Source organism: Gracilimonas sediminicola (assembly GCF_024320785.1).
GTDB lineage: Bacteria > Bacteroidota > Rhodothermia > Balneolales > Balneolaceae > Gracilimonas > Gracilimonas sediminicola.
On the sequence record NZ_JANDBC010000002.1, the window covers coordinates 569124 to 626794 of the forward strand.

A 57671-nucleotide genomic window follows, 5' to 3' on the forward strand; every position below is an offset into this window, starting at 1 on the left:
ACAACCACTTAACTCAATCAACTACAAAACCTTTACTGTTATGAAATCTGTTAAATCTCTTTTCGCCCTCATCGCTATCGTTTCTCTGTCTTTCGGATGTGCTTCGGTTACCGACGCTTCCCTCAACGACGAGCTGACCAGCCAGCCTACCATTGAAACCACTACTACCGACAACGGCGTGTTTTCCGGCGGCGCAGATGTGAAGCCTATCGTTGAAAAACCTTGGTAATAAAGTGGATTTCCTTACATTAAGACTTCAATAACATGATTAGTTGTGATCCTACTTTATTTAATACTTTTTTTAGCTCCCTTTCCTACTGACACTGCCTATGTCGAAAAAACCGAGACACAGATAGCTGCGTATGTTTCCAACATCGAGAAAGGTCAAAATGTTAGCTTAAACAGTTGGGCCATTCACGAGATTGCTTTACTTAATTGTGAAGGGCTTGATATAGTAAAATCATCTGTACAAAGCCTGGATGAAAAAGCTTCATTCTATAATGGAATTTCTTGTGATGAGTTGGATAAACACAGTCAATCTTTTTGGGATGAAGCAGAATCAAATCTCTATAACCAAATCATAGATAATGGTGATACTGTCTCCACGAACATCATCGATTATGATGAACATCCCTTAATTCATTTTCGAATATTGATGGAAAATGAATTCCATTATTATTATTCCACAAATTATTTAAAAAACGCATTAGATAACTGGCTTAGCTACATAAATTCAGAACAAACAAATGGCGGGCTGGAATATGCTATTGTTCTCTCAAATGTTATACGTACCGCTTATATACTCGATAGGTACGATGTGATTCAAGAAAATTATGAGAAATTTGTTAATCAGAATTGGTTACCAAATTCGATTCATAGATTAAGGTTGTTAGGTGCTTTTGACTACACTTTTTATATCTATGGAGAATATGATAAATCCCTTCAGCTTCAGCGGAATTATTCTTTACCGCTGGCCATGTTTATTGGAAATAAAACTGAAATAAATTCAATTAAAGTAAGGCAAGGAGCCTACTTATATTCTTTAGGGAAGTATCACGAGTCGAAAGCCATTTATGAAGAGCTGTATAATGAGTCAGAGACCTTAGAAGAACAATACTCTCTTTTCACCAACTTGGGAGCTACCTATTTAAAGCTTGGGCAATCCAATAAATATATTACTTTTCAATTGCGGGCTTTAGATCAAGAAATAGAGAAATATACAACCCGGTTAAATATCTATCGAAACTTGTTCATCTACTACAGTTCCATAAACGATGTAAATACGGCCCTGAATTACATTGAAAAGGCTCGCGAAGTAGCGATTGAAAGTCAGGATACAACCGAATTGGCATTAATCGATTTCTATTTAGGTTCTTTTTACTGGAACAATTATAAAGATGCTGAGAAGGCACTGGCTAATTTAAGTGCTGCTTCTCAAATATTTTCGGCGGAGAAGAATTACGAAACCTACATCGATTTGCTGGTTGAGAAAGGGACCATTTTGAGCAAAATTGACTCTCTTTCAGAAGCAAGACAAACATTTCAGAACGTAAAGCAACTAACCCTTTCCCGCTCAGATACTCCTGATTATTTAGATGCCGTAGTCAATCTTACAGCTATTGATTTAAAGCAGAATAAAATTACAGAAGCCGCCAAAAACCTGGAAGATGTCCAGCTCTATTCGCTTGAGAATATGGATTTTCAATTATCAGTTAAATATCAAACCGTCAAATCGAACTACTTCAGCTTATCCGGTAATGACAGAGCCGCGATAGATAATCTTTTACCCGTCATTGATCAGGTAATTGACCGTGCCAAGAATAATACCGACACACAGGAAGGGTACTGGTCGGTAGAGGATGAATACCTGGATGCTTTTGAGCTAATTGTCGAACTGCTTATTGATAATAACAGAAGCCCCGAAGCACTGGAAATTTTAGACCGGCTAAAAACCATAAACGACGCTACGCTCTATAACAGTCCTTTAGTTAAAGCAGCCAAGCTTACTGAAGAGGAATTAGCTGAAGAGAAAAAATTAAACCAGCGCATTCAGTCCCTCAGAAAAAAATATCTGAATGCGACTCAAGAAGAGCGGTTCCAAATAAACACTCAAATCGATCGTATTTCTGCTGCAAGGAATCAAATTTTGGCAGATGTAAACCTGGACAAAGAAGAGCCTTTGCCCCCAATTTGGTCGATCCAGCGTTCTTTAAATGATGATGAACTCTTGCTTCATTTCACCGAAGTGGGCACAAAACTGTATGTCAGTTACCTGACTTCCTCCCAAATCAGGATAAAATTTTTCACCTTTGATAAGCAGCGCCAGGCTTTATTCTCGCAAATTGGAGATAACCTGGCATCCGGAAACACAAACCTGCTTGAGCTTTACCGGCTTCACGAGATTCTGGACCTGAAGGACATCCCAAATCAAATAAAACAGATTTCAGTTGTACCGGATAATTACCTGTACCGAATTCCCCTTGAGGTTCTGCCTACCGAAAAACCTGATTCACCGATCAGTTTTGGCAGTACCCGATACTTAATTGAAGATTATCACTTCCGATATTTTACATCACTGAAAGAATTTGATAGCAACCGCCGTACTTTTTCTGCCTCTACGGAAACTGACTTTTCAGGCTTTGCCATTTCAGACTTTCAAAATTTTAAAGGCACAAATTTGCCATCTTTACCTTATGCTACGGTAGAAACAAACAACATCACGAATGTTCTTTCATCCTTCAATAACAAAAAAGTATTTACCGGTGATGCTGCCACTAAAGATATTTTTAAACAGAAAGTAGGCACTTCCCGGCTTGTTCATGTTGCCACGCATAGCGAAGTCTCTGAGAAAGACCCTCTTTTCTCCACCATTTACTTAAAGAATTCTTCTGACTCCGATACCTTACAGTCCGATCAGGCTCTGTATGCCTATGAGTTATTTGATACCCCGTTAAACAGTGAATTCATTATGCTGAATTCGTGCAGTTCCGGATCCGGAAGTTACATTCAGGGAAGTGGTATTATGGGGATTAGTCGTGCCCTCAGGTATGCCGGGGCCAAAAGCCTGGCTTTAAACCTGTGGTCGGTAAATGATAAAGTTGCTTCGGAGTTTGCAACCGATTTTTATGATTTACTTAATGAAGGTGAAACTAAAAGTGAGGCCATCAGACAGGCAAAACTCAACCAGTTAAAAAGAGCCAATGCCAATCCGCATTTCTGGGGAGCATATATGATGATCGGGAATCCTTCGCCGGTTACAAACAAATCAACAAATGCCGGCCTAATGTTTTCACTGTTAGCTCTTACAGGTCTGCTGGCTGGGTTTATCACTTACAGAAAAGAAGAGAGCGCTTAACCAAACCAAGAAGTCACCGCGCCCGCCCGCCTTACTTAGATAAAAAAAGAGCTTACACTAATTAAGTATAAGCTCTTTCTCATATTTCTTTCGCCGGTAAATTACGTGTGCAACACAGTCAGAATTCTATTCTATCTGCTCACGTTTTCCAGCGCATCCACATATGTTTTTGCGACTCGGCTGTAAGCACCATTGAGTTCATAGGCTTTTTGGAAAGCATCTCCCGCTTCTTCAAGACGATCCAATTGGAAATACGTGTTACCTAAAAACCAGTACCCTTTTTCAAGAGTAAGTACTTCTATGTTTTCTTGTGCAGTAACAATTTTGAAATTTTCGATAGAGGATGAATAGTTGCCGTTGTTATACTGAATTGAACCTAAGCTCAATGCAATCTCAGCTTTTAGTTGTGGCTCTGTGGCTTCTTCCAGCTCGGATTGGAGCAATGAAATCGCTTCCTGAACCTCCCCATCGGTAGCCAAACGAATAGCTCTTCGAATTACATCGCTGGTAACAGTAGCAGAAACCCCTTCAGCATCTCTAACAACATCTAATCCAATCTGTGCTATCGGGCTTACCGAGAAGTCACCGGAAGGATTCATATTTAACACCCCTACTACCGATGCTATCAAAATTACAGCAGCTGCCGCAGCATATTGGGCAACTTTTCGGAAAGAGTGTACTTTGGAAGATGGTTTTGCTGCTTGCTTACGGTCGATGACGGCCTTTAAATTGGCAACGCTTTTCATGTAGTCCATGTAATATTCATCCTGAATAAGTTCAGACCACAATTCATCAACCTGCTCAGCATCAAGCCGACCGTTTACATACAGATCAATCTTCCTCTCTAATTCTTTATTAATCTTACTTTCTATCATTTTCGTTATTATAATAGTTGTGATTACTAACTGTGATGTGATAATGAAACGTTCAACAACAAATAACTCGAAAATTTACCGCCTTTATACCTCATATAGCACGTAATTGCCGTCATTTGTACTACCCATATCAAATTATCTCTGACAAGAGTAAGCTGATCGTTCTTTGTTACACATTTTTTTCAATTTTTTTTAAAAAAGTTATTTCGCTCTTTACTTCTTTTATTTAGAAGAGTATCTCACACAATAATGTTACAGTATTTTCCTTAATCAGTAAGAATATTAAACGATTTTAATTATTGGACTTCCATGCCCGCTACTAACGCCTTCAAATATTTAACAATCTTCGCACTTGTCTTTGTCTCCTGCGGAAATAACCCGGCATCCCTACAGGGCAGCATCGATTACCTCGGAGATGCCAACCTCGTCATTCAGCAACAACCTGTTCATTACAAATACTCCCCGGTGCTAAGAGATACCCTGAACGTATCCGATCAAGGCTCTTTCTCTTTTACCACTCCTGTATCCTCCCGGCATATTCGCACTTTGCTGATAAACGATGAATCATATCCTTTTATCTTATCCCCCGGAGCTGATTTAGAAATCACCATACTGAGGGCTGCATTCCCTGAAAATGTAAGCGTGGAAGGTTATCCTGAATCTTGGGGTGAACGATATAATCGCTACCTGACTGAGATTGAAGAAATCGAGACACAGATTCCCATTGAGGAAGAAAAGATTAAGGTTGGGGAAGATAACAACTTGCTTGAGCTGAGTGAAAGAAAATACCAAATTGCTGAAAAGCACCTTTCCGGCACGCCACTACGTGATTATTATCTGAAAGCAATCGGCGAGCACCTTGTATTTGCTGTCCGATCTATTGAATACAATCAGCGGTTCAATAAAAATTTTGATGCTGATTCTGCCAGAGAGCACGTTTTTTCTTTGGCCGATTCCCTCAATTTTTTCACCATAAAATCACTGAAGGCCCAGCGAGCAGGAATACGTGACTTTGCCCACTATTACGCTCGCACTTTTGGCATTTACGACAGCGTTAAGTCTGCTTACGGGCAAGATTTGTCTGAATATGATATCAAACGATTGGCCTATGAGGAACTGAATGAGAAACGCCTTCAGGTGTTAGACCATATAGAAAGTCGTGATGCAATGGCTCACGCCCGAATGTACCTGGTGGCAGAACGAATTGGAGAGCAGGATTTGGAAACGGCAACTCCAAGTTATGAAGCCTACCTGGAAGACTTTTCTGATTATCCTGAGTACACCGAATTCCTAACTTACTTCTACAATGAAATCAAATCAGTTTCCCCGGGCCAGCCAGCTGTTCCGTTTTCCCTGCCCGATATAGATGGAAATATCCATACTATGAAAGATTACCGGGGTAAGTTTGTACTGCTCGATTTTTGGGCGGGATGGTGCCAGCCTTGCCTGGAAGAGTTTTCCTACATGAAAGATATCTACGCCAATTACTCACGTGATGAACTCGAAATCATCGGGATTTCCAATGAAGCCGACAGCCTGGTTTGGGTGCAGGATATTAAGCGACTGGAACTCCCATGGGTTCAGCTTTACGGAGGCAATGGGTTTGATGAAAAGACGTTCAAAGCCTATAAAGGCGGGGGAATTCCGTTCTATATTTTAGTTGATCCGAATGGGGAAATTGCCCGATATAACGATGTTCGTCCCTCCTTTAATTTCACACCTGTTTTAGACAGTTTACTATCCGAATATAAAAACCAACTAAACTGATGATTCGACTGTTACCCATTCTGATAATCTTGTCCACCTTCTATGGTTGCCAACAAAAGGTCCCTCAACAAGAAGAAGTCATCGATTCAAAAAGACTGGGACAAATGCTGGTTCTGGGTTTCCGTGGTACAGAAATTGACGACAACCACCCGATAGTAAAAGATCTGAAGGAATTAAATATCGGCGGGGTCGTTCTCTATGACTACGATTACGAACTTGAGAGTTTTGGAAGAAATATTGAGTCGCAAGACCAACTGCTCAAACTTTCCAGCGATCTGATTGCAAACGCTCCCATTTCACCAATAATCGCTGTTCATCAGGATGGCGGCTTTCAGTCACCGCTCCACAGTTTATATAATGACTCAGAGGAATTAAAAAAAGGTTTTCTTCAGGATTCAGCATCATCTGTTTCTTATTCCAGGAAATATGCACAGGAATTTACGGTTCTTAGTCTCAACACCAATTTCAATCCTCGTTTGGATTTACAAACCCCGTCAAATCAAGCTCCAAATCCGGAGATAATTTCTTCTGATCCCGATGTGGTAACGCAGCAAGCGGGCCACATTCTTGATGAATATGACAAGGAATTACTCTTCAGCGTACCCAAGTACTTTCCGGGTTACAGCAGCGACTATCACCCTTCGGATTCGATAAATGACGTAACTGGTATTTGGACGGATGATTTCCTGCAGCCTTATCGTGCCCTTCTTTCATCAGATCGGGACGTTTGGGGAATCATGACCGCACACAGCTTCAATGCCAATATTGATTCCGTATGGCCCGGAACCCTGTCCGAAAAAACGATCACAGGATTACTTCGTGATTCCCTCGGTTATGATGGTGTTATACTTTCTGATGATCTTCAAAAACCCATCATCACCAGCAAGTACAGCCTGGAAAATGCCCTTCAACAGGCCATTAATGCAGGGGTAGATATACTGGTTTTGGGCAATAATCACGCTTATGATGAACAAATAGCTAAACGGGCAATAGGCATCATCCAACAACTGCTGCGAGAGGGAAAAATAGAAAAGGAAAACGTGGAAGCTTCTCTTTCCCGAATCGACTCCCTCAAAATAAATGTAATTGAAGGACTTTGTTCATGCATGAATTTTTGACCATGGATTCAGAAATCATTGAAAAAACAGAAGAGTACGTAAGAAAGAAATTGCAGGGTGAAGGAACCGGTCACGATTGGTGGCACATACACCGGGTAAGAAACACGGCACTTCAGCTGGCAAAGATTGAAGATGCTGATCTTTTTATCGTGGAACTGGCAGCCTTACTGCATGACATTGCTGATCATAAGTTTCATGACGGGGATGAGGAAATCGGGCCGGCCACTGCCCGAAATTGGCTGGAAAATCTCGGTGTTGGTGAGTCCATCATCAACAGAGTATGCACCATCATCCGAGATGTATCATTTAAAGGCGCTGAAGTTGAAACGAAGATGGATTCCATTGAAGGAAAAGTAGTACAGGATGCTGACCGGCTGGATGCTTTAGGCGCCATCGGGATTGCGAGGGCTTTTGCTTATGGCGGACATAAAGGCCGCGAACTATACAACCCGGAAATTAAGCCTGAAAGCCATGCTACTTTTGAAGCCTACAAGAAAAGCACCGGACCAACCCTTAATCATTTTTATGAGAAGCTGTTTCTGCTCAAAGACCGGATGAACACCCAAGCCGGAAGAAAAGAAGCGGAAAAGCGACATCAGTTTATGAAAGAATTCGTTGATCAATTCTTTTCTGAATGGGGCGGAGATTTTGAATTATGAATGTTGAATCACTGTAATCCAACATTCATAATTTCAAATTTCTAATCTCCCATATATGCTTCTCCTTTTATAATCCATTCCGGTTCACCTTCCCCTTTCAGGTAATAGTCGAAATACTCTTTCATCCGAATAGCGTAATCCAGTTTATTGGAAAATTTTTGAGGATGATGCGGTTCATCGTGATACTGAAGAAATACCACATCCTTGTTGTAGCGTCGCATAGCCAGGTACATCTCAATACTTTGATACCACGGCACGGCTCCATCTGCATCTCCGTGCATGATGAGCATCGGAGTGGTGATTTTATCCGCAAAAAACACCGGTGAGTTTTCAATGTACTTTTCAGGAGCTTCTATCAGGCTTTGCCCAATGCGGCTTTGAGTTCTTTCGTATTGAAACTGCCGTGCAAGCCCTGATCCCCAGCGGATGCCACTGTACGCACTGGTCATATTACTTACCGGTGCACCGGAAACCGCAGCATCAAAAATATCGGTTTGGGTAACCATAAAGGCCGTTTGATAGCCACTCCAGGAATGGCCATGAAGACCAAGCTTATCTTCATCGGCGATACCCATCTCAATCAATTTCTGTATGCCGGGCACCAAGCTCTTGGTTGCCGCAAAGCCCGGACGACCAATTTCAAAGCGAATATCAGGAAGAAAAACGACGTATTCGTCACTCACATATTGAGCAAAAACCGGGCGGTGATTGGTCTTCGGCTCATTGAAATCATGCAAGCGATCGGTAAAAAACCGATAGTAATACGTCATAATCGGATACCGCTTATCAGGATCATAATTATCCGGTTTGATGACCACACCCTGAATATACTTTCCATCCAAGCTTAACCAGTCGATGAGCTCAGCTTTCCCCCAATTCCATTTTTTATGGAGGTCTTCATGAAGATTGGTCAGCTTATTTTTTCGTTTAAACTGCCGGTTGTTAGCCACCCAGATATTGGGAAATTCGTCGTAGGCTTCCCGCTTGTACAATATCGTATTCGCATCTTTCGCTTTATCCACAAAAGTAAATTTCTTGTCTTCTTCCAGCAGCCGACTGACACCTGTTTGATTTACTTTAGCTGAGTAAAATCCGAAATTCTTCTTCAGGTCGTGATAGGAAGTCAGTAATAACTCCTCATTATTGGCATACGGTTCCCCCCAATCCTTATCCATTCTTTCTATGCGGAAAATCCGTTTGGCTTCCCGGCCGGCCCCATCGGTAATAGAGACGGGCTCACTGAAATCGGTTGGAAATCTCCAGATGTCGTACTTATCATAAATCATTACAGCACGATCATCTTCAACCCAACCGGCGATACCGTAATCGGGCACCCGGGATGGGTAGTCATGATCTTCGTTATAGAATGGCACTTCCAGGTTTGCGGTAATATTCCGGGTTACCCCTTTTTCAATATCAAGCAGATTCCAGTGCTTGTTTACATAAAATGCAGCAAACGTACCACCGGGCGAAAGGCTAACCCCTTCCGAAAGTTTCTTCCCAATCAACGTACGCTTTCCGGTTTCCAGATTTACATAATACCAGTCGTTGAAGAATCCTTCCCAGGTCATTTCTTTCATATAAGGAACCTGAGAACTTCCCAATACCACATTCGGATTATGAGCAATATCAATTTCAGGCATTTCATGGTCGGCCAGCTGAACCCACTCATCGCTATCCAAATGATATACGGCGAGGTAAAGATGGTTTTTGGTTGAATTCCAGCTCTTCTTTTCATGCGTTTTGATTCGGGGATCATCTCCATGCCAAATATCCAGTCCCCGGTCTTCAATGATATCATCCACGTCGTAGATATCTATTTCATCGTCTTCAGCAGCATCTTTCCTGGCATCCAGCGCCGCCATTTCAGCATCCATGAAGCCAAAAAACAGTCGTTGCCCATCATTGGTAAAAGTGAGCTCGTTGTTAGATCGCAGCACATATCCCTCATTTCCGGCATCGGCATTTAACAGCGTTGACAACTCCTCATTTTGCGTATTCCAGATATGAACCGAAGCATTACTTTCAACATAAGAAGTATCATACGTAGCTTTGGTAAATGCCAGTTTTTGCAAATCATAGTCCCAGGTCAGGTTTCCGTATAATCCGTTTTCCACCAGGTCAATAGCCCGGGAATCCTGATCATTCAAATCAAAAACATACAGCCCGTTTTCAGCGCCAGAGGTATCCGCCACAGAATAGGCCAGGTAGTTGGAAAGGCTGTCGAACTCCATTTTCCGCACAAATGGCAAAGAGAAAACAGAGCCTGATTCGGTGTTCCAGAGCGTAACCTCTGTACCTAACTTCTTATTCCCTGATTTGAGGTCTTCCACTTCTTTAGACTGATGATGCTGAATGGCAAGCCAGCTTCCATCTTCTGAAAAAGCAAAAGAACGAACACTGTCAAACTCCGTGATCGAGCCATCGCTTGTGGAAAGTAAAGACAGTCCTTGTTTCGGTTTATTCTTGTCGGATTTAAGTTCTTCCGCCAGGGGTACCTTCCGGAAAGCAGCTACCCAGGTCCCGTTTTGTGTGATTTCGGGCGATGCACCTAAAGTGATAGAATAGGTATTCCGTCCGTTTATGCTTTTCACCTCCACCCGGCCATCACCACGATCGGGCCACACTTCATAAGCAACCCAATCGCCACTCGCTGACAGTTCTATGGAGCCGATGTCTTCAAATTTCATAACATCTTCGAAACTCAAAACTCCCTGAGCCGTAGCCCAAACCGGAAAAAGAAGAGCGGCAATTATAATGAGAAACAAACGATTTTTTTGTGAATGCATGATTCTATACTTTGATGAAATGGATGTTCCAAATAAAGTGGATTCCCGCATCAGATGAAATCCTAAATCTGTTTGTTTTGGAATCTTTTACCTCAATAACTTTTCTGATATGAAAAACTCAGCCTACACCTATGATTATTTTTTGGATGCTTTTGAGCAGGCTAAAATAACGGCCGAAGATCTTGTCCAAAGCGTAGATAATGATGTGTTTTTGCGAAAACCGAATGAAGACAAATGGTGTATGGGCGAAATATTGAACCATCTTTTACAGGCCGGGAATGAATATTTACCGCAAATCAAAAAAGGGCTCAACAGGCCGGATGAAGAATTAGCGAAAGGCGGTGAGCCCTTTACCCCCAACTTCCTCTTTCGGTGGTTTATACATATTGTAAGTCCTCAGTACAACCGTGCGGTTCCTACCGTTAAACCTTTTGAACCGAAAAATGTGGACGAGATTAATCGAGAAGAAGTACTTTCTGACTTCCTTTCCCTTCAGGACGAATTCATTCACTTAATCAAAAAAGCCAAGTTGGAACAGCTAAATCTGGACCGGATAAAAACCCGCAATCCTATTATCAAATTTGTACCCATGTCCTTGACAGCCTGCTTTGGTGTACAGGAAGCCCACCAACGCAGACATTTTGAGCAGATGAAAGCCTTGAAAGAGCAGTTTACTGAAGGTTAAAGCCGCGGCCGTAAACGGCGTACTTGTGATCCGGAATACTTGGATGCTTAATGCAATACTTCATTGTTATACTGATCTTTTCCGGTACTCAAGCATAGGATTCCTCCCTGCGGAATTCTAATGTTCATCACCGGTCAAATTTGCGCTTCCGCTCCGGGTATTCATCATAAGGAAAGAGAAACAGTCCATAAGGCTCATGCCCCTCTTTGTCCACATCCTGATGGTGTCTTTGGTGAGCCCGCCGGATCAGCTTCATAATTTTATTATCACTGCTGAAGGGCACAAATCTTTTATGAGCAAAGAGGTCGTGAATGATAAAATACAACACTCCGTAAACGGCAACGCCTGCCCCAATCCCAAATGCCGGCGATGTAAACATAGTGATGGCCCCCTCTACCATCAGCCAAATGGAAACACCGGCAAAAAACAGCGAGAAAATATCATTCAGTTCAAACAAACCATGGTTCGGTTTGTGATGAGACTCATGAATGTTCCAAAGAATCCCGTGAAATAACCACCGGTGCACACAATACGAAACAATTTCCATCCCCGCGAAGCCCACGCCCATAAATCCGATTAAGTAAAGCCAATCCATACTGCCCTTTTGATTTGCGCTAATATTGTATCCTGATTTCCGATTAGCAAACTAAATTTTTGAGATAATAGTTTACTCTTTCCGGTGATACACATATTTTACACATATAATATATGTAAGCAAAGAGGTACGTATGGAGGGACTAAAAATTTACCAGGGAGGGTCGGCCAAAAAACAGCGAAACGAGGTAAAACTTTCTCAAAAAGCGGAGACCGGATTTGTATCTCCGGCGGCCGATCATCTCCAAAAACCGCTGGACTTGGAAGAATTGATTGTACACCGCCCCGCTGCTACGTTTTATGTGCGGGCTGAAGGAAACGCGATGAAGGCATCGGGGGTGCAGGATGGAGATATCCTTGTGGTGGATCGATCCGTACATCCATCAGATGGAAATATTGTGATAGCCGCGATCGAGGAGGAACCCGTAATCAGAAGGCTGGTTAAGAGAGGGTCGCGGCTATTTTTAATTTCTGATGATTCCCGGTTTGAACCGATCACCATCCACCCCGATACCAATTGGCTCATTTGGGGAGTAATCACTCACGTCATTCACCGGTATGAAGTATGATCCTGAACCTCGAAAACTTCAATAACCGAAGCTCCATTGCTTATGCAATGATTGACTGTAATAACTTTTATGCCTCGTGCGAACGTGCATTCAACCCTTCCCTGGAAGGCAAGCCCATTGTAATTCTCTCCAATAATGACGGCTGCGTAATTGCCCGATCTGAGGAGGCTAAAGACCTCGATATCCCGATGGGGGCACCCGAATTTAAGTTTCGTACATTTTTCAGGGAAAAGAACGTGACCGTCCGGTCTTCGAACTATCCGCTGTATGGAGATATGTCGAACCGGGTCATGGAAACCTTGCGGCACCTTACTCACGATATTGAGGTGTACAGTATTGATGAAGCATTTGCGGAAGTTTCCACCAACACCTTTTCTGATTTAGAGGAGTATGGACGCCACATCAAAGAGACGGTTTATAAGTGGACGGGAATTCCGGTTTCTGTAGGTATTGCCCCGAGTAAAACACTGGCCAAAATCGCTAATGAAACAGCGAAGAGAAATCCCGTTTATAATGGTGTTTTGAGCTTGTGTGATAACCCCGTCGTAGATCAAATCCTGAAAAACATGCCGTTGCAAAAAGTATGGGGAATCGGGCATGGACTCACGGTCCGCTTAAACCGGTTTGACGTAAAGACCGCCTACGATCTTAAACAGAAAGTCGATTATAAACGATGGGTCCGAAAGCACCTGAATGTGACGGGACTACGAACGGTGCTGGAGCTCAACGGACTCCCTTGTATGAAACTAAGCGATGCCCTCGATTCCCGTAAAGGCATTCTTACCTCCCGCATGTTTGGGAAGCCCCTGTACAACCTGGAACCCATTCAGGAAGCGGTAGCCACGTACATAAGTCGTGCCGGAGAAAAGCTGCGTGCCCAGAAAAGCGTGGCATCCTGCATGCATGTTACACTGATTGGAGACCGCTACGACAACCTGAAGGGTAAGTATAAATATGGTGGCGGCCACTTTTTCCAGGTTCCTACGGCCCACACCCCAACTATGATTCAAGCCGGAATGGCCATTTCAAAATCGGTATTCCAGCCGGACACCAAGTTCAAAAAAGCAGCGGTAATGTTAACCGGGATTGTACCCCACAGCGAAGTACAAATGGACTTATTTGATCCCGAATTATATACGCAGAAGCAGTTTCACTTAATGAATTGCATAGATCAGATTAACACACGCCACGGCAGGAACACCGCTGCCTTCGCCGCCACTGGGCAACATCGAAAAAACAGCGAAGAGGCAAATTGGAAAATGAACCAAAATTATCTGAGTAAAAGATATACCACTGAATGGAAAGACATTATGACGGCTAAAACGAAGTGAATAGTGATGGGGTGATATAGTGATATAGTGATATTTTTTTGGTCACTTCATCACTTCTGCGGCTTCTTTGCCCAGCTGCATGCCTAACGCCACTCCCATTCCACTGAGGCCGGCTACCACCGATGTCTTATTATTGATGCGCTGCAACATCGGGCTTTTAGTGCTCGTGAAACCCATAATTCCCGACCATTCCGTGTCAATCTCCCAACCCTCGGGAAGCCTTAAAACATCATTTGCGAATGATGTAAGGCTTTTTTTGATTTTTTGGTTCGTCCCAAACTCAGTTGTTGTTTCAACATCAATGTCTAAACTTCGGGCTCCTCCGAGAAGAAATCGATCCCCTTCCACTCCCCGGAAATAATAGTAGCCACGATCAAAGTGATAGGTGCCTTTCCACTGCAGGTTAGGGATGGGTTTTGTCACAAACACGAATCCACGGCCGGGCTTTATATCAATATCATCGAGAAGGGTTGATGTGAATGAGTTGGTAGCTACAGCCAGTTGCTCGCCTTCAAGCTCAATACCGTTTTCAAGAATCAGTACTCCATTGTCCTGATCTATACTTTCTACCTGCGACTGCCACCGGAATTCCACGCCCGCTGCCAGATTCTTTTCATAAAGAGTCCGCATCATTTTACCGGGGTGCAGACAACCTTCCTGTTTTATACTAATTGCCGGAAATCCATTATGCTCGCACTTTTGATAGACCTCCTCTAACCCGGCCGCTTCCCTCAGCCACCGGTTACAAATATCGAGATGCTCTAAAGCCTGTTCATAAACCCGGGCATCAGTGAAAATTTCATAAGCCCCGGGTTCCCGGTAACCAATGTTTTTATCACCCAGAGTCTGGCGCAGTAATCCCAATCCATGTATTCTTCTCCGGATGCGATCAATGATCTTGCTCTCTTCCTCAATCTCCATGTCAGCCATATGTTCGGTCACCGAACCGAAGCATGCGAAACCGGCATTTCGGGTACTGGCGCCGATGGGATAGAATCCACGATCCACCACCAGTACTTTTTTGGCCGGGTTATTTTTTTTAAAAAAATGAGCGATAGACTGTCCCGTCAGGCCGGCACCCAGCACAATTAAGTCAAACTTCCGGCCATATAGTTTGGACTCCCAATAAGATCGTTCAGCCTGTATCATTTGTGGTCAAAAACTAAAGAAGCCATGAGTGGAGTTGCAACCTCAAAAAACCGGTCATCAACATTATATTTTGGATGATGCCATGGATATTTGGAATCATATTCTTCGCTTCCACTTCCCACAAAAAAGAACGCTCCGGGAAAATGCTCCTGATAGAATGCAAAGTCTTCTCCGGCCATAATTGGGCGTTTTAACTCAATAGCCGATTCTTCGCCAAACAAGCCGGCCATAGTCTCAAGCACAGTACGGGCTTCTTTCTCTGTATTTATCACCGGCGGATATCCTTTGTTCAATTGAAACTTGTAGCTGCCTCCGGCCGATTCCGTGATTCCTTTTACCAACGCTTCCAATCGGTTATGAACTAAGTCTGCAGTTTCGGCCGTAAGCGTTCTGGCTGTTCCCCAAAGTTTTACTTTCTCGGGGATGATGTTATGAGCCGTCCCCCCCTCGACCCTTCCTACTGTAACCACTACCGGTTCGGTTGGGTCCACGCTTCGGCTGGCTATGGTTTGAACCGCGTTGATATACTGGGCGGATAAAACCACCGGATCAATCGCTTCGTGTGCCCGGGCTGCATGTCCGCCTTTACCAATAATCTCAACTTCGAATTCATCGGGTGCTGCCATCAACGGGCCGACTTTGGTAGCAATAGTGCCGGGCTTGTGCATGGGGGAGGTATGCAATCCATAAATAGCTTGTACTCCCTGATCTTGGAGGAAACCCGTTTCACTTAAAAGCCTTCCGCCTCCGGGCAGCTTCTCCTCCCCCGGTTGAAATACAAGCAGAACTTTTCCTTCAATTTCAGCCTGAAGCTCCTTCAAAATTTTAGCAGCCGTCAGTAAGTTGGAAGTGTGAGCATCGTGACCGCAACAATGTGCAGCTCCGGGATTTTGGGATATAAAATCTTTTTTTGCTTCCCCATTTTCCTCCATGGCCAGCGCATCAATATCTGCCCGGAGAGCAATCACACGGTCTGATTTTTTTCCCCCTTCTATTATCCCCACGCAACCTGTTTCAAGGGGACTTTCAAATGGAATGCCAATTTTCTCCAACTCAGATTTAATGAACTTTGTGGTCTCAAATTCTTTATAACTAACCTCCGGATGCCGGTGTAAATATCTGCGCGTTTCGACCGCGTACTGGATATATTTATCAGTGAGTTGTTTAATTTGGGAATGCATGCGTATTCTTTGAATTCAAACGTTTGCTGATGATAAGGATATTATCTGATTCAACGTAACCTTTACAGCAGCGAATCGTACCTTTACGGGTCACAAAAACAGAAGGACACATGAAGAGAACATCCTGGGAAATAATATTAGCCGGCCTTTTTTTTGTAGGTATTGCCTTATACATCGTAGGGCAGCACTCTGAACCTGAAAAGCCCAAACGCACAGCCTTTGCAAGCGATAGCATTCGCATAAACATAGATGGTGAAAAGCTGCATGTTGTTGAGCTTAAGAAACTCGAGAACCTTGAAAATTTAGAGAATCTGAAGAACCTCGAGAACTTGAAGAATCTCAAAAACCTCAAGAATATCACTAATTTCTTGCCAGTCGAAATTCAGGAAGAGATTGAAGCTGAGATCAACCAAGCCCTGGAAGAACTTGAACAGGAAGGCATCAATGTTGATATAAATCGTGAAGAGGGAATTGTTTCCATTAACAAAGAAATGGCGGCAAGCCCCGGAAACTGGACGGTAGTTTCACCGGGTGTTTTTGCTTATGTGAAAGAGTTTGATGCTTCAAACGTAGAGCTTACCAATATTAAATTACCCTTTGGCTCTGTCACAATTAAAGGCAGTCAGGGAAATCAGATTAGATTTACTGTTGAAGCGTCAGGACAAGTTTCAACAAAGGCAGATCTTGAATCGAGGATTAATACTTCAGCGAACATCAACTCAGGTAGTGCCAACTTTGAAATAAGCAGCCAAAGAGCTTTATCGAAAGATCAAAACATTCATTTACAGGCCACATTGATTATCCCGGAAACCATGAAAGTTTCTTCCATAACACAGGCCGGGCATATAACCTCAGATAATGTAACCGGAGAACAAGTATATGAAACCAGGGGCGGACACATTAATCTTACAAATGTAACCGGAGATATAAGTGCCAAAACCAGTGGAGGTCATATCACCGTAAACAATTCAGAAGGAAAACTTAACCTGCGCTCTCTTGGCGGACATATAAAGGCTCAGAATATTGTCGGATCAGTATTAATGAAAACTTCCGGCGGAAATTTAGTTGCTGAAGAACTATCCGGTTCTGTACAGGCACAGACAAATGGCGGTAATATTGAGCTTCACTTTGTGGATCTTCAAAATTCATCACAGGCAACCACCGGTGCCGGCACCATATCTATTCTCGTCCCCCTATCAACCAATGCAATGTTTGACTTATCCGGAAATAAAGTTGAAATCGGTGGTGACCTTAACTTTCAGGGGGAGCAGTCATCAGGGGCAGCTAATGGTAAAATCGGTTCGGGAGAGGCTTCAGTTTCAGCAAAAACAAACTATGGAAGAGTTACATTGAAGTCTTCAAATTAGACCCTCTTTTCTTTAACCCTCCTTAAAAGAGCATTCAATCTCTTTCTTTGACATCAAAGAGTTTACAAAAGTTAGAATTCTGAACATTTCTCAGTGTATGCCATTGGCATATGTGCATATAACATGCATAAATCGCTAATAAAAGATAAGGAGAGGTTACTTTTATGAGTACACTCAAAAAAATAAGTACAGGATTATTCGCAGCTTTATTCGGAGTATTCACAATTGCGATGACAGCACAAACGACTAACCCTGATCAAGAGTACACGCAGGCTGAAGCTAAAGAAGATGTTACTTTAATCGGAACGGTTATAGATGCTAAAACAGAAAAACCTATACCTGAGGTAGAGGTTGAAATCACAAAAATAGATGAATCCCCTGAAACAAATAAAGAGGGCGAATTCATAACTGAAGACTTAACTACCGGTGAAACCTACACTCTGAAAATTGACCATGATGGCTATAAAGAGTACAAGAAAAAGGTAAAAACAACCAAAATGGAATCACCTACTATAGAAGTGGTTGTAGAGCTTAAACCAGTTGAGAAGGAATAAGTACCTACTCACTTAATTCTATTTCAAAAAAGGGCTTTAAGCAATTAAAGCCCTTTTTTAAATATGCTTACAGAAGTCTACTAGATTGAGGATGAACAGAATGACCGGTTTCTAAATGATTACTGATGCATTATCTTTGGCTTTATGACACCTAAAGTTCACCAAACCAAAGACGGTTCTTCAACTCTCTATTCAGATAGTTTTGAACAATTTTATCATAATCCGAATGGAGCGGCATCAGAAAGCCTGCATGTTTTTTTTGAAACACCGGGATTGCTTTCATACCTGGATACAGCTGATTCATTAACCATTTTAGAAATTGGGTTTGGCACCGGATTGAATTTCCTGCTGCTGCTTGATATCCTTAAACAGAAAGAGCTTAATATACCCGTAGAATTTTGGTCGGTAGAGGCTTTTCCCGTTGACCGGAGCACCTCATCTGAGTTCAACTTCAAAGAACATCTTAAACATCCGGAACTCAATGATCTGCTACCGGGCATTTTTGATGGACTCAAACCGGGATTGAATAAGCTCCACCCCTTGCCAGGCTTAAGCGCAACGTTGAATCTCTTTTATGGAAAGTTTGAGGATTTTTCTCCGGAGAATGTACAAGCCGATTTCATCTTTCACGATCCCTTTTCACCCGAAGTAAATGAAGAGCTTTGGACCGGACATACCTTTGAACGGCTGGCTTCATATTCTAAAAAAGAAGCGGTTCTCGCCACCTACTGCGCAGCTTCAAAAGCCCGTGGAGCCATGTGCGCTGCCGGGTGGAAAGTTGCTCGTTCACAGGGCGCTTTGGGTAAACGGGAAATGACGGTTGCTTCGCTTACCCCGGAACCACTGACTGCATTCAAAAGAGTTAACGAAGAGAGATTAGCTGAACGCTACAACACCGGAGATTTCGACTAACCCAGAAATTGAGAGCCAAAATCATCTATTTATGGAAGGGATAAAACCGGGTTCTATTTGGAATGATTAACAAATTCGGAAATCAGATCTTTTATCTCCGGAACGCCTTCTCTGGAATCTGATGAATACGGTAAAATCGGAATCTCAATATTCATCTCTTTAAGGATACGCCGTACCCTTGCTTTCGACTGGTTCACTTTATTCCGGGAGATTTTATCCGACTTTGAAAGTACCACTGAAAACGGCTTTTCATTCATCGCCATCCAGTAGAAAAAATCTTCATCAAGCTGGCTGGGTTCATGCCGTACATCCACAACGTGCAGAATCAGACTCAACGACTCACGATCCAACAGATAATTGCGGATGCTTTTACCCCATCGCTCCCGTTCTTTCTTGGGAACTTTGGCATAACCATAGCCCGGCAGATCAACCATAAAAAACTCATTACCAATTTTATAGTAATTCATCTGCTGTGTTTTCCCCGGCACATTTGATGTCCGTGCTATATTCTTCTTATTCAGAAGGGCGTTAATCAGCGAAGATTTCCCTACGTTAGACCGGCCCGCAAAACATACTTCAGGTAAGCTCGCCGGTGGACATTCTTCAAGTTTTGTGGCACTGGTAATAAATTTGGGCTGGGCGTTAAACATCAAACCAACTCGTTTTCTTCTTTCTCAACGCCAAAATTGACCGGCACCGGGTAATTACCTGTAAAACAAGCCGTGCAGTAATCATGGCCGGAAGGATTTGCCTCTTTAACGGCGTCAACAAGTCCGTCTGCTGATAAATACCGGAGGCTGTCCACCCCAATTTCTTTGGCCATTTTCTCGATATCCCGGTCAAATTTATTAGCTATTAACTCATTGGGAGTTGGAAAGTCCATTCCGTAGTAACAAGGACTGATAATCGGCGGTGAACTCACCAAGAAATGAATTTCAGCCGGATTACATTCTCTGATCATATCAACCAGGTAACGGGAGGTTGTTCCCCGCACAATCGAGTCATCAACGATAATAACAACCCGCCCCTCAATCACTCCCCGAACGGGGTTGAACTTGGTTCGCACTTTCTGTTCGCGGGATTTCTGCCCCGGTGAGATAAAAGTCCGGCCCACATAATGGTTTCGAATCAGTCCGATATCATACTTACAATCGTTGCCTAATTTATTGCTTTCGCTGGCATACCCAAGCGCGGCGGTGTTACTTGAATCGGGTACCGATATAACAACCGGTTTCTTACCCGTTGTGTTATTCTTCACGATATCAGTTAGTGGATGCTCTTTGGCCAATTGTTTACCAAGATTACGTCGGATTTTATCAACCATCTCACCGAAAATCTTGCTGTCGGGGCGAGAGAAGTACACATACTCAAAAATGCACTGACTGGTACCTGTTCCCTCTTGTGGAGGTATAAAATAGGACTTCGGCTCGTTGTTTTCGTCGGCATCCTTGTCAATCACAATCACTTCGCCGGGCTGCACATCCCGAATGTATTCGGCATTGTTAATATCAAAAGCGCAGGTTTCGCTGGACACGCAGTATGCACCATCCACTTTACCCAAGGCAAGAGGCCGGAATCCGTTGGGATCTCTGACGGCGATCAGTTTGTCATCCGTAAGAATAACCAGACAGTAGGCACCCTCAATTTGTTCGAGTGCGTCCATAATCTGATCCATCTGGTCTTCCTTATCACTGTGCGAAATAAGATGCAGAATTAATTCGGTATCAGAGGTGCTTTGAAAAAGGACGCCTTCTTTGCGGAACCGCTCCCGGATTTGTTTGGCATTTGAAAGATTCCCGTTGTGCCCAATGGCCAGGTTTCCGTTCCGGTAGTGTACCCGAAAAGGCTGGATATTGGCCGGGTTTTTGGAAGAGCCTGAAGTAGAATAACGGTTATGGCCTATAGCATTTTTGCCCCTCAGTATTTTCTTAAACACTTTGGATTTGCTGAACACATTCAAGACCAAGCCAAAGTCTTTATAAGCGGGCATAGAGTACCGGCCTTTGTCGTCATCAAAATAAGAGGTAACTATTCCGGCCGATTCCTGTCCCCGGTGCTGTAAAGCGTGCAAACCGTAGTAGGTATGAAGGGCTGCATCGGGGTGATTATAGATACCGTAGATTCCGCAATATTCGCGAGGCTTGTCGCTCATATTCAAAGCTCCAGATAATAAGTGATTAAGTAAGTGTTAAAGATAAGAAATGATTCGGGGTTTCGGGAATTAGAACTCACAGAAGTTATCTACAGATTGTTCACATCAGTAGCTTGTATGAATCTTTCTATTAGTTTGATGAAGCTTTGGGCAATTCAATGTAAAAGATGGACCCTTCACCCTCGGTGCTTTCAAACCAGATTTTTCCGTTCATACGCTCTACAAATTCTTTAGAAAGGCTCAACCCAAAACCGGTCCCCTTTTCTTTATTGGTGCCTTCTCTTGTCCATGCTTTCTTTGAAAATACTTTACCAGCTTCCTCCTCCGGTATTCCTATGCCGGTATCTCTGATAATAATCTTCACATTATGGGAATTAGGCTCAGCCTTAATCTCTATTTCATCACCTTTGCCCGTAAATTTGATGCTATTGGAGACTACATTCCTAACAACCAGTTGCAGGGCATTCTGATCAGCCAATACGTGCTCGTCTTCCGGAATATGGTGATGTACCTCTACCCCCTTTTTGTTCGCTATAAAAGTATGGCTCGAGACAATCTCATCCACAACATTATGGATATTGATAGCACTGATTTCCATTTTCACACCCGATAACTGATCTTTGGCCCATGCAAGCAGATCTTCCATTACATGCACATTTTTTTGAATGGACATCTCAAGTTCCGGAATCAGCTGAGTGAGTTCCTCTTTTGAAATCACATTGTCTTTAAGAAGGTGGAGGATTCCCTGCATGGAAGTCATAGGCGTACGCAGGTCATGAGCTATGATGGCAAATAATTTATCTTTTGCTTTGTTAGCCTCTATAAGCTCCTCTTTTTGCGATTCCAGCACGCTGTTTATTTCTTCACGTTCGCGGGCACTTTTTCGCATCATTAACAACAGAACCACAATCAAAGCTATCACCAGCGAACCCACTACAATAAATACATATTGCACCTGTAATCGCCTCTCCTGCTGTGCCTGTTTATCCTGCAATAACCGGTTCACCTCATTTTGACGATCCAGCTCAAGTTGATTCTCGAGTTCTGCGAGTGCTTGTTCTTTCTCGATACTCGTCAGGCTATCCGACAATTCTTTGTACAATTCTAAGTACTGAAGGGCATCCTCAAAGCGGTTGGCCTCCCGGTTGGTTTCGTAGAGTTTTTGCCGAATGTCCTGCATAAAAGGAGTGGCACCTAACCTTTCAGCAATATCTCTGGCATTTTCAAAGTATTGAATGCCTTCTTCATAGCGCTCCATTTCTCTGTACAAGTTACCAAGGCCGAAATTATTATAGTATTCGCCCTGTATGATACCCAGCTGCTGAGAATAAGCAAGTGACTCACGAAACTGAGCTTCTGCTTTCTCATAATTGCCCAACTTCCCATTCAGTCTTCCAAGATTATATAGCACGATTACCGGGGGAGAATCCGGGCGGATTTGATTATTCAGCTCCAGAGCCTCGTTATACAAATCTAATGCTTCCTGAAGCCTCTCCTGCCCGTTTCGGGTATTTGCAAGATTCAGGGTAGTTCGGTAAAGCTCAGGCTTGAGGTTTTTCTGCTCAGAAAGGGACTTCGCTTTTTCAAGATAGAACGCCGCTCTCTCGTAATTTTCTTCCTGGTTGTAAGCGTTACCGATGTTGTTGAGCGTTGTTGCCCAGAACGAAGTGTCACGGGTCATTTCAGCAAAGCGAACCGCATCCAGGTAGTACTCAAACGCCAGGGTAGTCTGCCCCAAATCGAGGTAAGCATTTGCCATATTTTGGCGAATGCCGGCATTGGTTCTGTCAATTTGAGCACTGTCTAACCGGGATACATACTTAAGGGCTTCTGCATAAGTTTCGATGGCTTTCGCATCTTCCCCTTTATATGAATAAGCCACCGCAAGCAGGTTGTAGAAATTCACTCTAAGCTTGCTGACAGGATACTTTTCAATGGCTTCACTTAAAACAACGATAGCCGAATCTTGTCTTCGTTCGGTAATCAGGATATCTGCGTACCGAAGGCGCGACAGAGCTTTTCCTTTTTGAAACTGCAATTCATCCGAAAGGCTGTCTGCACGCCGGGTTTTTCTGCGGGCTTCTGATAAATTACCTTGTTCAACATCCGACTCTGCCTCAGCAAGCCAGCGGAGCACACGGGTGCTGTCACTTTCACTCCTGATGTTCGCATCTTGAATAGCGTAAACAGGCTGAAGCGCTGCAATTATGAAGAAAAAAGTGAATAATAGATAAACTTTTGAAGGCATAATCATTATAAAAATGGGCACTGATAATAGTAAAAACTATTGCCTTATGTGTTTATCGGCTCTTTCTGTTGCTATAATAAATGAAAAAATTTGTGATATAAAAAAACCCGCCTTAAAGCGGGTTTTATATCGGAACTTCTTACTATCTACCAGTTAGTTTTCAAGCGTGGCATCTAATTCTATGGTTACTCCACTCAACGCTTTGGATACGGGACATCCTTTTTTGGCTGCCTCAGCAATTTCCTGAAATTTATCGTTATCGATATTGGGCACATTACCCTTGGATGTCAACTTAATGGTGGTAATAGCGCCGGCACCAGGATTAATCGTTACTTCTGCATTTGTCTGTACAGAATTTGGTGTGAAACCGGCTTTATCCAGCTCATTTGACAGTGCCATCGAAAAGCATCCGGCATGAGCGGCCCCGATTAATTCTTCCGGGTTAGAACCTGATTTATCTTCAAAACGGGTAGCGAAACTGTAAGCACCTTCATAGGAGCCACTCCCTACTTTCATTGTACCGTTTCCGGATTTCAAATTTCCATTCCAAACTGCTTCTGCTCTTTTTGTTGGCATAATAATTGAATTAGTTTTGATTGTAAGTCAATAATCTGAACAGCTTAAAAATGGATTACATTCCACACATTCGACAAACCATAAAATGTGGTTATGTAATTAATTAAGAAAGCTGGGTTTCCTTATCACCAAGTCTGAACTAAGCATTTTCAGACTGATCAGGCAAACCGAAATGAGAATGGCAAAGCACTGTTCACCTGATGCAACCTTTTGAGCGTCCGCAGGTCCTGGAAGCGTTGTAGAGGTGTGGTTGGTTAGAACCGTGAGCGTTAGTTACCGGCGAACGCTCCAAGGTCCTTCGGACGCTTGGAGGTTCTTCTCTTTTACGTTTCTCTGTTTCTTGATATACCTATCTCTGATTACACTTTAAACAATTTTCGCCTGATGCATTTTCTCTCCGTAAAACAAAAAAAGGCAGCTAAGTTTCCTTAACTGCCTTTTTGAGCGGGAAACGAGATTCGAACTCGCGACCTTCTCGTTGGCAACGAGATGCTCTACCACTGAGCTATTCCCGCTTATATCAATAAATTTTTCTCTTCTCAGAGAGCACCAAATATAAGAGTGTTAGGAACTACAATTCAACCTTTTTTTAAAATCAATGCTGAATTTTTTCGAATATCTTCGATTCAACGGTGATGTGTGTTACCTAAATAGAGATTTGCTTCACGGAATGCAATAAACGTCCCAGGAATTTCTTCCCATACACTCTCTCCACATGCTGCATATCCGCTATGATAACCAATAACTCTTTGCTGCGGGAAAAGGCTACGTTCAGCAAACGGGGCACACTGAGCCCGTTTTTGGCTTCGTCAAACGGCCGAACGGAATAATGCCGCATGCTCCCATTCTGCCATTCACCGCTCATCACCGTATCAAATATTATGACTGACTTTTCCCTCCCCTGAAAGGTGTGAATAGTGCCCACTTCAATGTCTTTAAATCCGGATTCCCAAAGGTGATTCCGAACTTTATATACGCTGTTTCTGAATGGAACTATAATCCCGATGTTCTCCGGGGCATAATTTCGGGTAAGGCGCTTCAGGCTTTCTTCAATCAGTTTATGGTGAACTTCATTGATTGGCTTGAAGCCTCGTTCTCCAGTTTCCTGTTCCAGATATGGATTGTACTTTGCGGTATCTACCAACGCCACCGAACCGGTTGTATCCGGCAAGGATTTCATCTCTTCTTCGGTTGTATCCGACTTCAGCCGGCCCTCGTAAAAAACAGAACTTATCACCCCGGCCAGGTCATCTTTCAGCCGGTATTGAACATCAAAAAAGCAGGTGAATTCAGGGTTCTCATCGTGCCAATTAAACAACGCTTCCGTGGTATCTGATTTTGATACATAGGTGAAAATGTCCTGCTCCAAAAACTCACGGGCTTCCCGGTCGTTGGTAATCGCGATGGGTGGAAGCTGCATCGGGTCGCCGGCAATAATCAGGTGATTCTTGCTTTTAGCAGCCATCAACAACAGATACGGAATCCCTGCCATCGAGCCTTCATCAACAACAACGGCATCGTAGCTGATTCCGTAAAACAACTCGGAGGTACAAACCTTGGCCATCGTGGTTGCCACCAGCTGCTTCTTTTTCAGCTCATAACGTTCATTCAGATTCATAAGCCGGTCAATTTTGTCTTCCAGCTCTTCTACTCCCCCGTGTTCATCTATCTTGTTACCTGCAAGCTGACATTCTAAATCCAGTTTTTCCGGAACCTCTTCCCCGTTGCGCATCATGTCGTCAATCTTTTCCTGCAGCGACTCATACTTACTGAGCGTATTACTCAACTGAACGGCATCGGCTTTTCGGCTGTCCAGTTTTGTTTTTACCTGATGCTCAAACAAGATGTCTTCCAGCCGGGGATCATCCAGTGCGGCTTCCCCGAAACGAGTCGTATTCTGCAGGCTGAACCCCGGATCAATTTCATAGAGAGCGTCAATCACGCTTAACAACCCTACATCCACTGCCCGGTTAGTGTTAGAGACGAAAAGCACCCGTTTCCCCTCCTTCAATAAATTGGCTATGATGAAGCCCAATGTAGCTGTTTTCCCTGTTCCGGGTGGGCCCCACACATACAGAATATTGTTCTTGAGCGATTTTTCTATAGCTTCTTTTTGAGAAGGGTTGCGAAGGTCATCAAATACCGGCTCCGGGCTTTCCGTGCTTTCTTTGAAATTCTTTTCCGGCTTCAGGAGCGCTTTAAGCTGAGGGATTTCTTTTGATTTTTCCTGCAGGGTAAACAGGTGCTCCTGCATTTTTTTGAGCACATAATCATTCTCCCACTCCAGATATACCTCATCAACTTTTGGGCCTTTATTTTCGGGGAACTCAAGTCGTACTTTTTTGTCTTTAAATTCTACGGGGTGGACCTTGAATTCTTTGCCATCCATTTTGGCCCGGATTTCCTCGGCGAACTTAAGCCCCTGGTTTTGAGACTCAAACGTATAGATATACTCTCCTGAAATCTTTTCGAGTTCGCCGTTCATCAGCACGTCGGTAGATGGGGTTTCCCGAACAGCTTCAATTTCTTTAGCAATGGCTTCCAGAGCCTGTGTAATAACTTTTTTTATCAATGTAATGATGAATGATGAATGTTAAATGCTAAATGTTGAATTAGTACCACATGTAATTCAACATTTAGCATTCCTAATTTAAAATTTCCTACTGATCCCAGAGTTCGGCCCGAATCATTTCGGAGCTTTTTTCTGACAGCAAATATTCGAGCCGTAACCGGTTTCGCTCCGGCACTTTCTGTTCCACCAGCCGGGCGCTTTCAGGGGTGTATAAGATAAGGTCTGATTCGCGAACAAAAAGCGGTAAAGATTTTCCATAAATGGTTCCTGCAACAAACGAGCCTTCAAAATGAATCGACCGTTTCAGTTCATCAATAATCTTGGGTATGGTTTCCTCGCTGCCCGTCACCAAGCCGATCGTTGCAATTGCCGCACGGTCAACCATTGAGAGTAAAATATCAGGGTCATAATCATACACAATGGGAATAATGAGCAGGCTTTCCCTGAGACTTCTGAAATTACTCATTAGGTGAATGGGCACAAATAGAGCATCGTATTTTGCCGCACTTTCATATTCATCTACATCAATAACCTGGCTTTTTACGCCTACCTGTTTTTTGATTGCATCCGAAAGCATTTTACCCAGCTCATGGTTCTCACCCACACTTGCACAGGTTTGAATGCGATCGGGCCATTCCATAAAACCCAGCTGTTCCTGGAAAAGTAATTCTATCTCTGATTCATCCAGTCCATAGCCCACCAGCTCTTCTACCAGAGCCTGAATCTTTTCTCCCCCAACTTCCAGCCGTGCAGATTTGTCCAGCAGGGTTGTTTGATTTTTTACGGTGAATCCGCGTCCCTGCTCTCCCAGAATCAAACCTTCTTCTTCAAGTATGTGATAGGCCTTTCTTACGGTATGAAAACTGGCTTCCAGCTGTTGCCCAAGCTCCCGGGTTGAAGGCAGCATTTCCCCCACCTGAAACTGCTTGGTGGCAATCATCAACCGGATACGATCGGCGATATGTTTGGCAGAGGTTTTCAAATTGCAGAATTACACCATGGGGTACGTTCAGGCATAATCCTCCATAATCTCTAAATACGCCTTCACGGTTTTTTCCAATCCCCAATAAACGGATTTACTGATCAGTGCATGGCCAATGCTTACATCATGCAAATGCGGTACCGTTTCCAGCAAATCAGGGAGGTTGTCAAGGTTCAAGCCATGTCCGGCGTTTACTTTCATGCCTAACTCGTTTATCAGCTTGGCTCCTTTTCTCAATCTTGTAAGTTCGTGCCTGCGTTTTTGAGGATCGGCATTAGCGAACGTTCCGGTATGTAATTCAATAGCATCGGCTCCAAGTTCTGCTGCCAATTCAATATCCTCGGGATTGGGATCCAGAAAAAGGCTGATTTCAATATTCGTTTCTTTCAGCTTTGGGAATACCCGGTTTTTGTAATCATCGATTACCGATTTCATTTTCAATCCGCCTTCGGTAGTCAGCTCTTCCCTTCCTTCCGGCACAAGGGTACATAAATGAGGTGCAATATCAGTGCAGATATCAATCATTTCATCTGAGGCAGCCATTTCAAAATCCAGGGTACCGCGAACTGATTCTTTCAACCGGTAAACATCTTCATCCCGAATATGGCGCCGGTCTCCCCGTAAATGAAATACGATGCCCGAAGCGCCTGCTTTTTCACAAACCTCTGCTGCTTCAATAGGGTCGGGGTATCCTTCACCCCGCGCATTCCGAAGAGTAGCTACATGATCAATATTGACTAATAGATTCATTGTGTTGTAATTGGTTTTCTGAAAATCAGAATTCGATATTTAAAAGTAAGCATATCCCATTATATTTACAGACGAGAATAAAAATCATCCGGCTATGACAAAGGGTACACTTATTGGTTTGGCTTTATTTCTGTTTGCGGGTTGTGGAACGGTAGAACGAGGCACTATTCCCTGGGAAGAGAACTCACCCGGAAATCCACCGGCTTCCACTCCTTCTGACGCTGACGAAAATGATACAAGATCCGGTAAAGAGTCCGGCACCTTTGTTGAATATTCCATGCCACCCTCCGTTCAGGAGAAGCAGGAATTTTTAGAGCTCGCCTACAACGACTGGAAAGGAACCCCATATCTGTTGGGAGGATCAGGCTATGATGGGATCGATTGCTCCGCTTTCATGCAGGTGGTGTTTGAAGATTATTTTGGGATGCAGATACCCCGAACCACCCGCGAGCAATTGCAGTCCGGCAAAGAAGTAAAAAAATCACAGGTTCTAACGGGGGATTTGGTCTTTTTCAAAACCGGGCGGACAACCTATCACGTAGGAGTAATGATTAACCGGGATAAATTTCTGCATGCATCAACAACGAATGGGGTGAAGATTTCCGGGTTGGATCACCCCTACTGGATGGAAACGTATTTAACTACGAAAAGGGTTTTTTAAAAGTCTCCCCTTAAAAATTGTTCTCCTAAACATTGTACCTTTTCTGATTGAACCCACGCCGACGTAATAAATTAACTTTCGTTTACATCATATCAGCTGCGCTGTCCCCATTAAATTATTATTATGATTTTTAGACCTGATTTCACATTTTAAATCAGATAAAATTATAAAGTCATTGCCCTCATAAGGTTACAGATCAAGCATGTTAGGAAGGAAAAAGTTTGAACTCTTTTTTGAGCAATATTTCGATGATATTGTTTCCTTCTTGTCTTATTACACATCGTGCCCAAGGGAGTTGGAAGACTGGACCCAGGAAGTTTTTCTTAAAATCTGGGAGGCCCGGGATAATATCGACCCCGACCACCCGTCCGTAAAGGGATACATCATAAAAACGGCACGAAACCACGCCCTTAAGCAGCTGCGAAATCAGAAGAAATACGACAGCTGGCTTCAGAATCACATTCTTGATTTGACCAAAACCCATCCGCCCAAAGAGCCCGTAATCAATCCTCCCAATTTTGATGACGCCTACCAAACCGCACTCTCCAAAATACCTGAACGTGCTCAACAAGCTTATTTACTTAGCCGAGAAGAAGGGCTGAACTATAAGGAGATTGCCAAGACAATGAATATTTCTCCTAAAACAGTGGAAGGGCAGATCAGCCATGCCCTCAAAATCCTCCGGGAAGAACTGAAAGACTTTCGGTACCTGTAAAAATATCCCTCCCACAACGCGCTCAGAAGGTCCTTTTATTAGAATATGAATTTTAAGTAAGGGTAGGCCCTGATTTTTGGATATTAGTAATAAAGGCAACAATTAAATCCTATGAGAAAAGCGCCGGAAGATCAGTTATTAGTGAATTACCTTTTGGGGATATGTACTCCAAAAGAGCTTGATTTCGTTGAGCAATGGTTGGCTCAATCTCCCGGTAATGCTGAGGTTTTAGAGCAGGTTTTAGAAAAATTAAATAAAGCCAGCCATACTCCGATTAGTAAAGAGCGATCCAAGAAACGATTATTTCGGCAAGTTGAGTCAGATTTAATAGCTGCCCGTTTTTTTTCCAAAGCAGCCCCTACTAAAGTAAAAGAACAGCAGGAGACTACTTCTTCCGGCTTTCAAAAAACATCTTTGGTTGTTAAGAGTCTTGCGCTGGTTGCTGTGGTATCCATCGCCCTCGTTTTTACATTCCAGATAAGTAAGTCCTCCAATCCCTCCGAAGCATCTCACATTACAGAATTACATGAACGGCAGCTCTCTTATGGGCAAACCTCCACTTTCCGGTTTAATGACGGTTCGGTAATTACATTGAATGGCGGTAGCACCCTCCGCTACCCTGAACAGTTTAGCCCGCAAACAAGAGAGGTTTACCTGGAAGGAGAAGCTTTTTTTGATATCGCCCCGGACCAAAACCGCCCTTTCATCGTGCATGTGGGAAATACCACAACTCGGGTTTTAGGCACGTCTTTTAACATTAAGGCCTACAGTAACGATGAGAAAATTCAAGTCACAGTAATTGAAGGTAAGGTGGGGGTTTCCGGCAAGCCAAATGAAAATGGAGGTAGTGCACCCGAACAACCCATTATTCTTGGGGAAAACCAGTGGGCCACCTATCACCAAAGCGGAGAATTTTTTGAACAAGGTGAAGGAAATATCTGGGAACAGATTGCCTGGAAAGACCAAGTTTTGATTTTTAATGATAAGCCTTTCTCTGAAGTAGCTAAAATGCTGGAGAGGTGGTACGGAGTAGATATAATTTTACAAGGCGAACAGCTTCAGGATGCTAAGCTCAAAGGAGAGCATAAGAATATGAGCCTTGAACGAGTGTTACAGTCTATACAATTTATTTTGGGAATAGAATACACCATTGAAGAGCAGGTTGTGACGATACAAGCTGCCGAGTAGGATTTATACAAAAAAAGGCCCGAATTAATCACTCATGTTCGCGCATCGGATTAAAACGGACCTCTAATTTTAACAGGCATCTTATGCCCATTAACATTGGTAATCTATGAAAATAATAACCTTCAGAACAATCCTTTATATGTCTTTCTGTACTATTTGGGGATTTATATTCAGTTTCATAACCGCAACAGCATTGATGGCCGGAACAACTTCGGCTCAAAGTGTTAGTGAAGTAGATGTAACCGTTGAATTTGAGCAGGCAACAATTCAGGAAGTTTTTAAAGAAATAGAGCGACAAACGGCTTTTAAATTTCTTTATGAAACGACTGTAATTGAGTCGAGCAATAAACGCATTACCATTCCTAAAATGACGGCAACGGTAGAAGAAGTTCTAATGACCGTAACCGGACAAACAGGATTGCGGTTTCGGCAAACCGATAACACCCTGGCCGTACAGTTGCCTGAACAGGAACGGTCAGCCAACCAAAGCCCCATACCGGAAACCATCTCGGGTACGGTAACCGATGCAGAAACCAATGAACCTTTGCCGGGTGTAAACATCCAGGTTAAGGGAACAACCATTGGTACTTCTACCGGCCCCAATGGGGATTATGAGCTCGATGCCCCTTCCCTGCAAGACACCCTTCTTTTTTCATTTGTAGGATATGAAACGCAGGAAGTACCCATTAATGGAAATACACAAATCGATGTGGCACTGGTGGTGGTTCCTTTAAGCCAGGATCTATTAGTAACTGCACTTGGCATTAATCGCTCCGAACGTTCTATAGGTTATGCCACCCAGCAGGTGAATGGAGAAGACCTGACCTACTCCAACGAGAATAACGTTATCGGATCTCTTGCAGGTAAAATAGCGGGGGTGCAGGTAACGGGATCATCCGGAGCCAGCCTTGGCGGAACGCAGTCTATTAAAATACGCGGGGTGAATTCTATTAATGGTGAAGGCCAACCCCTTATCGTTATTGACGGCACGCCCATTTCGAACGCAAATTTTGCGGGAAGTGCCGGTGAAGATTATGGGAACATTGCCCAGGATATCAACCCGGACGACATACAGTCTGTGAACGTGTTAAAAGGGCCAGCTGCCTCTTCCTTGTATGGAATCAGAGGGCAGTATGGAGTAATCATGATTACTACTAACAAGGGAAATGAAGCCGGAGGAATTGAGGTTCAGATCAACTCCAACCTTTCTTTCCAGCAAGCCGGCAACTTTATGCGTTACCAGAACAAGTATGGTGGCGGCTCGTCCCAAACATGGAGAACATTGCCTAATGGTGACAAGTATGTTCAGGTTAATGTGGATGAGAGCTGGGGACCAAAAATGGACGGAACTCTGGTCCGTGAATATTTCAGTTTCTATCCACAGGATCCGCAATACGGACAGCTTACCCCTTTTGATGCTCACCCCAATAACATTCAAAACTTTTTTGAAACCGGTTATACCGCCGACAATGGCGTTACCATTTCCGGTGGAGAAGAGCGCACAAATTTCAGGCTCAGCTTCAATGATACCAAGATCACCGGTGTCTATCCCAACACGTATTTAAACAGAAATAACCTGGGGTTAAGCGCCAATATTGAGGCCAGCGACAAATGGGATTTTTCTGCTAATATCAATTACGCTGCCAACGAAGCCCGCCGCCCTCCACAGGGCTCTCAGTTTGGGTCTCGGTACTTCCGGCAGTGGTTTCAACGAAACCTTGATATGGGAAGACTGAAAGATTACAGATATCCCGATGGAACGGTTATGCACTGGAATATGAGATCTCCAAGTTCTTCGACCGGAGAAATCACCAATAAATCCCCTTTATACTGGGCCAATCCATACTTCGAGGCTTATGAAAATACAAGCACCGATAGCCGCGACCGGGTATTTGGCAATGTAGGCGCTCACTTTGAAGCCCTGCCTAACCTCGTTGTGAGTGCTAACATCCGGGGAGATATTTATATCCAGAATATTGAAGGAAAAACCGACTTTGGTGGCACTTCTACCCCCGGATATTCAGTTGGTAAGTATGAGAACAAGGAGATGAATTACGAGTTATCAGCTCAGTATCAAAAAAGCTGGGCAAATGTATCCCTGGATGCCACCCTTGGAACCAACTTATACGATCGTAATTACTCTTACATCTCCCAATCAACAGTGGGTGGACTTACATCACCGGGTTATTTCAACATCAACGCTTCTGTTGATCGCCCGAATGTGTTTAATTACCTGGAGCAAAAGAAAATTGTAAGTGCCTACGGCCTGGTTTCGCTCGGCTTCTCAGATACCTATTTCCTTGATTTAAGTCTGAGATCCGACAAATCTTCAACCCTTCCTAAAGACAACAACTCATACCTGTACCCTTCCGTCTCAGGTAGTTTTGTGTTTAGCGAGTTATTAGACCTGGAGGCACTTTCATTTGGTAAGCTCCGTGCCAGCTTTGCACAAGCCGGTTCCGATTTAAGTCCTTATTTAACTACCCCCGTTTACAATGTGGGCAGTGTTTATGATGGACAGAATACCTTGGATGTACCGTCAAACATCAATAATCCGGACATAAAACCGTCGTTCTCTACATCTTACGAGGCAGGTTTTGATATCCGGTTCTTTGATCGTGTAGGAATGAACTTTACCTATTACCTGCAACAGAACAAGAATCAGATTATCCCGCTCAATATCTCGGGAACCACCGGGTACGGATCAGCTATTATCAACGCCGGGCTTATCGAGAATAAAGGGATTGAAGTCAGCTTAAACGGTACTCCCATTCAGCAAAGAGACTTTGTTTGGAATTCCACCTTTAACCTGAGCCGTAACACCAATGAAGTTGTGAAGTTACACCCCGACATCGATTTATATAATCATGGTTCTACGGTGTACTCTTCAACAGCCAGTTACCTGAATTCCTATGAAGGCAAAACCTACGGAAGCCTGGTTGGGCGTGCCTATCAGCGTGATTCTGAAACGGGAATGATTCTTCTTGATGATGATAACCTCCCACTCTGGACAGATGCTACCCACAATTTTGGGTCTGTACTGCCTGATTTTACCGGTGGGTTTCAGAATTTATTCTTCTACAAAAACTTTAGTCTGTCCACTATGATCAGTTTCCAGGTAGGCGGACAATTTTTCAGCCGTTCAGAAATGCTTGCAACCCGAACGGGTTTACACAGCCAGACTGCGGCTAAAAACGATAAAGGAAACAACGTGCGTGATCCCGTCAGTGAAGGTGGCGGCGTGAAAGTACAAGGTATCTCTGCTTCAACAGGACAGGAAGTTACAGCCTACGTAGATGCCCACGACTACTTCGACCTTATTGGTGATGAAGTATATGAGGACTGGGTAATTGACGCTTCCTACATCAAGCTAAGCGAGGTTAAACTCGGCTATACATTTGGGGATAAGGTTATGTCCAGAATCCCTGTGAAATCGATTAATGTAGCCGTGTTTGCTAATAACCCGCTTATGATTTGGCAAAAAGCACCTCAGGGTCTCGATCCTTCAGAGTTGTCATCAGGCAGCCAGGACATTACCTGGTACGAATCCGGACAGTTAAATACCGTCCGTTCTTATGGCTTGAATGTAAAACTAACCTTTTAAATCAGAGAACCATGAAAAAATTATTCATACCTATTACACTGATTGTATTTGCGATTTTCAGCAGCTGCGATCTCGTCGAATTCAACAACATAAATAATAATCCCAACCAGCCCAGTGATGCTGCAGCACCTCAGCTTATAGCAAACGCAATGCTCTCGCTGCCGGGTTTGAGTTCATCACCCAACGCACAATACATGGCCCAGTATTTGGCCGAAACCCAATATGTAGATGCTTCTTTATACCCTGAAGGCGGAACCAGCTTTTACGGATGGTACCAGGGGCCACTGGTTAATCTTAAAACCGCAGAAGAAGTAGCTACCACCGAAAACCAAAAAGCCGTTGCCAGAATCCTGAAAGCTTATATTTTCTGGAACGTAACCGACCGCTGGGGAGATATTCCCTATTCTGAGGCCTTGCAGGGTACCGAAGAATTCACCCCCGTTTATGACACTCAGGAATCCATCTATGAAGATCTGTTTGCTGAACTTAAAGCAGCAGCCGATCAAATTGATCAATCCGGAAGCCTGAGCAATGACATCATTTACGAAGGTGATATGGGGAAATGGGTGAAATTCAGCAATTCCCTGCGCTTGCTGATGGCTCTGCGGCTATCAGAGGTTAACGCATCATTAGCAGAAACCGAATTTAATGATGCGTTGAATGACGGTGTTTTTACCTCCAATGAAGACAACTTTCTGTTTCAGCATTTAGCTGATGCGAATAATCAAAACTACTGGTATGGACAAATCGTAGATCCTCCGATCCGGGAGTGGTGGGCTTTGACCGTTAGCCTGGTAGATTTAATGGATCCTTATAATGACCCCCGCCTGCCTGTTTACGGCAACGAAGTGAGAAATGGAGGCGGATATGCAGGTCTTCAGTTTGGAGAAGAAGATAGCATTGGAACCGAAGACTTTTCCCTGTTAGGCTCTGACATTTATGCTCAGGATGCACCCGTTTATTTAGTAACCTATGCGGAAGTTCTATTTGCACGCGCAGAAGCTGCAGCCCTAAACTGGACTACCGAAGACCCCGCAACCAACTATAACGATGCCATCGAAAGCTCAATCGCCCAATGGACCGGAGATGCCAGCCAGGCTACAGCCTATTTGGCTCAACCGGATATTACCTTCGATCCCGGCAACGCCGTTGAACAAATTTCAACCCAGCGGTACATTCATTTGTTTATGCATGGATATCAGGCCTGGGCTGAATGGCGGCGAACCGGTTACCCGGACAACCTGGTGCAACCTAATGGTAATGCCGTCCCCCTAAGGCAGAGTTACACTTCTGACGAAGCCCTCAACAATACTCAAAATTATGAAGAGGCTATCCAGCGTCAGTTTGGTGGACAGAATTCTATCTATGGCAGGCTATGGTGGGATCAAGATTAATGCAAAATTCGTCAATAAAATCTATGAAATACTTAGTACATCCATTAAAACTGGCTTTGGTTTTAATTCTGTTGTTGGGAGCTTGTAGCGGGCCCCGGCAACAGACCCTCCGGGGATTAATAGACCAGGTGGAAAATTCTTTTGTTCCTGATTCAAGAGTGGATCAATTTAACGTGCAGGTTTCAGGGGGAAGTCCCTTTCTCCTGACCGGAGAAACGACAAATGCTGAAGCTAAGCAAGCACTGCTCGATTCCCTTGCAAAAGCTAACATCTCCTATATAGACAGCATTAAAGTATTGCCTTCTGCTGAATTGGGGGATAAAATTTATGGCATAGTCAATAATTCTGTGTCTAATATAAGATCCGAACCAAGACATTCAGCTCAGCTTGCTACGCAGACTTTACTGGGAATGCCCCTTCAGGTTCTGAAAAAAGATGGCGGATGGTATTACGTTCGTACACCGGAGGATTATTTATCCTGGATTGACAGTGGCGGTATGCACCGAGTGAACAAGTCTGAATATCTTGAATGGAAATCAGCTGAAAAGCTCATTTACCTGGATACCTATGGATTTGCTTACTCCTCTCCATCAAAAAATTCGGAAAAAGTAAGTGACCTGGCTGCCGGAAACATTCTGAAGCTGGAAAGTTCAAATGGAAGTTATTATCGAATTTCATATCCCGATGGACGTGAGGGCTTTATCCCTAAAAGTGAAGCTACTCCATTCTCAGACTGGACTGAAGATCTGGAAGCTACCCGGGAGTCGTTAGTTCAAACTGCCAAAAGTATGATGGGCATCCCGTATCTGTGGGGAGGAACCTCCACTAAAGGTGTGGATTGTAGTGGTTTTACTAAAACTATATACCTCATGAATGGCATGATTATTCCACGAGACGCCTCTCAACAGGTGCATGCAGGCGTAAAAGTAGACGATGAGAAAAACTGGGACCAACTGCAGCCGGGCGACTTATTGTTTTTTGGAAGTCCTGCTACCGAAGACAGAAGCCGCAGAGTGGTACATGTTGGGATGTGGATTGGCGACAATCAGTTTATACATTCCTCAAGGCAGGTGCGAATCAGCAGTGTGGATTCTACCGCCTCCAACTATGATGCCTATAACACCGGCCGATACCTCGAATCCCGCCGATATCTTGGAAATATGGAAGGGAACATCATCCGAACCCAAGCCATGTATGATGAAATAAACCTGCCGTAGTTAGCGGGAAGTAAATATATGCTTCATCATCCGCTTGTAGTCATCGGTTAGTTCAACATCGCGGCGTTTCATCATGGCCTGCATCACTTCGATTGCCTTTTCAAACCGATAAATAGCAGGCCCCCTTGGACCAAGCCAGGTAAACGAGTCGATTACTTTTGGGGAAAGTTCATCTATAAACACATTTGAACTTACCCCACAAATGGTCCCTGTATTTAGCATAGTATTAATGGCTGTTTTGGAATGATCGGCCATCACCGTTCCAAGAAACTGCCGGCCCGTTTGGATAAGATCCTTCGTAATCCAGTCGGTTACATCGATGTTTTTATAGTCGTTCTTAAGATTTGAAGTGATGGTATTAGCTCCGAGGTTCACCCATTGCCCGAATATGGAATTCCCGGCAAATCCATCATGAGCCTTGTTTGAGTAGGAATGAAAAATACACCCGGCAACTTCTCCTCCCACTTTGCAGACCGGACCAATTGTGGTTCCATCATAAATTCGCGCTGCCATTTTTACCGTTGCTCCTTCACCAACTACAACGGGTCCTCTGAGAATACTGCCGGCTTCTATAGTAGCGCCATCACAAATGACTACCGGCCCTTTTTCAGCGATAAAAATACACCCCGGTTCTATATGGACATCTTTTCCTATAAATGTATTTTTGGGATGATAAACGGATTCAGGAATCTCTTCTTTCTGTTCTGAAATTGACTTCAACCCCAAAAGCTGAATGTCTTTTTCAATTTCATAAGAATTTAGTGAGAGTAAATCCCACAAATGATCGAGGTGAATAACTTCCTTTACCTCAATTGTATCCAAGCCAGCGTCGTTAAAGCTGTTTTCACTAAACATTTTCGCAGAGGACTTAGCATTCACCTTAGCCGCAACCGTAACTCCTTTGAACACCAGTTTTTGTCCTTCTTGAAGAGCCTTCAACGCACCGAGGAAACTTTGGGAGGGCAACATTCTTGAGTTGAGCCATAGTACCTCCTCATTCCCTTCTACCTTTCCTTTTTCAAAAACGCCATTCAAATAATCCGGCAATAACCGACTAAACTCGCTGTTTTCGAGCGACTTAATCCATTTCTCCCGAATTGTAAGTACCCCCACCCTCAGATCATCCATTGGCCGTGTTAAGGTGAGTGGCTGGAACCTTTTAACCTGATCATCATTAAAAAAACAAATCCCCATATGTATAAGCAGTGTTTATTAGTATGAAATTATAATCGTCATTCTTTAAACTTCGCATTATATTTAAGGATTAAATAAGCCAAAAAAAATTTTTTAATAGTTAGACTGTATGTGTGGAATTGTAGGGTACATTGGCGATCAACAAGCCAGCAAAATTATTATCGATGGGCTCAAGAGACTTGAATACAGGGGATATGACTCAGCCGGATTAGCCGTCATAAACGGAGAGCTAAAGATCAAAAAAGGGAAAGGGAAAGTTGCTTCTCTTGAGAAAATGATCACCCCATCAGAGAATGGAACCGTAGGAATTGGTCATACCCGGTGGGCTACTCATGGCGAACCTAATGATATCAATTCTCACCCACATACCGGCCAAAATGGCAAGCTGGCTCTTGTTCATAACGGCATTATCGAGAATTATAACACCCTGAAAAAGAAATTAAGCGATCAGGGATACACCTTTTATTCGGAAACTGATACCGAAGTACTTACCAAGCTGATCGAAAGCTTTCTCGAAAAAGATGCTTCAGATCTGAAGAAGGCCGTTCAATTAGCACTACATCAGGTGAATGGTACGTATGGAATCGCACTTGTCCATTCAGATTTCCCGGATCAAATCGTGGTAGCACGTAAAGGTTCGCCACTCTTACTTGGTGTTGGGGAAGGTGAAATGTTAATCGCTTCCGATGCATCCGCCGTAGCTGCTTATACCGATAAAGTTATTTACCTGGATGACGGCGAAATCGCAGTCATCAGAAAAGACGATTACACAGTAGAATCTGCCGACCAGATAGAGCTATCCAAGGAAATTCACGAACTTGCTTTAAGCCTTGAAGAAATTGAGAAAGGCGGGTATGACCATTTCATGCTCAAGGAAATTTTTGAGCAACCCAAAGCTCTTTCCGATTGCCTGAGAGGTAGAATCAATGCTGAAGAAGGCACAGTCACCCTCGGCGGCATCGAAGGAATTATGGATCAGCTGGTAAACGCCAGAAGAATTATTATTGCGGCTTGTGGTACCAGCTGGCATTCGGGATTAGTGGGCGAATATTTGTTCGAATATCTGGCCAAAGTTCCGGTAGAAGTAGAATACGCTTCAGAATTTCGATACAAAGAACAGCTTATTGGAGAAGGCGATGTGATGATCGTGATTTCTCAAAGTGGTGAAACTGCCGATACCCTTGCCGCACTGCGGGAGGCAAAATCACGAGGGGCATTGGTTCTGGGTGTGGTTAATGTTGTTGGATCTACCATAGCCAGGGAAACCGATGCCGGCGTGTATATTCATGCAGGACCTGAGATTGGGGTTGCATCCACCAAGGCATTTACTGCACAGGTAACAGTTCTCACTATGATGGCAATTAAACTGGGACTGTATAAAAAGACCATTGACAATAAAGAAGCTAAAAAACTGATTGGCGAGTTAGCACAGATCCCCGCCAAAATAGAAGAGATTTTAGAATCTACCGATGAAATCAAGGAAATTTCGAATCTGTTTTCCTATGCTCCCAATTTCTTGTATTTAGGTCGTTCTTACAGCTTTCCCGTTGCCCTTGAAGGTGCGTTAAAGCTCAAGGAGATCTCATACATTCACGCTGAAGGATACCCGGCTGCCGAAATGAAGCACGGCCCCATTGCGCTGATTGATGAAATGATGCCGGTGGTGGTAATCGCTGCAACCCAACACACCAACGACAAAATGATCAGCAATATTGAGGAAGTGAGAGCGCGAAAGGGAAGAATAATTGCTATCACAAATCCCGGAAATGAAGAAGTAGAAGATCTTGCCGAGTTTAAATCCATTGTTCCTGAAACCATGGATGTGCTTTCTCCATTATTGACGGTGATCCCTCTTCAGTTGCTTTCTTATTACATCGCTGTTAATCGTGGGTGTAATGTAGATCAGCCCAGAAATCTGGCCAAAAGTGTAACTGTTGAATAAAGCACTGGTGTTGTGGATAACTCAATCGTTGAATTATCCACATACCAAAAATCACATAATTTGCAGCCTGAAATAAATATTTCTTAAAATTTTTTATTTAAGCAGCTGTGGATAACTTGACTTTTATCGTATAATTGCTTTCAATCCATTTCCTCTTTGGTTAGTAATTATTCTAAAATGAGAAACTGGAAGGCTTTTATATTTAAAATCGTGGTGCTTGTGCTGGTGGGCATTGTAATATTTACAGGCTGATTCACCTTTACATTTATTCTCCTCTTCACTTTACAGGGCATGGATATTCTGTGTTTCCAGGAACCTCTTCCAGAAAAATAATACCCATATTTGAATACTTTATTTATAAAAAGTTACCTACATTTGTTTCATAAAGTTTAAAGGACTACTGGTTTATGGGGAAAATTGATCTGAGTTATTTGGAGAATATTACCGGGGGCGACAACGAGGTTATGGTTGAAATGATAGACCTCATGTTATCAGAAACTCCCAAGCATATTGATAAGATTAAGCAGGCACACCAAGAAGAACACTGGAAAGAATTGGGGGCTGAATCTCACAAATTGAAACCTATGTTTTTGTATGTAGGTCTTACCGCCTTAAACGAAATAGCCCAGGATTTAGAAAAGTTTGGTAAAGAGACAATCAATCTTAAATCAATTCCGGGTTTAATAGATCAACTTGAGCAAGGATATCTGGAAGTTGTAGATGATCTTAAAAATAAAAAGCAAGAGCTAAGCTAATACCATCTGTAGGTGGTCGATATCATCTACCACATAGACTTCTCCCTCTGCCTTAAAACCAAAGCCATTATAGTATTTTTCTAAAGCTGCCTGAGCTTCAATCCGAATCGGTTTTTTGTCGCATAGCTCAATTCCCTTTTTGATAAGCCTTTCGCCTAAACCGGTACCTCTGAACTCCGGGTCAACGACGATCCGACCCATATTAGCTTCATTTTCATACTTTACTCCATAGGGAAAAATCCGCAGGTAAGCCGCCAGCTTTTCTTCATCGTAGATCAACAGGTGTTCTGCTTTGGCATCAGCTCCATCAATATCCTCATAGAAACATTGCTGCTCTATGATAAATACGTTTTGCCTTAGCCTGAAAATATCCTGCAGCTGAACGGAGCTGAGTTCTTCAAATGATTTATGTATCGTTTCCATCCAATCAATTTTTAGTTTAATGTAACCATTTTGCGGTCGGGTTCGTACAGAAAGGCCACTTTTAACAAAATTCCACCATTATGATTTGGGCCTGGTTATTAAACAGTATTTCCATCTACGCCACTGCAAGCTTACTTAAAGGAGTCGAAATTAAGAATTTCTGGAGTGCTGTTTTTGTTGCCGCTCTTCTCGCGATTATAAACGTATTTGTGAAGCCGATTCTATTAATTTTGAGCTTACCAATCACCATTCTCACATTCGGCCTTTTTGTATGGGTTATTAACGCCGGCCTCATCATGCTGGTGGATGCCATGGTAGACGGATTCAAAGTTAAAAGCTTTGGCTGGGCACTTGCTTTCGGGCTGGTGATGTCTATGATTAGCTGGGCTTTGTTTAAGTTATTTGGATAGACCATAGCCTACCAACAACCTGAAATAAAAAAGGCTGCCTTCCCGGCAGCCTTTTCTTGTGTACTGTATTTAAACGTTCATCAAATATTGTCGCACACAGCCTGAGTGAATGTCGAAGTAGTACCTTCACCTCCAATATCCGGCGTGCAATACACCTTCTTCTCTACCAGTGTTTTATAAACTGCTTTTCGAATGTTTTCAGCAATCTGCTTTTGATCAATATGCTCCAGCATCATTAATGAAGAAAACAAAAGCGCCATCGGGTTGGCCACGTTCTTCCCAACAATATCGGGAGCGGAACCGTGAACAGCTTCAAACATCGCAGCATCATCACCGATATTAGCAGCTCCGGTAACTCCAAGTCCACCAACCAAGCCTGATGCCAGGTCAGACAGAATATCTCCAAACAGATTGGTGGTAACTACCACATCAAACTGCTGGGGACGAAGCACCATTTGCATGGCCATGTTATCAACAATCAGGTCCTGAAACTCGATGTCTTTATATTCTTTAGCAATCTTTCTGCCAACCTCCAGGAATAAACCGGTAGTCAGCTTTAGAATGTTAGCTTTGTGAACCAGCGTCACTTTCTTTCGCTCATTCTTAACGGCATACTCAAAAGCAGCACGGATAATTTTCTCGCTGGCTTCCTCTGTTACAACTGCAATAGCTTCTGCGTGTTTCTTATTATCCGCCTCTTCTATCCATTCTTCCTTTCCGATATATAAACCCTGAGTGTTCTCCCGGAAGAGTACCATATCCACTCCCCGGAATGGGCTGTCGATACTTGGCAGTGTACGAGCCGGCCGGATGTTGCTATACAAATTAAATTTTTGCCGAAGTGCCACATTCACCGACCTGAATCCTGATCCAACGGGCGTAGTCAGGGGTCCTTTCAGTGATATCCGATGCTCATCCAGAGCTTCAATGGTTTCTTCAGGAAGGGGATTTCCGGTTTCTTCGTAGGCTTTCAGTCCTGCCGAGCATTCAATCCAATTGATCTCAGCTCCTGCTTCTTCCAGAATAGTAGTTACGGAATTAGTGATCTCCGCCCCGATTCCATCACCGGGGATTAACACAACATTTTTCATTTATTGATCGGTCTTTATCTTGAAATTTTTCGAACCGTAAATATACCGATATATACTCCCAAATGTGAGTGCTGCTTATTTTTTGGAATGAAAGACGTTCGCTTCAGCTTTTACTAATTAAAAGGATATGAAGAGATCCCTTATTTGGTTTAGAAATGATCTTCGTTTACACGATAACGAAGCGTTGGCTAAAGCCTCACAAGCCGAGGAAATTTTACCCGTATATATTTTCGATCCCCGACATTTTGAGACGACCTCCTTTGGGTTTCCAAAAACCGGTGCACATCGGGCAAGATTTTTACTGGAGTCGCTGGAGAACCTCAAATCGAATCTCCAAAAACATTCCCTTGATTTAATTTTCAGAATGGGTAAGCCTGAAGAGATTTTACCTCGGCTAATGGAAGAGCATAGCATCGATCTTGCTTTTACCCACAAAGAAATTACCCGAGAGGAAATTAATGTTGAGGAAGGCATCAAAAATAAAATTGGCGATAAACTGAGTTTTGTTTGGGGAAGCACACTGTTTCACATCAATGATATCCCGTTCTCAAAAAATGAAATCCCGGAGGTATTCACACAATTCCGGAAGAGAACGGAAAAGCAATCGGAAGTAAGAAAAGAACTCAAATTTCGCAGTGACGTAAAGCAGGTTCGGGATGTTAACTCAGCCCCATTACCTTCGCTAAAGGATTTAGGGCTTGAAGCTATCCCCCGAGATGACCGGGGCGTAATTGATTTCAAAGGCGGCGAGGATGAGGCCTTGCAACGACTGCAGGAATATTTCTGGGAAAAAGACCAGTTGAAGAACTATAAATACACCCGAAACGGCCTTTTAGGAGCTGATTATTCCTCAAAGTTCTCCCCCTGGCTTGCTAACGGATGCCTTTCACCCCGCAGAATTTATTGGCAGGTAAAGAAATATGAGGACGAACGTACAAACAATGTTTCCACCTACTGGATGATATTTGAACTGATCTGGAGAGATTACTTTCGGTTTTCGGTCTGGAAACACGGCGATAAACTGTTTTGGCAATCCGGCATCCAATCCAAAGAAAGAACATGGAGGACCGATCGTAAAGATTTTAAAAAATGGGCTGAAGGTAACACCGGAATTCCTTTTATTGATGCTAACATGCGTGAATTGAACGCTACCGGCTACATGAGTAACCGTGGCCGGCAGAATGTAGCGAGTTTCCTTGCCCAGAATCTGAATATAGATTGGAGAATGGGAGCCGAGTATTTCGAATCGCTGTTATTGGATTACGATCCGTGCAGCAATTATGGAAATTGGGCTTACAACTCAACGGTAGGTCACGACCCGAGGAACCGGTATTTCAACATTATCAATCAGGCTGAGAAATACGATAAAAAGGGTGAGTACGTACGGCACTGGATACCGGAGCTTGAAAAAGTCCCTAAAGAATTTATCCATGAACCGCATAAAATGAATCCCGAACAACAAACGTTACATTCCGTAGAGATTGGAGATTCATATCCAAAGCCGATGATAAACCTTGAGGAAAGTTATGAAGAAATCAAAGCAAGAGAATAGAAGTCGTATTCTTCCGATGAAGAGAAATCGAGGTCAGGATGATTCCGTATCACCAACAGAGGTGACTAAGAACTTATTTACCGATGTCTGGAAAGATCATGTTGACGAAGTACGAACAATGGCAGGAGAGCTGCAAAGTGAAAAGATGGCAAGTATCACCCGAAAAGCAAAAGCCGTTGTTCTGAATCAAACTAAAAAGTCCGCCCGATTATCCCTTGTCAAAAGCGATGACTAAGATGAGAAAGAAATCGGACTTACCTGAGAAGATTTGTCCGGTTTGTAATCGCCCTTTTAAATGGCGAAAGAAATGGGAAGATGACTGGGAGAATGTAAAATACTGCAGCGAGGGTTGTCGCAGAAATAAAAATTAAAGTCGATCCCACACCCATTCGGGTACCAATTTGGCAACCCAGGCCAACAGCTGCCAGCGCTTGGTTACATATACGTAATTTTTCCTCTTTTCTATACCGGTTACCATTTGGCTTACAGCTTTTTCTACCGGTGCCACCCAGAACATTCCTTTCGCCCGCTCTGTCATCTCTGTCCACACGTAGCCGGGACGAATTTCCGTGATCGTTATATCGGCATTCATCCGCTTCGCTTTTTGCCGGTATCCCTTCATATAATTTGAAATAAAATGCTTGGATGCGGTATAGGCAGCTGCACGGTGATGAGCCAACAATGCTGCCATTGACGACATCCCTACTATATGACCGCTTTCCCGATTTCTGAAATAATCCATCGCAAAATGGCAACCGTGGGCAAAGGCCAGTGCATTTACCTCAATCAGTTTTGATTCTGCTTCCCAGGGCGGCAGCATCTGAATGCGCCCGATGCCTGCATTCAAAATCATGACATCCATTCCGCCCATTTCATCGATGAGGCTGTTATATACCTCTTCCGCTTTTTCGTGATTGGTTACATCCAGGGTTCTGATGAATGCGATGTCTCCGATTTCATCTTTCAGCTCTTGCAACCGCTCCGTTCGCCTTCCCATCAAGCCGACCTTGTGCCCTTTTGAAGTGAGTTGAAGGGCCAGTTCTTTGCCGATTCCGGAAGTGGCGCCGGTAATTAGGATATTCATTCTATGAGCATTAAGTCTTCTGACAGGTAATTAGTTAGCGGACTCTTAGCGAGCGCATCATAAGTATAAAGAAAATCGACAAACTGTGATAATACCCGAAACCTCGATTTCAAAATTACTTCGTCCAGTTTAGCAATGCCTTCCTGTAAATCCAGGATGGTGAGTGGATCAAAATCTTCGCTATTGGCTAGGTTGTTTTGCATGGCTTTCAAATTCAGTTCATCCACCTTTTTAAGCATAAGCCGGTGCTGGGCGATTAAATTTTTCAAGTGCTGGTACTCCCTGATTTTATTGATTGAATCGCGATGCTGCTCAAATTCGAACTCTCCTTCCAGTTCTAACTCATCCAGCTTTCTTTCCGCAATCTGAGGCTTGTTATCCTTAAAAATCGGAAGCGTAACCCCAACCGAGAACCCATAATTAGATTTTCGGTTAGTAAAAGGAAAGTATTCAAGCTGAGCATATCCGATGTCAAAATCCGCTTTTTCTACTCTGCCCTCCTGCCGGGCAACTTCTGCCCGTTGGGATATCAGATCCAGCTCTACTGATGGGTTTGATTGAGTCGCGATATCTGCGGCAAGCTCTTCAATGGTTTCTACCTGAATAAGTGAAAAATTGATCCAATTTAAGTCACCGGTATCAAGAATAAGTTCTATTTCGGCCTTTATCCGGTTTAACTCAACCAATGATTCTTCAAGCTTTTCAATGGCCTCCACCTGATCCAGTTTTGCTTCGGAATAATCCTTTCCGTCAAAAAGTTCACTTTGCAGGTTCTCTTCCATGATGTTGGCTTTTCGGGAAATGATATCCAAACTCTCTTCTACCATCGCTGCCAACTCCCGGTTAAGGAAATATTCTAAAGCCAGCTCATAACGCATCATTAAATTCTCTTTGTACTCCCGCCTTTTCTGAAGCTCTAACTCTTTTCGGGTGGCGTTAAAAAATGCGTTATTCCGTCGAATTCTCCATGGATTCCCCGGTCTCAATCGCAATGCATACTGCAGGTCTTCGTAGGTTTGTTCGTCGTTTCCCATGCGTAGTTCAACTTCTTCCAGGATGGGATAGCGATAATTGCGGGGCTTTAAAAATGCCCTTTGAGCGTCAAAATGAGATGTATTTCGGTCTTCAAATGCGGTGAGCAGAAAATCCGATACGGTATGCTGTGCTATTGCTTTGAACGGGTTGGATAACACAAGAATGATAAATACGGTCAGAAAGAGGAAAGCAGTTCTCATCTTATGATAATTTTCTCTCCAACAGGCAGGTCGTTTTTCTCCGGGATTTCAATAAAAACTTCCAGGCCAAACGTTTGAATGGTGGTTGTTTTCTGAAGGACTTCGGGTAATAACACTACCGAACCAAAACCAATAATAGATCCTGTAGTTTGCAGATCGGGATGCTCCATTGAGCGCACCGTTACCGTTTGCCCCAATTGCTGGCTGCGATCTTTTTTACCAACCAGATACCCTACCACAGAAGTAGGATTAACCGGGTTAATCGAGATCAGCGATGTAAATTCCTGAACCTGCTCGTTGGGTTTTATATATACGTTCTCAATAACTCCGGAAAAGGTAGCATACTTATTCAGGTTGCGATCTTCCTGCATCTTCCAGTTTAATTCCTGCCGGGCAAGTTCAATTTTGGCCTCCAGCTGAGACTGATCAAAAGTATGATCTTGTTTCAAATCAGCAATTCGGATATTAACGGCTTCCAGCTCAAGCTCACCTTTTTGTCGAATGGACTTAATTTGAAGCTGAAGAGTTCCTAACGTATCGTCTTCAAGATTTGTAGTTCTGTTGGCTAAAATGGAATCCGTTAGCGACCGGTTTAATTGGATGCGACGCTGCAATAATTCAACTTCATTCTCAATTTCATTGCGGATTATCCTTTTCTGAGACTCCAAAAGTTCCAGTTCCGATTCCAGCAGTTTTTGTTGCTCTATCTTCTGCGATTCGTAAATCTCCAGCTCTTTTCGAAGCTTTTGTATTTCCAGGTTAAGCTGTGGGCTCTCTAATTCCACCAGAATCTCGCCAGGCTCTACCGTTTGTCCCGGAACCACATGCACATTTTTAACAACCGCCGGCTTCTCAATGTTGATATTATAAATTTTGGAATACGTGACCCCAACAAACGATTTACTCCCTTTGAAGTATTGGGAATTCACCGCAAAAAGCCCGGCAAACAGAAGCGCTATAAACAGGTAAAAGGAATTTATTTTTTTGAGCATCATTCCTCCACGTTAATTGTTTTCCTGGAAATCTTTGAAAGTAATGCGGACCCGCAGCGTATGTTCAATGGCCCTCATTTCTTCCAAAAACTTTCGGTTGTCACCTTCGTGCATAAACTCAATCTGGTACTCATAATCGTACCGGCCATTATTTCTGGCGGTGATTTCAACATCGTCGTAATCGGTGCAGTACTTATCTAAAATAGCCAGCACCCGTTCGTGACCTTTTCCGTCCTGAAGACGAAAAGTGAGCGTTCCCCGAATCCCATCCTTTGTGCTAAACGGACTTAAATGAAGCACCAGTGCCATGGTGCAAAAAAGTATGGTTCCCACAAAAGCAATGGTATACCCAAAAACCCCGATAGCTAAACCCACACTCAGAGAAGCAAAAATAAACAGGATATTGCGGACGTCCTGAATCCGGGTTCGGAAACGAATCATAGCTAAAGCACCAAAAGCTCCTAAACCCCGAGCCAAGCTGTCACCAATAGCCATCATCACCATAGCAGCAACAATGGAACCCAGAGCCAGTCCCTGGAAAAAATTCTTGGGGTACTGGTGACCTGAAAACGTCACCTTATGGGTAATCGCAATCAAGGAAGAAAGAGCAAAAGCCCAAACCAATGAATAGAAAACATTCAGTAAGGTTGGGTAATCATAAACCGGCTGGTCCGGGAATAATTCGAACATAGTATAATTTACTGGCTCTGAATGCTCAGAGGCTGATCAAAATTTTTATGGATCAATTATACCGTTCTTATCGGCCCCGAAAAAATGAAATTAAATTAACCTTCAGGCTCTCTGGAAAGCAGGTGTTTTGGTTTTCGCATATTCAAAGGCTCCAAACATTACACCAGAGTAAAACAAGTCACCGATTACGGTGTAATGGAAAAATGGGATACCGGCTGTGTAGCTCATCAACAAGCCTTCAATACCCTGCGGATACATGGGGTTGCTTAACCAAACTCCAAAATTGGTAACCAGGAAAAAGATAACAGAAGCACTTAAACTACCAGCAATCACCGTTGTGGTGTTCACTTTCTTCAGAATAAAAATACCGGCTACTACGATGAGAGCGATAGCGCCGTACATCCAGTAAAACCCGGGTGTGAAGAGCGTAAAACCGCCATAAAAGTTTGCATACAACAGGTTATTAACCAGCAGATCACTGAAAAACATAGCAAAAAGGGGTACCAGGAAAGAAAATTTCTTATCCGTGAAATACGCTGCCCCAAAAATAGACATAGATCCTATAGGAGCGAAGTTATAGGGATGCGGGATAATACGTGAGAGTGCCGCAATTATGATAAAGCCGGATAAAACTATAAAACGTTTCTTATTCATTGATCTGATTGATGCTTGATATGAACCCCTAAAATAAAAAAAGCATCGCCTCAAATGAAACGATGCTTTCGAAATATCCGGTATTTCTTAATTTATTTTGTGGAACTGTTGCCTTTTTTGCTGTTTAGCTCAAGGTTAAGGTCAACAGTTACTTCATCACCGATTACCGCATCAGAAGCCCAGTCGCCGGTTCCAACGGTATAGTCGGTTCGGTCAACGGTTGTAGAGGCTGTGATACCTGCCACAATAGTATTTTCTTTCATTGGGTTGTCTTTCATACCCAGCAAAGTAAATGGCAGTGCAATTTCTTTGGATACATCTTTAATCGTGAGCGTACCGTTTGCTACAAACTTGTTGTCTCCGGTTTTCTCAATATCAGAGCTTTTAAATGTGATGTGTGGCCATTTTTCTGCGTTGAAAAAATCCGCTGTTTTCAGGTGACCGTCTCTTCTCTCGTTGTCTGTATCAATGCTGTTCACCATAATCTTAACATCGATCATGCTTTCTTCAAGATTATTCGGATCGAAGTTAACGGTAGCTTCGTAGTTATTGAATTCACCATTTACCGGTGTAAAGAAGTGAGTTACTTCAAAATTTACTGCACTGTGGGCTTTGTCAATCGTCCAGCTGGTGGCTGCATATTTTGTTAATGCCAAAGATGAAAGCGCGAAAATAGTTAATGCTAATACGGATGTTATTTTATTTAATATTCTCATGGTTGTGTAATAGTTATTGATTTTAGATTTATGCTAATGCCTCAACACAGCCAATCGGGAAATAATTTCCTTTAATGTTAAATCATTATTAAGCCTCAATCCCTTTTATAAAAGGAATAGCCTGCTTTACACCCCCGGCTAATGTTAGAAGGTGTAAAAACATGGAGAACGGAGAACATTTATTTCGGCCAATGGTTTGCATTAGTAGAATAGTTACCGTTAGTTATTCATTAATAATTCAATACTTAAACAAAATACCTTTTATGAAAAAATTAGTGCGTTATTCATTTGTTATAATTTTGGGTGCAGTTCTTAGCACAGCTACTGCTTTCGCTCAACAACAGCAAATGCCGCCTCAACCTGAACCTTTAAGCCCTGAAGAAGTTACTGATGAGCAACTCGAAATGGTTGTTAATGTATCTGAAGCTGTTCAAGGTTTGCAGAAAGAGGCTGACATGCAGATGAGAGAAGTTATTGCAGAAGAAGAGATGGAGTATAGCCGTTTTCAGCAGATTATGATGGCTCAGCAAAATCCACAAATGGCCGGACAGGTAAATGTAACTGAAGATGAAAAGCAAACCCTTCAGAAAGTACAGCCTAAACTACAGGAAATAACTATGAAAGTTCAGCAGGGTTATATGACTGCTATTCAGGATGAAGGACTTTCTCCTCAGAAATTTCAGCAGATTGCACAAGCTATTCAGGCACATCCTGAGGTGGCAAAACGATTTGAAGAAATTAAGAGTGAATCTGCTCCGGAAAGCGGAAGTGACGGTTAATCCTCACCACTGTTGACATTGATTTCAAAACTCGGTGCATTTGCATCGGGTTTTTTTATTTACTGATCCATTTTGATCCTTTTACCGTGAAACGCCACGGCAGCCCGGCATCTTCACCGGCGTAATCCACTCCTATTCTGGGACTCGCTTCTATCTCCTCTTCCTCGAATTTAATCTCACGATCTTCAACCCAGATTATATCCCCGAGAAGATCACACTCATTATTTGAAGTAGTAATTCCCATTGCCTGGGACAGTTTTCCGGGGCCATTCGTAATTACAGGCTGTAGTTTATCCTTCCCTCTTCTCTGAACCATAACATCCTCACCTTCAATAGGTTGAATAGCCCGAATCAGAATAGCATCAGCCAGGCCTTCCTTGTTGGTCACAACATTAAACAGGTGATGGATTCCATAGCATAAATACACGTAAGCATAGCCCGGAGGGCCATAAATGGTTTCTGTACGAGCCGTTCGAACATCCGGATAAGCATGGCAGGCCCGATCTGTTCGTCCGTTATAAGCCTCGGTCTCTACAATAATTCCTGCTGTTTGTAATCCATCAAAATTCGTGCAAATCACCTTCCCGATTAATTCCTTGCTGATTTGCACCACCTCATCTCGTTCATAAAAAGACCGCGATAGTTTTGACGACATCAGGATATAGCTGTGTATGGATTTTCTTCAATGGCTGGGCGGTTTCCTAAAAACACATCCTTGTAGGCCCTCGCCATAATTGCGCTGATCACAAACAAGAGAGCTGTATAGAACGTCCAAACGCCCAACAGAATAAGAATGGTGTATCCCTGATAAAAGTACCGATACGTTGAAAAAGCATATTCCAGGTAGGCACTTAAGCCGAATTTTGCGATCTCGAACAGCAAGGTATAGGTTAAAGCTGCCATCAGGGCTACTTTTGGCTTAATCTTGCGCTCGCTCACAAACCGGAACACCACATACAAGATCATAAAGGCAAGAATAATGGGCAGTACTATATTCAGAAAGTCATAAATCCAGGGAAGCTCGATGACCATATCGGTAAAGGGAATTTGGATTCGGCTGAGGTTAAAAAGGGAGATCGTGGAAATGGCGAGGCTGAAAAACAGGAATACGGTTCCTATCAAACTGAAGCCAAAGAAATTATAAACCACATCCATAAGAGGATGCTTGCGTTCTTTGATATCGAAGGTATCGAAGAGAACATGCTTCAGGCTGTGCAGCAATCCCTGAGTAAAAAACATCAACACAATAATACCGATGATCCCAAAAATCTGGCGAGCCCCAACCAACGGGCGAAGCAGCGATTCTATCGTCACCGCTCCCTGAAATACATCGTTATTCTGTGTTTCGTAGGTGAAGCTGGGGAAAAACTCCCGGCCGTATCGTACAATTTCGTTAAAGGCCTCATCCACCGAAAGTACATACCCGATAATAGAAATCAGGATTAAGACGAACGGTATGGCACAAATAAATAAATTGAACGTGATGGCTGAAGCATTAAAAAAGATATCTTTTTTGCCCGCCAGCTTTAAAACCCGTTTCCAAAATTCTTTGTGTTTCTCCACAAGATGTATACAATTTGATGAAGGGTAAAATTCGCAGGATGCTGAGTTAATTCCAAACAAACATTTCACGCATAGTTTTTCAGGTAATACATTGGTAAGTTCCACACCTTAAATCAGCAATCTATCAGCATAAAAACAGGTATTTCGAGCGCATGAGTGCTAAGAAAAAGCAGACTCCGCTGATGCGGCAGTATTTTAAGATTAAAGACGAACATCCCGGCACTATTCTACTATTTCGGGTTGGAGATTTTTATGAGACTTTTGCTGATGATGCCCAGCTGGTAAGTAAAGAATTGGGCATTACGCTCACCAAGCGAAATAATGGCGGTGATCAAACTCCCCTTGCCGGCTTTCCCTACCATGCCCTGGACAATTACCTGCCCAAACTGGTTAAAAAGGGGTATAAAGTAGCGGTTTGTGATCAAACCGAAGATCCCGAAGAAGCCAAGAAAGCCGGGCGTAAAATTGTGGAGCGGGAAGTTACCGAGATCACAACACCCGGCGTTACCATGTCGGAAAAGCTGTTGGATCACAAACGAAATAATTATATCGCCTCCCTCCATTGGGATGGCTCAACAGTCGGGGTTGCCTTCTCTGATATATCTACCGGGGAGTTTGCCCTCAGTCATGTAGATGAAAAGAACCTGGACAGCCTGCTTGCCGCCATCCAGCCATCAGAAATTCTGGTTCAGCAAAAAAAGAAGAACAAGCTGGACGAAAAGCTCACCCACCATAACATAAGTTATATCGAGGATTGGGTATATGATGGGGATTACGGATATAACCTGCTCACCGAACATTTTGAGACCCACTCCCTTAAAGGTTTTGGTGTTGAGAACCTGAAAGTGGCTCATGTTGCCGCCGGCTCTCTGATGCATTACATGCAGGAAACGCAGAAAGCTTATTTACGTCACCTGCGCCGGCTGTACGCCTATGAAAGCAGTGAATTTATGAGCCTGGATGCCGCCACCAAACGGAACTTGGAACTCACCGCCAGTATTCAGGAAGGCGGAACGGACGGCACGTTAATTTCCATACTTGATGACACCTGCACGGCTATGGGCGGGCGTTTACTGCGCCGTTGGATTATGCGTCCGTTAAAAAGACTGAAGCCCGTTCAGCAGCGCCTCGATGCGGTTGAAAAGCTCTACAAAAATACCGACATCCGGCAAACCCTCCGTGAAGAATTGGAGCAGGTTGGCGATATGGAGCGACTCATTTCCCGGATTGCGGTTGGCCGTACTAACGCACGTGACGTGGTTCAGCTGAAACTTTCTCTGGCTCAAATTCCGAGACTGAAATCCCAGTTTTCAGGTATTGATGATCCACTACTTGAGAATATTTCGAGCCGATTAAAATTGTTAATTGAAGTTCAGGAACGAATTAATACTGCCCTTAAAGACGATCCACCGGCCAGTGTGCGAGACGGTGGCATGATTGAAGACGGGTTTAACGATGAGCTGGATGAACTTCGCGATATCGCCAAGAACGGAAAAAAGTATATAGCCAAGATTAAAGACGACCTGGCGAAAGAGCATAATATTCCCTCCCTCAAAATCGGCTATAACAAAGTGTTTGGCTACTACATTGAAGTAACCAACACGCATAAAGACAAAGTGCCGGAAAGTTTTATCCGAAAGCAAACGCTGGTGAATTCCGAGCGCTACATCACCCCGGAACTGAAAGAGGTGGAAGAGAAAGTACTATCTGCTGAGGAACGCAGCAAAACCCTGGAGTATGAATTGTTTGAAGAACTGAGGCTGTATGTTGCCGAGTTTGCCGATGACGTTCAGCAGGTTTCTCACGCCATTGCCGAGCTGGATTGCCTGCAGGGTTTTGCCGAAATCGCCTTCCGGAATAATTATGCCAAACCGGAAGTGGGTGATCATGAAGAAATTGACATCAAAAAAGGTAGGCACCCCGTAGTTGAAAAGTCGCTGCCTATGGGTGAGCCATTTATACCCAACGACATTAAGCTGGATAACGACGAACAGCAGATTCTGATTATTACCGGGCCCAATATGGCCGGTAAAAGTATCATTCTCCGCCAAACCGGACTCATTGTCTTGCTGGCCCAGGTAGGAAGTTTTGTTCCTGCCAAAGAAGCCAAAATCGGCCTGGTGGATAAAATCTTTACCCGGGTAGGCGCTTCAGATAACCTGGCTGCAGGGGAAAGTACGTTCCTGGTTGAAATGAACGAAGCGGCCAACATTCTCAACAATGCCACTCCACGGTCCTTGATTTTACTGGATGAAGTGGGTCGCGGAACTTCTACTTTTGACGGGTTGAGTATCGCCTGGTCGCTGGCTGAGTATTTACATAACCATGCGCCTGTGGCTGCAAAAACCCTCTTCGCCACGCATTACCATGAGCTGAATGAACTGGAGCAGATGTATGAGCGAACCAAAAATTTCAACGTTCAGGTAAAAGAACATGACGACAAGGTGGTGTTTCTGCGGAAGCTCATCCCGGGCGGAGCCGATCATAGTTATGGAATTCAGGTAGCCGACATGGCCGGACTCCCGCAGGTTGTAATTGAACGGGCCAAAGAGATCCTGAAGAACCTGGAAAGTCACAGCCTCGACATCACCAACAAAAACGGGACTATTGAGAATGAGGCTTCATCGAAAAAAGAAGCGGCCAAGAATCTCTCTGAGAAAGTAGAAAAACAGCCCGAAACCTCTCAGATGACGATGTTCCAAACACACGTAGATCCCCGAATTGAAACCGTACTGAATAAACTGGAAGCCACAGATCCGAACCGAATGACACCGATTGAGGCGCTGATGCTGATAACCGAATTAAAACGCCTGGTTGATTAAGAATGTGTTGACGTGTTAAAGTGCTTATGTGTGTTCTGTGCAAGCCTAAAAACACATAAGCACTTTAACACGTTAGCACGTCAACACATTAATACATGAAAAAAATGGAAGACAAACCCCACAAATCCGGATATGTAGCAATTATCGGGAAGCCGAATGCCGGTAAATCTACCCTGATGAATTATATTCTGGGCGCCAAGATTTCCATCACTACCCATAAGGCACAAACGACCCGTCATCAGATTGTGGGAATATTTTCGGATGAGGATACTCAGATCGTTTTTCTGGATACTCCCGGTGTTATCTCACCAAGGTATGAGCTTCAAAAAGCGATGATGAAAACCGTGGAGCGTGCACGTAGTGATGCCGATGTGATCCTCTTCATCCATGACCCTATGGATAAGCACCCTACAGATGATGTAATTGAACTTATAAAATCCATCAACAAACCGGTGTTCCTGGTTGTTAATAAAATGGATGCCGCAAATGATGAAAAAGCCCGCAAATCGGCCGAGCAGATTCAAGAGAAACTGAAGATTCGCTCCACACATTATATCTCAGCAACTGCCGGAACCGGCGTGCAAGAATTGATGGAAGATATTCGTGGATGTTTATTGCCCGGACCTCCCTTCTATCCTAAAGAAGACCTAAGCGAGCATCCGGTCCGTTTCTTTGTTTCAGAGCTGATTCGTGAACAGATTTTTCTCCAATTTCACCAGGAAATCCCGTATTCCTGTACGGTAGAAGTAGTTTCTTATGATGCCGATGTGGACATTGACCGCATCCATGCCGACATCATCGTGAACCAGAAATCCCAAAAAGGCATGCTGATTGGCAAAGGCGGAACAGCCATCAAAGAGCTGGGCATTGAAGCCCGGAAATCGGTTGAGGAATTCATTGGCAAACAGGTGTATTTGGAGCTTCATGTGAAGGTCAGAGAAAAGTGGAGAGAAAAAGAAGGGTGGGTTCGTAATTTGGGGTATTAATGGAACGCAGATGACGCGTATACGACAGATTCCCAAATGACTTCGTTTGTTTTCACCTTGAGATTTTGATGTAAAGTCTTCTCATTTCAGAAATTTTATAACGATCTTAAATTGATTACACGCATACATTTAAGATCAATGAACATCTGTTCAATACCTGTCGTCTGTGTTCCCTCAAAAAAATAACTTGCGCCTTCCGAATTCTACTCTTAACATTAGTGTAATGAAATTTTTCCGACAAAATATTATCAGCTCTTGTGCAACTATGTGTTGCATGTGTATGTGCATGGCGCAGACATAAGGGCTGAGATTACGTAAATAAATTTACACGAGCCCTTTTGAATGCAACTCAGAAGGGCTTTTTTGTTGGATTATATTTTAATCGTTCTTTTACAACAGTTGCATTCTCATTAAGAAAGGTGGAGGGATCAGGTCCTTTGAAGCCTTGGCAACCGTCCCGACAATTTATTTGTCAGGAAAAGGTGCTACGTCCTGTCTGTCACATAAAATTTATGTGATGGAAAAGATGAGTTCGAACAGATATTGGTTTTGACATAAAGCCTCTTTCGGATTCATCTCTGAAAGAGGCTTTTTTGGTTTTAAGGAGCCTCATCAGAGAGATGCAAAATCTTAATAGCTAAATAAATCAACAAATAACACACTCACTTATAACCAATATATCATGAGCAACAACAAAGAAAAACGCGACTATAAATTTGAAACCCTGCAGCTGCATGCAGGTCAGGAACCGGATCCCACAACAGGATCGAGAGCGGTGCCGATTTATCAAACCACTTCGTACAATTTTGATAATACCGAGCACGCTGCCAACCTATTTGCTCTCCGTGAATTCGGCAATATCTATACCCGGATTATGAACCCGACCAATGATGTTTTTGAAAACCGGGTGGCTGCCCTCGAAGGCGGAGTGGCTGCATTGGCAACAGCCTCCGGACAGGCTGCCCAGTTTTTGGCTATTTCCAATCTGGCCCAGGCCGGCGATAACATCGTTTCAACCCAATACCTGTATGGCGGAACTTATAACCAGTTCAAAGTAGCCCTGCCCCGGTTGGGGATCGATGTTCGCTTTGCGAAAGAAGATTCCATCGAAGCATACGCTAAACATATCGATGAAAACACCAAAGCCATTTATGTGGAGTCTATCGGAAATCCGCGCGGCAACGTGGCCGACTTTGAAGGACTTTCGGCCCTGGCCAAAGAAAACAACATCCCGCTTGTGGTAGATAATACATTCGGCGCCGGCGGTGCCCTTGTTCAGCCTCTTAAACACGGAGCCAATGTCGTAACCGCATCAGCTACCAAGTGGATTGGCGGACACGGAACGTCTATCGGTGGGGTGATTGTAGATGGTGGTAATTTCAACTGGGGCAACGGAAAATTCCCCGCATTCAGTGAACCCTCTCCTTCCTATCACGGACTTAATTTCTGGGAAGTATTCGGTGAAGACGGCCCTTTCGGCAACATCGCTTTTGCCATTCGTGCCCGGGTTGAAGGGCTGCGTGATTTCGGTCCGGCTCAGTCTCCATTTAACAGTTTTCTGCTGTTGCAGGGGCTGGAAACGCTGTCTTTACGGGTTGAAAGGCACAATGAAAATGCTCTGAAATTGGCCCACTGGCTGAAAGATCATGACGCCGTTGAGTGGATCAGCTTTACTGGCCTGCCTGAGCATGATTATCACGAGCGTGCCAAAAAATATCTGAAAGAAGGTCACTTCGGTTCGGTATTCACCTTTGGCGTGAAAGGCGGATATGATGCCGCGAGAGAATTCATCGAAAACGTACAGCTATCCAGTCACCTT

Annotated in this window: 50 protein-coding genes, 1 tRNA gene and 1 riboswitch (1 of these 52 only partly in view); of the genes, 27 read left to right on the forward strand and 24 right to left on the reverse strand. The window is 43.5% G+C overall.

Annotated features, from left to right (window positions below; genetic code table 11):
* Together NM125_RS12350 and NM125_RS15995 are read left to right on the forward strand one after the other, a co-directional pair.
* Positions 1-229: hypothetical protein (locus tag NM125_RS12350; protein WP_255135248.1), on the forward strand; the 229-nt coding region annotated here is incomplete at its 5' end.
* A gap of 45 nt (positions 230-274) precedes the next feature.
* Complete coding sequence (locus NM125_RS15995) at positions 275-3355, forward strand: CHAT domain-containing protein (protein WP_255135249.1); 3081 nt, start codon at positions 275-277, stop codon at positions 3353-3355.
* Between the two features lie 131 nt (positions 3356-3486).
* On the opposite strand, the gene NM125_RS12360 is transcribed toward NM125_RS15995, so the two are convergent.
* Positions 3487-4230, reverse strand: a complete 744-nt coding sequence (locus tag NM125_RS12360) for a tetratricopeptide repeat protein (protein ID WP_255135250.1) — start codon at positions 4228-4230, stop codon at positions 3487-3489.
* A 309-nt stretch (positions 4231-4539) separates the two neighbouring features.
* Between NM125_RS12360 and NM125_RS12365 the strand changes: the two genes are divergently transcribed.
* Genes NM125_RS12365 through NM125_RS12375 form a run of 3 tightly spaced genes read left to right on the forward strand, consistent with a single transcriptional unit; the run spans position 4540 to position 7774 of the window.
* The gene (locus tag NM125_RS12365) at positions 4540-5997 is read left to right on the forward strand and encodes a TlpA family protein disulfide reductase (protein ID WP_255135251.1); all 1458 of its coding nucleotides are present in this window, start codon (positions 4540-4542) and stop codon (positions 5995-5997) included.
* Positions 5997-7115 (forward strand): glycoside hydrolase family 3 N-terminal domain-containing protein, encoded by a 1119-nt coding sequence (locus NM125_RS12370; RefSeq protein ID WP_255135252.1) that lies wholly within the window; start codon positions 5997-5999, stop codon positions 7113-7115. Before NM125_RS12365 ends, NM125_RS12370 begins: the two co-directional genes overlap by 1 nt.
* Complete coding sequence (locus NM125_RS12375) at positions 7100-7774, forward strand: HD domain-containing protein (protein ID WP_255135253.1); 675 nt, start codon at positions 7100-7102, stop codon at positions 7772-7774. The genes NM125_RS12370 and NM125_RS12375 overlap by 16 nt, the downstream gene beginning before the upstream one ends.
* Before the next feature lie 41 nt (positions 7775-7815).
* Here the strand turns inward: NM125_RS12375 and NM125_RS12380 are convergent, their stop codons facing one another.
* Entirely contained in the window at positions 7816-10563 is a 2748-nt protein-coding gene (locus NM125_RS12380; protein ID WP_255135254.1) for a prolyl oligopeptidase family serine peptidase, read from the reverse strand.
* A gap of 109 nt (positions 10564-10672) precedes the next feature.
* Between NM125_RS12380 and NM125_RS12385 the strand changes: the two genes are divergently transcribed.
* Positions 10673-11248: a DinB family protein gene (locus tag NM125_RS12385; RefSeq protein WP_255135255.1), complete on the forward strand. Its 576-nt coding sequence runs from the start codon at positions 10673-10675 to the stop codon at positions 11246-11248.
* 127 nt (positions 11249-11375) lie between these two features.
* Here the strand turns inward: NM125_RS12385 and NM125_RS12390 are convergent, their stop codons facing one another.
* Positions 11376-11843, reverse strand: coding sequence for a sterol desaturase family protein (locus NM125_RS12390; RefSeq protein WP_255135257.1), 468 nt, complete (start codon positions 11841-11843; stop codon positions 11376-11378).
* 133 nt (positions 11844-11976) lie between these two features.
* Between NM125_RS12390 and NM125_RS12395 the strand changes: the two genes are divergently transcribed.
* Entirely contained in the window at positions 11977-12411 is a 435-nt protein-coding gene (locus NM125_RS12395) for a LexA family protein (RefSeq protein ID WP_255135258.1), read from the forward strand.
* Positions 12408-13742 (forward strand): Y-family DNA polymerase, encoded by a 1335-nt coding sequence (locus NM125_RS12400; RefSeq protein ID WP_255135259.1) that lies wholly within the window; start codon positions 12408-12410, stop codon positions 13740-13742. The genes NM125_RS12395 and NM125_RS12400 overlap by 4 nt, the downstream gene beginning before the upstream one ends.
* Positions 13743-13784: 42 nt before the next feature.
* On the opposite strand, the gene NM125_RS12405 is transcribed toward NM125_RS12400, so the two are convergent.
* Positions 13785-14891 carry an NAD(P)/FAD-dependent oxidoreductase gene (locus NM125_RS12405; protein ID WP_255135260.1) on the reverse strand — a complete coding sequence of 369 codons (1107 nt, stop codon included), beginning with the start codon at positions 14889-14891 and terminating at the stop codon, positions 13785-13787.
* A complete protein-coding gene (locus NM125_RS12410) occupies positions 14888-16072 on the reverse strand; it encodes a M20 metallopeptidase family protein (protein WP_255135261.1) in 1185 nt (394 codons plus the stop codon). Before NM125_RS12410 ends, NM125_RS12405 begins: the two co-directional genes overlap by 4 nt.
* 110 nt (positions 16073-16182) lie before the next feature.
* Here NM125_RS12410 and NM125_RS12415 point away from each other — a divergent pair, with 110 nt between their 5' ends.
* From NM125_RS12415 to mnmC2, 3 genes are all read left to right on the forward strand, one after another.
* Positions 16183-17439 carry a DUF4097 domain-containing protein gene (locus NM125_RS12415; RefSeq protein ID WP_255135262.1) on the forward strand — a complete coding sequence of 419 codons (1257 nt, stop codon included), beginning with the start codon at positions 16183-16185 and terminating at the stop codon, positions 17437-17439.
* Positions 17440-17603: 164 nt separating this feature from the next.
* Positions 17604-17993, forward strand: a complete 390-nt coding sequence (locus tag NM125_RS12420) for a carboxypeptidase-like regulatory domain-containing protein (RefSeq protein ID WP_255135263.1) — start codon at positions 17604-17606, stop codon at positions 17991-17993.
* A 144-nt stretch (positions 17994-18137) separates the two neighbouring features.
* A complete protein-coding gene (mnmC2, locus tag NM125_RS12425; protein WP_255135264.1) occupies positions 18138-18905 on the forward strand; it encodes a tRNA (5-methylaminomethyl-2-thiouridine)(34)-methyltransferase MnmC2 in 768 nt (255 codons plus the stop codon).
* Between the two features lie 53 nt (positions 18906-18958).
* Here the strand turns inward: mnmC2 and yihA are convergent, their stop codons facing one another.
* The 8 genes from yihA to NM125_RS12465 all read right to left on the reverse strand — a co-directional run bounded on the left by yihA (position 18959) and on the right by NM125_RS12465 (position 28185).
* Positions 18959-19555 (reverse strand): ribosome biogenesis GTP-binding protein YihA/YsxC, encoded by a 597-nt coding sequence (gene yihA, locus NM125_RS12430; RefSeq protein WP_255135266.1) that lies wholly within the window; start codon positions 19553-19555, stop codon positions 18959-18961.
* Positions 19555-21057, reverse strand: a complete 1503-nt coding sequence (purF, locus tag NM125_RS12435; RefSeq protein ID WP_255135267.1) for an amidophosphoribosyltransferase — start codon at positions 21055-21057, stop codon at positions 19555-19557. Before purF ends, yihA begins: the two co-directional genes overlap by 1 nt.
* A gap of 130 nt (positions 21058-21187) precedes the next feature.
* Positions 21188-23305 carry a tetratricopeptide repeat protein gene (locus tag NM125_RS12440; RefSeq protein WP_255135268.1) on the reverse strand — a complete coding sequence of 706 codons (2118 nt, stop codon included), beginning with the start codon at positions 23303-23305 and terminating at the stop codon, positions 21188-21190.
* A gap of 153 nt (positions 23306-23458) precedes the next feature.
* Positions 23459-23881 (reverse strand): OsmC family protein, encoded by a 423-nt coding sequence (locus tag NM125_RS12445; RefSeq protein ID WP_255135269.1) that lies wholly within the window; start codon positions 23879-23881, stop codon positions 23459-23461.
* Positions 23882-24324: 443 nt separating this feature from the next.
* Positions 24325-24396 (reverse strand) — tRNA-Gly (locus NM125_RS12450).
* Positions 24397-24527: 131 nt separating this feature from the next.
* Complete coding sequence (locus NM125_RS12455) at positions 24528-26453, reverse strand: AAA domain-containing protein (RefSeq protein ID WP_255135270.1); 1926 nt, start codon at positions 26451-26453, stop codon at positions 24528-24530.
* An 88-nt stretch (positions 26454-26541) separates the two neighbouring features.
* The gene (locus NM125_RS12460; RefSeq protein ID WP_255135271.1) at positions 26542-27435 is read right to left on the reverse strand and encodes a GntR family transcriptional regulator; all 894 of its coding nucleotides are present in this window, start codon (positions 27433-27435) and stop codon (positions 26542-26544) included.
* Between the two features lie 27 nt (positions 27436-27462).
* Complete coding sequence (locus tag NM125_RS12465) at positions 27463-28185, reverse strand: pyridoxine 5'-phosphate synthase (RefSeq protein ID WP_255135272.1); 723 nt, start codon at positions 28183-28185, stop codon at positions 27463-27465.
* Between the two features lie 94 nt (positions 28186-28279).
* Between NM125_RS12465 and NM125_RS12470 the strand changes: the two genes are divergently transcribed.
* The 6 genes from NM125_RS12470 (at position 28280) to NM125_RS12495 (ending at position 36964) form a co-directional block, all read left to right on the forward strand.
* Positions 28280-28846, forward strand: coding sequence for an NlpC/P60 family protein (locus NM125_RS12470; protein WP_255135273.1), 567 nt, complete (start codon positions 28280-28282; stop codon positions 28844-28846).
* A gap of 202 nt (positions 28847-29048) precedes the next feature.
* The gene (locus NM125_RS12475; RefSeq protein ID WP_255135274.1) at positions 29049-29561 is read left to right on the forward strand and encodes an RNA polymerase sigma factor; all 513 of its coding nucleotides are present in this window, start codon (positions 29049-29051) and stop codon (positions 29559-29561) included.
* Between the two features lie 111 nt (positions 29562-29672).
* On the forward strand, positions 29673-30749 hold the full coding sequence (locus tag NM125_RS12480; RefSeq protein WP_255135275.1) for a FecR family protein: 1077 nt from the start codon (positions 29673-29675) through the stop codon (positions 30747-30749).
* A 139-nt stretch (positions 30750-30888) separates the two neighbouring features.
* Positions 30889-34353, forward strand: a complete 3465-nt coding sequence (locus tag NM125_RS12485) for a SusC/RagA family TonB-linked outer membrane protein (RefSeq protein ID WP_255135276.1) — start codon at positions 30889-30891, stop codon at positions 34351-34353.
* 11 nt (positions 34354-34364) lie between these two features.
* Complete coding sequence (locus tag NM125_RS12490; RefSeq protein ID WP_255135277.1) at positions 34365-35747, forward strand: SusD/RagB family nutrient-binding outer membrane lipoprotein; 1383 nt, start codon at positions 34365-34367, stop codon at positions 35745-35747.
* A gap of 23 nt (positions 35748-35770) precedes the next feature.
* Positions 35771-36964 (forward strand): C40 family peptidase, encoded by a 1194-nt coding sequence (locus NM125_RS12495; protein WP_255135278.1) that lies wholly within the window; start codon positions 35771-35773, stop codon positions 36962-36964.
* Here NM125_RS12495 and NM125_RS12500 read toward each other — a convergent pair whose 3' ends face one another.
* The gene (locus tag NM125_RS12500; protein WP_255135279.1) at positions 36965-38158 is read right to left on the reverse strand and encodes a putative sugar nucleotidyl transferase; all 1194 of its coding nucleotides are present in this window, start codon (positions 38156-38158) and stop codon (positions 36965-36967) included.
* Positions 38159-38267: 109 nt separating this feature from the next.
* On the opposite strand from NM125_RS12500, the gene glmS reads away from it, so the two are divergent.
* On the forward strand, positions 38268-40100 hold the full coding sequence (gene glmS, locus NM125_RS12505; RefSeq protein ID WP_255135280.1) for a glutamine--fructose-6-phosphate transaminase (isomerizing): 1833 nt from the start codon (positions 38268-38270) through the stop codon (positions 40098-40100).
* 407 nt (positions 40101-40507) lie between these two features.
* Complete coding sequence (locus NM125_RS12510) at positions 40508-40855, forward strand: Hpt domain-containing protein (RefSeq protein WP_255135281.1); 348 nt, start codon at positions 40508-40510, stop codon at positions 40853-40855.
* On the opposite strand, the gene NM125_RS12515 is transcribed toward NM125_RS12510, so the two are convergent.
* The gene (locus tag NM125_RS12515) at positions 40847-41278 is read right to left on the reverse strand and encodes a GNAT family N-acetyltransferase (RefSeq protein ID WP_255135282.1); all 432 of its coding nucleotides are present in this window, start codon (positions 41276-41278) and stop codon (positions 40847-40849) included. The genes NM125_RS12510 and NM125_RS12515 overlap by 9 nt on opposite strands.
* Positions 41279-41358: 80 nt before the next feature.
* Here NM125_RS12515 and NM125_RS12520 point away from each other — a divergent pair, with 80 nt between their 5' ends.
* Positions 41359-41688 (forward strand): phage holin family protein, encoded by a 330-nt coding sequence (locus tag NM125_RS12520; protein WP_255135283.1) that lies wholly within the window; start codon positions 41359-41361, stop codon positions 41686-41688.
* Between the two features lie 80 nt (positions 41689-41768).
* Here the strand turns inward: NM125_RS12520 and NM125_RS12525 are convergent, their stop codons facing one another.
* A complete protein-coding gene (locus NM125_RS12525) occupies positions 41769-42779 on the reverse strand; it encodes an isocitrate/isopropylmalate dehydrogenase family protein (protein ID WP_255135284.1) in 1011 nt (336 codons plus the stop codon).
* 127 nt (positions 42780-42906) lie between these two features.
* Here NM125_RS12525 and NM125_RS12530 point away from each other — a divergent pair, with 127 nt between their 5' ends.
* From NM125_RS12530 to NM125_RS16000, 3 genes are read left to right on the forward strand one after another with little or no spacing between them, the layout of a single operon-like run.
* Positions 42907-44331 carry a DASH family cryptochrome gene (locus tag NM125_RS12530; protein WP_255135285.1) on the forward strand — a complete coding sequence of 475 codons (1425 nt, stop codon included), beginning with the start codon at positions 42907-42909 and terminating at the stop codon, positions 44329-44331.
* 16 nt (positions 44332-44347) lie between these two features.
* Complete coding sequence (locus tag NM125_RS12535; RefSeq protein ID WP_349294189.1) at positions 44348-44566, forward strand: DUF3253 domain-containing protein; 219 nt, start codon at positions 44348-44350, stop codon at positions 44564-44566.
* The gene (locus NM125_RS16000) at positions 44559-44702 is read left to right on the forward strand and encodes a DUF2256 domain-containing protein (protein WP_349294190.1); all 144 of its coding nucleotides are present in this window, start codon (positions 44559-44561) and stop codon (positions 44700-44702) included. The genes NM125_RS12535 and NM125_RS16000 overlap by 8 nt, the downstream gene beginning before the upstream one ends.
* Here the strand turns inward: NM125_RS16000 and NM125_RS12540 are convergent.
* The 6 genes from NM125_RS12540 to NM125_RS12565 form a co-directional block, all read right to left on the reverse strand.
* Positions 44699-45415 (reverse strand): SDR family NAD(P)-dependent oxidoreductase, encoded by a 717-nt coding sequence (locus NM125_RS12540; RefSeq protein ID WP_255135287.1) that lies wholly within the window; start codon positions 45413-45415, stop codon positions 44699-44701. The two genes, NM125_RS16000 and NM125_RS12540, sit on opposite strands and share 4 nt — an antisense overlap.
* On the reverse strand, positions 45412-46650 hold the full coding sequence (locus tag NM125_RS12545) for a TolC family protein (protein ID WP_255135288.1): 1239 nt from the start codon (positions 46648-46650) through the stop codon (positions 45412-45414). Before NM125_RS12545 ends, NM125_RS12540 begins: the two co-directional genes overlap by 4 nt.
* Positions 46647-47645 carry an HlyD family secretion protein gene (locus tag NM125_RS12550; protein ID WP_255135289.1) on the reverse strand — a complete coding sequence of 333 codons (999 nt, stop codon included), beginning with the start codon at positions 47643-47645 and terminating at the stop codon, positions 46647-46649. The genes NM125_RS12545 and NM125_RS12550 overlap by 4 nt, the downstream gene beginning before the upstream one ends.
* A gap of 9 nt (positions 47646-47654) precedes the next feature.
* The gene (locus tag NM125_RS12555) at positions 47655-48332 is read right to left on the reverse strand and encodes a DUF4956 domain-containing protein (RefSeq protein WP_255135290.1); all 678 of its coding nucleotides are present in this window, start codon (positions 48330-48332) and stop codon (positions 47655-47657) included.
* Between the two features lie 102 nt (positions 48333-48434).
* Positions 48435-48986 (reverse strand): DUF6580 family putative transport protein, encoded by a 552-nt coding sequence (locus NM125_RS12560; protein ID WP_255135291.1) that lies wholly within the window; start codon positions 48984-48986, stop codon positions 48435-48437.
* A 92-nt stretch (positions 48987-49078) separates the two neighbouring features.
* Complete coding sequence (locus NM125_RS12565) at positions 49079-49642, reverse strand: YceI family protein (protein WP_255135292.1); 564 nt, start codon at positions 49640-49642, stop codon at positions 49079-49081.
* A gap of 221 nt (positions 49643-49863) precedes the next feature.
* Between NM125_RS12565 and NM125_RS12570 the strand changes: the two genes are divergently transcribed.
* On the forward strand, positions 49864-50481 hold the full coding sequence (locus NM125_RS12570; protein ID WP_255135293.1) for a DUF4168 domain-containing protein: 618 nt from the start codon (positions 49864-49866) through the stop codon (positions 50479-50481).
* Positions 50482-50536: 55 nt separating this feature from the next.
* On the opposite strand, the gene NM125_RS12575 is transcribed toward NM125_RS12570, so the two are convergent.
* Positions 50537-51136 (reverse strand): DNA-3-methyladenine glycosylase, encoded by a 600-nt coding sequence (locus NM125_RS12575; RefSeq protein ID WP_255135294.1) that lies wholly within the window; start codon positions 51134-51136, stop codon positions 50537-50539.
* On the reverse strand, positions 51136-52044 hold the full coding sequence (locus tag NM125_RS12580; protein WP_255135295.1) for a YihY/virulence factor BrkB family protein: 909 nt from the start codon (positions 52042-52044) through the stop codon (positions 51136-51138). Before NM125_RS12580 ends, NM125_RS12575 begins: the two co-directional genes overlap by 1 nt.
* 152 nt (positions 52045-52196) lie before the next feature.
* On the opposite strand from NM125_RS12580, the gene mutS reads away from it, so the two are divergent.
* The 3 genes from mutS to NM125_RS12595 form a co-directional block, all read left to right on the forward strand.
* Positions 52197-54866 carry a DNA mismatch repair protein MutS gene (mutS, locus tag NM125_RS12585; RefSeq protein WP_255135296.1) on the forward strand — a complete coding sequence of 890 codons (2670 nt, stop codon included), beginning with the start codon at positions 52197-52199 and terminating at the stop codon, positions 54864-54866.
* A gap of 104 nt (positions 54867-54970) precedes the next feature.
* Positions 54971-55852, forward strand: a complete 882-nt coding sequence (gene era, locus NM125_RS12590; protein ID WP_255135297.1) for a GTPase Era — start codon at positions 54971-54973, stop codon at positions 55850-55852.
* Between the two features lie 404 nt (positions 55853-56256).
* Positions 56257-56385: riboswitch (SAM riboswitch) on the forward strand.
* A 149-nt stretch (positions 56386-56534) separates the two neighbouring features.
* Positions 56535-57671, forward strand: partial view of an O-acetylhomoserine aminocarboxypropyltransferase/cysteine synthase family protein gene (locus tag NM125_RS12595; protein ID WP_255135298.1) — the 5' portion only. The gene runs 192 nt beyond the window's last position; only the first 1137 of its 1329 coding nucleotides appear in the window; it begins with the start codon at positions 56535-56537; its stop codon lies off the right edge, out of view.

Coding starts and splice junctions, on each gene's coding strand:
- NM125_RS12540 (WP_255135287.1), bottom strand. CDS start 45,415: ATGAATATCCTAATTACCGGCGCCACTTCCGGAATCGGCAAAGAACTG.
- NM125_RS12465 (WP_255135272.1), bottom strand. CDS start 28,185: ATGAATCTATTAGTCAATATTGATCATGTAGCTACTCTTCGGAATGCG.
- NM125_RS12485 (WP_255135276.1), top strand. CDS start 30,889: ATGTCTTTCTGTACTATTTGGGGATTTATATTCAGTTTCATAACCGCA.
- mutS (WP_255135296.1), top strand. CDS start 52,197: ATGAGTGCTAAGAAAAAGCAGACTCCGCTGATGCGGCAGTATTTTAAG.
- mnmC2 (WP_255135264.1), top strand. CDS start 18,138: ATGACACCTAAAGTTCACCAAACCAAAGACGGTTCTTCAACTCTCTAT.
- NM125_RS12490 (WP_255135277.1), top strand. CDS start 34,365: ATGAAAAAATTATTCATACCTATTACACTGATTGTATTTGCGATTTTC.
- NM125_RS12515 (WP_255135282.1), bottom strand. CDS start 41,278: ATGGAAACGATACATAAATCATTTGAAGAACTCAGCTCCGTTCAGCTG.
- purF (WP_255135267.1), bottom strand. CDS start 21,057: ATGAGCGACAAGCCTCGCGAATATTGCGGAATCTACGGTATCTATAAT.
- glmS (WP_255135280.1), top strand. CDS start 38,268: ATGTGTGGAATTGTAGGGTACATTGGCGATCAACAAGCCAGCAAAATT.
- NM125_RS12360 (WP_255135250.1), bottom strand. CDS start 4,230: ATGATAGAAAGTAAGATTAATAAAGAATTAGAGAGGAAGATTGATCTG.
- NM125_RS12550 (WP_255135289.1), bottom strand. CDS start 47,645: ATGATGCTCAAAAAAATAAATTCCTTTTACCTGTTTATAGCGCTTCTG.
- NM125_RS12545 (WP_255135288.1), bottom strand. CDS start 46,650: ATGAGAACTGCTTTCCTCTTTCTGACCGTATTTATCATTCTTGTGTTA.
- NM125_RS12390 (WP_255135257.1), bottom strand. CDS start 11,843: ATGGATTGGCTTTACTTAATCGGATTTATGGGCGTGGGCTTCGCGGGG.
- NM125_RS12440 (WP_255135268.1), bottom strand. CDS start 23,305: ATGCCTTCAAAAGTTTATCTATTATTCACTTTTTTCTTCATAATTGCA.
- NM125_RS12480 (WP_255135275.1), top strand. CDS start 29,673: ATGAGAAAAGCGCCGGAAGATCAGTTATTAGTGAATTACCTTTTGGGG.
- NM125_RS12420 (WP_255135263.1), top strand. CDS start 17,604: ATGAGTACACTCAAAAAAATAAGTACAGGATTATTCGCAGCTTTATTC.
- NM125_RS12510 (WP_255135281.1), top strand. CDS start 40,508: ATGGGGAAAATTGATCTGAGTTATTTGGAGAATATTACCGGGGGCGAC.
- yihA (WP_255135266.1), bottom strand. CDS start 19,555: ATGTTTAACGCCCAGCCCAAATTTATTACCAGTGCCACAAAACTTGAA.
- NM125_RS12555 (WP_255135290.1), bottom strand. CDS start 48,332: ATGTTCGAATTATTCCCGGACCAGCCGGTTTATGATTACCCAACCTTA.
- NM125_RS12380 (WP_255135254.1), bottom strand. CDS start 10,563: ATGCATTCACAAAAAAATCGTTTGTTTCTCATTATAATTGCCGCTCTT.
- NM125_RS12530 (WP_255135285.1), top strand. CDS start 42,907: ATGAAGAGATCCCTTATTTGGTTTAGAAATGATCTTCGTTTACACGAT.
- NM125_RS12475 (WP_255135274.1), top strand. CDS start 29,049: ATGTTAGGAAGGAAAAAGTTTGAACTCTTTTTTGAGCAATATTTCGAT.
- NM125_RS12410 (WP_255135261.1), bottom strand. CDS start 16,072: ATGCATTCCCAAATTAAACAACTCACTGATAAATATATCCAGTACGCG.
- NM125_RS16000 (WP_349294190.1), top strand. CDS start 44,559: ATGACTAAGATGAGAAAGAAATCGGACTTACCTGAGAAGATTTGTCCG.
- NM125_RS12500 (WP_255135279.1), bottom strand. CDS start 38,158: ATGGGGATTTGTTTTTTTAATGATGATCAGGTTAAAAGGTTCCAGCCA.
- NM125_RS12535 (WP_349294189.1), top strand. CDS start 44,348: ATGAAGAGAAATCGAGGTCAGGATGATTCCGTATCACCAACAGAGGTG.
- NM125_RS12525 (WP_255135284.1), bottom strand. CDS start 42,779: ATGAAAAATGTTGTGTTAATCCCCGGTGATGGAATCGGGGCGGAGATC.
- NM125_RS12365 (WP_255135251.1), top strand. CDS start 4,540: ATGCCCGCTACTAACGCCTTCAAATATTTAACAATCTTCGCACTTGTC.
- NM125_RS12405 (WP_255135260.1), bottom strand. CDS start 14,891: ATGATACAGGCTGAACGATCTTATTGGGAGTCCAAACTATATGGCCGG.
- NM125_RS12395 (WP_255135258.1), top strand. CDS start 11,977: ATGGAGGGACTAAAAATTTACCAGGGAGGGTCGGCCAAAAAACAGCGA.
- NM125_RS12560 (WP_255135291.1), bottom strand. CDS start 48,986: ATGAATAAGAAACGTTTTATAGTTTTATCCGGCTTTATCATAATTGCG.
- NM125_RS12370 (WP_255135252.1), top strand. CDS start 5,997: ATGATTCGACTGTTACCCATTCTGATAATCTTGTCCACCTTCTATGGT.
- era (WP_255135297.1), top strand. CDS start 54,971: ATGGAAGACAAACCCCACAAATCCGGATATGTAGCAATTATCGGGAAG.
- NM125_RS12570 (WP_255135293.1), top strand. CDS start 49,864: ATGGAGAACGGAGAACATTTATTTCGGCCAATGGTTTGCATTAGTAGA.
- NM125_RS12445 (WP_255135269.1), bottom strand. CDS start 23,881: ATGCCAACAAAAAGAGCAGAAGCAGTTTGGAATGGAAATTTGAAATCC.
- NM125_RS12400 (WP_255135259.1), top strand. CDS start 12,408: ATGATCCTGAACCTCGAAAACTTCAATAACCGAAGCTCCATTGCTTAT.
- NM125_RS12375 (WP_255135253.1), top strand. CDS start 7,100: ATGCATGAATTTTTGACCATGGATTCAGAAATCATTGAAAAAACAGAA.
- NM125_RS12495 (WP_255135278.1), top strand. CDS start 35,771: ATGAAATACTTAGTACATCCATTAAAACTGGCTTTGGTTTTAATTCTG.
- NM125_RS12385 (WP_255135255.1), top strand. CDS start 10,673: ATGAAAAACTCAGCCTACACCTATGATTATTTTTTGGATGCTTTTGAG.
- NM125_RS12520 (WP_255135283.1), top strand. CDS start 41,359: ATGATTTGGGCCTGGTTATTAAACAGTATTTCCATCTACGCCACTGCA.
- NM125_RS12470 (WP_255135273.1), top strand. CDS start 28,280: ATGACAAAGGGTACACTTATTGGTTTGGCTTTATTTCTGTTTGCGGGT.
- NM125_RS12575 (WP_255135294.1), bottom strand. CDS start 51,136: ATGTCGTCAAAACTATCGCGGTCTTTTTATGAACGAGATGAGGTGGTG.
- NM125_RS12415 (WP_255135262.1), top strand. CDS start 16,183: ATGAAGAGAACATCCTGGGAAATAATATTAGCCGGCCTTTTTTTTGTA.